Consider the following 47,077-nt stretch of genomic DNA (forward strand, 5'->3'; position numbering starts at 1 on the left):
CGGCGCACCCAGAACGGCGACCCCGAGGCCCCGGCCATCGCGGTCGCCGAGCTGATGCGTTCCGCGACGTTCGTGCCGGAGTCCAAGCCCGTCGACGACCTGCTCTCGGAGATGCAGGCCGCCCGCACCCACCTCGTGATCGTGGTCGACGAGTACGGCGGCACGGCGGGCCTGGTCACGATCGAGGACATCCTCGAGGAGATCGTCGGCGAGATCACCGACGAGTACGACGTCGAGCGCCCGCCGGTCGAGCACCTGGACGACGGCGCGGTGCGGGTCACCGCCCGGCTGCCGATCGAGGACCTCGGCGAGATCTTCGGCGTGGAACTGCCCGCGGACGAGGTCGAGACCGTCGGCGGCCTGCTCGCCCAGACCCTGGGCCGGGTGCCGATCCCCGGTGCGACCGTCGACGTCGGCGGCCTGCACCTGATCGCGGAAGGCACGACCGGCCGCCGCAACCGCATTGACTCGGTGCTCGTACGTCGCATCGAGACGCCGTCGGACAACTCCGACGGCGAAGAGAACGCCCCCGAGACCGAGGAAAGACAGCACGCCGATGCCTGACCAGACCATTCCAGCTCCCCCCGCGGACACCGAACTCAGTGCGGAGGACGCGAAGCTGGTCACCCTGGCCCGCGGAGCCCGCGCCCGGGTGGGTGCCGCCGAGGGAGCATCGGTACGCGACCAGGACGGCCGCACCTATGCCGCGGCGACGGTGTCGCTCCCGAGCCTGAAACTGACCGCACTCCAGCTCGCGGTGGCGTCCGCGGTGGCCGCCGGCGCCAGCAAGATCGAGGCCGCAGCGGTGACCACCGAGGCGGACACCCTGGACGAGTCCGGCCGCGCGGCCGTGCGGGACCTGACGGCCGACGCGCCGATCCACGTCGCCGGCCCGACCGGCACGCTGCTGGGAACGGTGATCCGATGACCGATCCGGATCGGCAGCTCACTGCCGGGGAACGCAACGCCCAGCGCCGCCGCGAGCGTGCCGCCGCCAAGCGCGAGCAGGCCATCGAGGCGGGCCAGCGCGGGTCGGCATCGTCCACCCGCGGCGCCGGCGTGCCGAAGGGCCGCTCCGGTGCGGGCAAGCGCGGCACAGGCTCGGGCTCTTCCAGCTCGGGCACGGGCAAGCGGGGCGCGGCGGGCGGCGAGGCCGGTGCTGACACGGGTGCCGGTGGGCGTCGTGCGGCCGGGATGGGCAAGCGTGGCGCGGCTACCAGCAAATCCGGGTTCGGTGCCTGGGGACGTGCGACGACCACGGGTAGCACCAGGAGCGGGCGCGACGCCGACGGGCGCCGGGTTGCCGGGCGTGACGGAAACGCGCGACCCGGGGCCGGTGCTGCCGGGCGCGGTGTGGCCGAGGGTGGCAGCGCGGGGCGTGGCGGCGCGCGGAGTGGCTCCACGGAGCGAAGCGGTGCCGCAGCGCGTGGCGTAACCGACGGTGCGGTTGAAGGCCGCACCACCCGCGGTGTCACAGAAGGTGGCGCCGGTCGCGGTGGCGCTGGGCGTAGCGGGGCTGAAGGCGGCGCGGGGCGTGGGAGCGCGGCGCGTGGCGTAGCCGGGCGCGGTAGCGCCGAAGGCGGAGCCGGGCGTAGCGGAGCAGGCGCAGGCCGTAGTGGGGCCGGGCGTAGCGGAGCCGAAGGCGGGAGCGCGGCGCGCGGTGGCGCCAAGGAGCGCAGCGGCGACGCGAAGCGGCGGCCGGCGGCAGTTGAGGCGCTGGTCGAGAGCACCTCCAGCGTGGAGCTGCCCCCGAGTCAGGATGCTGGTCAGGCTATTTCGGCGCCTGTTGTGCGTACCGAGAAAAAGCGGCATCGGCACAAGGTGGCGACGCCGGCGAAGCCTGTTGATGATGTTTATCGTGCCGGTTTTGCGTGTTTTGTCGGGCGGCCGAATGCGGGTAAGTCGACGCTGACCAATGCGATTATCGGACAGAAGATCGCGATCACGTCGAATAAGCCGCAGACGACGCGGCACGTCATCCGAGGCGTGTTGCACAAGGAGAATGCCCAGCTCGTGCTGGTCGATACCCCGGGGCTGCACCGGCCGAAGACGTTGCTCGGGGAGCGGCTCAACGACCTCGTGCGCGAGACGTGGAGCGAGACCGATGTGATCGGCATCTGCTTCCCGGCGGACGAGGCGGTCGGGGCCGGGGACCGGTTCATCTCGGCCGAGATGGCGGAGCTCAAGGCGACCGTGATCGCCGTCGTGACCAAGGTTGACCTGGTGGGGCCGGCGGTGCTCGCGGAGCGGCTGCTGGCGGTGAGCAAGTTGTACGACTTCGCGGATATTGTGCCGGTCAGCGCTGTTTCGGGGCATCAGGTCGACAACCTGGTCGATGTGCTGGTGAGTCATCTGCCCGAGTCGCCGGCTCTCTACCCGGACGACGTGCTCACCGAGGAGCCCGAGCAGGTGCTGATCGGGGAGCTGATCCGCGAGGCCGCGCTGGAGGGTGTGCGCGACGAGCTGCCGCACTCGATCGCCGTGCTCGTCGACGAGATGATCGTCGAGGGGAACACCACGAAGATCTATGCGAACCTGTACGTCGAGCGGGACAGCCAGAAGTCGATCGTGATCGGGACCAAGGGTGCGCGGCTCAAGGATGTCGGCACCCGGGCCCGGGCCGAGATCGAGGCGCTGCTCGGCCGGAAGATCTATCTTGACCTGCATATTCGAGTGGCGAAAGAATGGCAGCGCGACCCGAAACTCCTGCGTCGCCTGGGCTTCTAGGTAGGGGTTCAATCCAAACGGGTTTGTGGAGTTGTTCACGACGGTTTGCAATCTCGATGGCTGGCTATATAGCCATCTACTATGCGGAATCGGTACCTGGACCTGTTGCGGGCCATCGCGATAGTTCGCGTGGTGGTCTACCACTGCACGGGCTGGGCGGCGCTCACCGTCGCCCTGCCCGCGATGTCGGTGATGTTCGCGATGGCCGGCTCGCTGATGGCGGCCTCGATCGACAGATCGGGGCCGCTCGCCGTTGAGCGCCGGTTGCGCCGGTTGCTGCCGTCGTTCTGGGTGATGTCGGCCATCGCGGTGCCTGCGATGCTGCTCAGCGGGCTGGCCTGGGACTGGAAGGTCCTCTACTGGGGCTTCCCGCTGCAGGACCCGCCGGCGAACTGGTGGGGCGCGATGGCCCTGAGCGCGACCTGGTACCTGCGGGACTTCCTGTGGTTCGTGCTGCTGTCGCCGCTGGTCCTGCCGATCTTCCGGCGCTTCCCGAAGACCGCGGTCCTGGTGCCGTACGCGGCGCTCGTGGTGATCACTTTCTCCGGGGTGACCGTTCACCCCATCGTGCACGACGCGGCGCTCTACGGCGGTGCGTGGCTGCTCGGGTTCGCCCATCACGACGGGATGCTGCGCAAGATCAACCGCAGGGTCCTCGTCGGTGCTGCCGGTGTGCTCGCCGCGGCCGGTGCGGCCTGGTTCCTCACCCACCCAGGACCCCGCGGGTACGACCTGAACGACATCCCGCTCGGCAACGCGCTCTGGTCCGCGGGGTTCATCCTGATCGCCCTCGGGTTCGCCCCGGTGGCCACCGCGGCGCGCTCCGGCAGGCTCGTGACGATCCTCAACGCCCGAGCCCTGACGATCTACCTGTGGCACGTGCCGATCATCGTGGGCGTCACCAAGTGGGGCGAGGCGCACGGGCTGCCGACCCGCGGCTGGGACGGCATCAGCTGGCGACTGGTCGTGGTCGGCACCCTGGTGACACTTGCCGTGCTGCTCTTCGGCTGGGCCGAGGACGCCGCGGGCGACCGCCCCCTGCGCCTGCTCCCGGGCAAGAAACCCCGCAACGCCCCGATATCACCCGCCGTGCCCGACGTCGCGGTGCCGGCCGGGACCAAAGCCGGCTGAACCGGACCCGCCTAGAACGTGGTGACCTTGATGTTGCCGCTGCCCGTGGTGACGCTGATCGAGTTCGTGGCGGCCGGGCTGTTGGTCAGGTTGCTCTCGACCTCGCCGGAGCCGACCTCGCTGCGGAACCGGTAGCTGCCGGTCGGCACGAGGAGCTCGACGTTGCCGCTCGACGCGTTCGCGGTCACCGAGGCGGGCTGGACCAGGTGCAGTTCGACATTGCCCGACCTGGCCTCGGCGGTGATCGGCTTGCCCCCGGTGAGTTCCAGGCCCTCGACGTTGCCCGAGGTGGTGTTCAGCGTGGCCGGGCCGCTGAGCGCGTGCGCCGTGATGCTGCCGCTGGTCGACTCCGCCTTGACCGCCCCGGCGATGCGCTGCAGGTAGATCTCGCCCGAGTTCACGCTGACGTCCGCGGTGCCGACGTCGACGAGCGAGATGTTGCCGGAGTGCAGCTCGCCGGTCACCTTCACCCCGGCGGGTGCCTCGATCTCGTACGAGACCCGGCAGCTCATGCCGCAGCTCGTGTCGACCTTCAGCGTGCTCCCCGTGATCGAGTACGACTGGCCGGGGTCGCGCCCGTCCGTGCGTACGATCCGCTTGATCCGTGTCTCGGTGATCGCGGCGGTCTTGACCGACACGTCCCCGCTGGAGCCGGACACCACGATGTCGGTGACCTTGACCTTCTCGGTGTCGTCGTAGGTCAGCTTGGCGCTGAGGCCGCGGTCGCACCCGGCGAGCGAGGCCGCCGCCGCAGCGGCGATCAGGGTGATGGCACCGGTACGCCGGATCAGGCTCGCGTTCATAAGAGAGACGCTATGAGTACGGGTACCCGCGCGGCTATCGGTCCCTCCACTGACCTGTCCCCGAGATGACCCTGAGATCCGAGTCAGGGTCTGTCGTACGCAAGGGGCACAATGTCGGGGTGCCCACCGGATACAAGCGTCAGCTCTACCGCGACGACGCGGTGGTTCTGCGCGTCCAGAAGCTGGGTGAGAGCGACCGGATCATCACGTTGCTGACCCGCCGGCACGGGCGGCTGCGCGCCGTGGCCAAGGGCGTGCGGCGGACCAGCTCGAAGTTCGGCGCCCGGCTGGAGCCGTTCGGTCACATCGACCTGCAGCTCGCGGGCGGCCCGGAAGGCGTGGGCAGCAGCCTGCACTCGATCAGCCAGGTCGAGGGGGTGAACCTCTTCGGCAAGAAGTTCCTCGAGGACTACCCGCGCTACACGGCTGCCAGCGCGATCGCGGAGACCGCCGAGCGGCTCAGCCCGGTGGAGCGCGAGCCGGCGTTGCGGCTGTTCCAGCTGACGCTCGGTGCGCTCAAGGCGCTGGCGGTGGGGGAGCACTCGACGACGCTCGTGCTGGATGCGTACCTCCTGCGTGGCATGGCCTTCGCGGGGTGGGCGCCGGCGATCTCCGAGTGTGCCGTCTGTGGCACCCCGGGCCCGCACGGTGCGTTCTCGGTGCCGGCGGGCGGGTCGGTCTGCCCCGACTGCCGGCCGCCGGGCGCTGCGCACCCCGCGCCCGCGACCCTGGCGTTGATGGCAGCTCTGACGAGCGGTGACTGGTCCGTCGCGGATCACACCGAGCCTTCCGTACGCCGTGAGTGCAGCGGCCTCGTTGCCGCCCACCTGCAGTGGCACATGGAGCGCAACCTGCGCGCCCTTCCGCTTGTCGACCGACGGGAGTCCCCGAAGTGACGCGTCCGCCCACCCCGCACCTCTCCGGCGCGAAACCGCCCGCCCTGCCGAAGGACGCGATCCCGAAGCACGTGGCGATCGTGATGGACGGCAACGGCCGGTGGGCCAAGGAGCGTGGGCTGTCCCGCACCAAGGGTCACGAGCAGGGCGAATACTCGCTGTTCGACACGATCGAGGGCGCCGTCGAGCTCGGCATCCCGTACCTCTCCGCCTATGCGTTCTCCACCGAGAACTGGAAGCGCTCCCCGGAGGAGGTCCGCTTCCTGATGGGCTTCAACCGTGACGTCATCCGGCGCCGCCGCGACCAGCTCAACGACCTGGGCGTCCGCATCGTCTGGTCGGGCCGGGCCGGCCGGCTCTGGAAGAGCGTCATCTCGGAGCTGCAGGAAGCCGAGGAGTTGTCGAAGAACAACAAGAAGCTCACCCTGCAGTTCTGCGTCAACTACGGCGGCCAGGCGGAGATCGCCGACGCCGCCGCCGCGATCGCCCGCGACGTCGCCGCCGGCAAACTCAAGGCCGACAAGGTCAACGAGAAGACCATCCAGCGCTACCTCTACCACCCCGAGGTGCCGGAGGTCGACATGTTCCTGCGCCCCTCCGGCGAGCAGCGCACCTCCAACTTCCTGCTCTGGCAGTCCGCGTACGCCGAGCTCGTCTATCTGGACACCCTCTGGCCGGACTTCGACCGCCGCCACCTCTGGTACGCCTGCGAGCTCTACGCCCAGCGCGACCGCCGCTTCGGCGGGGCGATCCCCAACCCCATCGCACCCCCGTCGGCGGCGATCCAGTGACCGCGACCCGCTGGCTCTACCTCGCCCGCCACGGCGACGCCGCAGAAACCGGAGGCCTGACGGACACCGGCCGCGAGCAGGCAAAACTGCTCGCCGAGCGGCTCTCCGACGTCCCTCTGGCCATCGTCACGCACAGCCCCCTGCAGCGCGCGGCCGAGACAGCCGCGGCGGTGCACGCCCCGTCCACCGAGATCTGGGCTGCGGCCGGCGACTACGTGCCGTTCGTCCCCGACCCGGTCCCGCCGGCTCTCGAGGGCTACACGCCGCAGGAACGAGCGGACGGCGCACGCTGGGCCGCCGAAGCCCTGGACCGCTTCGCCAAGCCGGTCGAGGGTGACATCGAGACCCACGAGCTGGTGATCACCCACGCCTTCCTGGTGGCGTGGTTCGTCCGCGACGCCCTGGGCGCCCCACCCGAACGCTGGCTGGGCCTCAACTCCGCCAACTGCGCACTCACGGTGATCCGCTACACGCCGGACCGGCCGCCGGCGCTCGTCCTCTTCAACGACCTTTCGCACCTGCCGCCGGAATTGCGCTGGACGGGTTTCTCCTCAGGGCTTGTCCCCCGGTAGCGCCGTTGCCGCTCCCAGAAACCCGTCCCAGGTGAGGCCGGTTCCCGGAGAGGCGGCCAGGTTGGCTCCCGCGCGGATTGCCGCGTAGGCCCGGCCGCCCAGCCGCATCGGCACGAGCAGGCGTCGCTGCCCGGTCTTTTTCAGGTACGCCCGGAGCAGCGCATCCATTCCCTCCACGCGCGGGCCGGCGAGGTCTTCGACAAGCCCTGCCGGCGCGCCGAGGGCAAGCTCCACGAGCCGGGTCGCCACCAGACCGGCGTCCAGCGGCTGGAACCTCACTCCCGCCGGGACGGGTATCACCGGCAGCTTCGTCATCTGACGGGCAACCAGCAGTGTCAGGTCGTGGAACTGTGTCGCCCGCAGTGTTGTCCATGGCAGCCCGGATTCCGCGATGACCCGCTCGGCGGCCAGCTGGTCGGCGAAGTAGCCGAACATCGCCCGGTCGACGCGGCTCACCACCGGGACCCGGTCCGCGCCGACCACCGAGATGAAGACGACGTGGGTTCCGGGCGCGAGGGCCCGGACGAGGATGCGTGCCTTGTCCACGTCCCCGCTGGACCCGCCGGCAAGATGCAACACCGTTGTGACGTCCCGGGCTGCTTGTTCGACGCCCGCACCCGTCGCGAGATCACCGGCTACGTATTCGACGCCGGCAAGACCGCTGGGATCACCAGGCACGTGTTTGACGCCGGTAAGAGCGGCGCGGTCGCCGGTCATGTTTTCCACGCCGGTAAGGGTGGCGGGCGGTGGGCGGCGGGTGAGGACCCGAAGATGGCCGGCTCCTTCGAGCAGGGGCAGGACGCGGCGGCCGAGGGTTCCGGTGCCGCCGGTGATGAGAAAGAGTGGGGTCATGTTGTCGGCCGTCACATTCTTCGGGGCTCAGGGGTCAAGGGGATGACACCCGGCGACGAAGGAATGTGACGTGACGGAGCAGCCGAACCTGGCCGAGCACTTCGAGGGCAATCGGGCGCGGTTGCGCGCTGTCGCGTACCGGATGCTCGGCTCGTTGAGTGAGGCCGACGATGCCGTGCAGGAAGCGTGGCTGCGTGCCGATCGGGCCGGGATCGCGGGTGTCGAGAATGTGCCCGCGTGGCTGACCACCGTCGTCGCCCGGGTCAGCCTGAACCTGCTCCGCGCCCGCCGGTCCCGCCGCGAGGAGCCGATCATGCCGGACCCGGTCGTCGACCCGGCCTCCGGAGTGGATCCTGAGCACGACGTACTGCTGGCCGATGCGGTCGGGGTCGCGCTGCTCGTGATCCTGGGGACCCTCACACCGGCCGAGCGGCTCGCGTTCGTGTTGCACGACATGTTCGCGGTGCCGTTCGAGGAGATCGCGCCGATGATCGAACGGTCACCCGCCGCGGCACGCCAGCTCGCCAGCCGTGCGCGGCGCCGGGTGCGGGGTCAGGCCCCCACCCCAGATCCCGATGTACGCGCTCAGCGCACGGTGGTCGACGCCTTCTTCGCCGCCGCCCGCGACGGCGACCTCGACCGCCTCGCCAGCGTCCTGCACCCCGACGTGGTGCTGCGCGCCGACGGAGGCACCGCCCGCGAACGGCAGACCGTCGTCCTCAACGGCCCCGACGCGGTGATCCGCCAGGCCCGGCTCGGCGCCCAGTTCTTCAACATCGCCCACCCTGCCCTGATCAACGGCGCGGCCGGCGCGGTGATCAGGGCCGGCGACCAGGTCCTGTCGATCATGGCCTTCACCGTGACGAACGGCCGGATCGCCGCCATCGACGTCCTCGCCGACCCCGACCGCCTCGCCACCCTGAACCTGTGAGGCACCCGGCTCGGCCCGGAACGGCCCGGCCCGGAACGGCCCGGCCCGGAACGGCCCGGAACGGCCCGGCCCGGAACGGCCCGGAACGGCCCGGCCCGGAACGGCCCGGAACGGCCCGGCCCGGAACGGCCCGGAACGGCCCGGCCCGGAACGGCCCGGCCCGGAACGGCCCGGCCCGGAACGGCCGGTTCCGGCTCGGATCTGCCCTGTCCCGGCCCGGGACGGGTGGCTCAGCTTGTGATGGCGTCGACCGCGACCGCGACGTCGGACAGGTCCGGCAGCACGATGTGTGCCCCGGCGAGGGTGAGCTCGGCCATGCTGTTCCCGCCCGTGGCGACGGCGACGGCGAGAGCGCCATTCGCGAGCGCGCCGGCGACGTCGTGCACGGTGTCGCCGATCACCACGGCGCGGAACTTCTCGCCGTACTTCTGCTGGGCTCGTTCCTGGGAGCGGCGCACGAGCGTTGCGCGTACTGAATCATCGGTGCCGTAACCACCCACCTGCGCGTCGAAGGCACCGGAGAGGTCGAAGGCCTCGACCTTCGCGGCCGCGACCTGCGGCACCTTGCCGGTGACCAGCGTCTGCACGACGTCGTCGCGGGCGGCGAGGGCATCCAGCACTTCGCGTACGCCGGGCAGCAGCGCACCTTGCTCCGCGAACAGATGGCGCGTTCCGTGCACCTCTTCTATGTACCGTTCGAAGAACCGTTCGGGAGTGCAGTCCGTGACCCCGTGCGAGGCGAACACCTCGGTGCAGATGTCCAGATCGGTGCGGCCGCCGAAGTCCGGCGTGATCTTCCAGTCGACGCCGGTGACCGCGGTGAAGGCGGTCATCCACGCCCGGCCCGCGACCCCGCCGCCGTGCAGCAGTGTGCGGTCGATGTCCCACATGACCAGCCGTCTCACTGCTCGGCCAGCCTCCGCTCGACATGCGCCACCTTCTCATGCAGCGCGTCGACGACCCCGGGCCGGATGTCGGCCTTGAGGGACAGGCTGACCCGTGGTGCCTGCGCGGCGACGACGTCGACAGCCTGCTTGATCACGGCCATCACCTCGTCCCATTCGCCCTCGATGGTGGTGAACATGGCGTCCGTGCGGTTCGGTAACCCGGAGTCCCGGACCGCTCGCACGGCGTCGGCGACGATGTCACCCACGGATTCGGAGACGCCGATCGGCGTGACGGAGAAAGCAACCAGCATGCGGCCATGATCCGCCAGAGCTGCGCGGATCGCTACCAGCCGCGTGCGGCGTCCAGGAGCAGATCACGCACCTTGCGTACGCCCGGATCGGCATCTGTTCCCGGACGTTGGACCAGATATCCGGTGTTGGTCGGCGGTTCGGCGGGTTTGTGCAGCTCGACGAGGCGGCCGGTGGCCAGTTCCTCGGCACACATGAACCGGGGGAGCACACTCCAGCCCGCGCCGGCGACAGTGGCCGAGAGCACACCGCGAAGGTCCGGGATCGTCATGGCGGGACGGGCGTTGAGCTGCTTGCCGAAGGCGCTGCGCCAGTAGCGGCGCGCGATCGGCAGGTGGTCCGCGTAGGTAATGAGGGGCATGTCCTCGAAGGCCGGCGACGGTACCTGCCAGGCCCACTGCGGCGCGGCGACCAGCACAAACTCTTCCACCATGAACGGCACAGAGCTGAATGCGCGGCTGCGCGGCCGCTGGGTGGAGATCACGAGATCATGCTGACCGGTACGCAACTCCTCCAGCAACGCATCCGTCAGCCCCATCGTGACGCGGATCTCCATGCCCTCCAGGATCAGCGGCGCCAGGGCCGGGGCCACCCGCAGACACAGCAGCTCAGCGGGCCCGGCGAGGCGAACCGGCCGGGCGCTCACCGCAGCGGCGTCATCAAGGGCGGACAGGGCGTCCAGCGGCGCGGCGACCCGGACAGCGAGCCCGTGCGCGAACGGCGTCGGCTCCACGCCGCGTGGCAGCCGGACGAACAGGTCCTCGCCGAGCTGCTGCTCCAGGGCCCTGACCTGCGCTGTCACCGTCGGCTGCGAGATCGCCAGCAGCTTCGCGGCCTCCGTGATCGAGCCGGCCCGGTAGACCGCGAGGAACGTACGCAAGAGGTTGAGGTCGCTCACGCCCGCCAACCTATCAAAATCCTGATGGCACCCATGTCAACATCTATTGGCCGACCGATGGCTCCCCGCTCTATCGTCGAGCCATGACAAAAATCCTCTTCATCATGACCGCCGCCGCCACCTGGACCCTCAAGGACGGCACCAAGCACCCCACCGGCTTCTGGGCCGAAGAGGCCGTCACCCCCTATGAGCTGTTCAAGCAGGCCGGCCACGAGATCGTCGTCGCCACTCCCGGTGGCGTCGTGTCGCCCGTCGACGAGGCGAGCCTGGCCGGCGACAATGCCGCCCTGCGCGACGTGATCGCCAAGGCCCCCGAATTCCAGAACCCCATCGCCCTCACCGACGTCCACCTCGACGACTACGCCGCGGTCTACGTCCCCGGCGGCCACGGCCCCATGGAAGACCTCGCCGTCGACCCCACCTCCGGCGCACTCCTCGCCACCGCCGTCCGTGCGGGCACCCCGGTCGCCGTCGTCTGCCACGGCCCCGCCGCTCTCCTGGCGGCCGTCGACGAAACCGGCACCAACGCCTTCGCCGGCTACCGCATCACCGCCTTCACCAACGAGGAAGAAACCCAGGCCGGCAACGCCACCCAGGCCCCCTGGCTCCTCGAAGACCGCCTGACCGCAGCAGGCCTCGACGTCCGCACCGCAGCCCCCTGGGCCCCCCACACCCAAACCGACCGCAACCTCGTCACTGGCCAGAACCCCGCCTCCTCCGCCGAGGTGGCAAAAGCCCTCCTGGCCCAACTGTCCTGACCAACCGCTACGGCCCTCCTGCTGATCCGGCCGCCCTCCTGTCGATCTGCCTGCGCCGGTCTCGACCCAACTACTCGCCCTCAGCTGCCAGTCCAAGCGGACCGCGGCGACCAATCCTCATCGGGCGGTCCTTCGTGGATTGGTAGCTGAATGCTGGCCTGTCCGCCTCTCCAGCCGGGCCGGATGGGCCGCCGACCCAGGCTGGGCCGGTTTCCCGTGCCCGGTTTCCCGTGCCCGGTTTTCTGTGGCCGGCTTTCTGTGGCCGGGTCGTTCCGGCCAGGGTTCCACGACCGGGTTCCTGTGCCGGTCCTTGTGGCCGACGAATTGGGGTGTTATTCGACGGATGGGCGATTGACAGGTTTTGTGGAGTGCGCCGCCGAGCATGGAGAGACGGAGGGCGTCGCTCCGAGCGTCCCGATCGACAACCAAGGAGATCGAACCCCGTGCGCGTCACCACCCCCCGAACCACGTCAACCGCGACTTCCCCGAGCTCGGCCGCGTCAGCGCCTGCCTCCGCACCGGTCATAGGTTCCGCCCGGGCGGTGGGGCCGGTCCGGGGCCTCGTGGTGGCTGCCGGGTCCGCGCTCGCCTTGGCGGCCTGCAGTTCAGGAACGACGCCGTCCACGGATCCCGTCGGTGCGCCGAGCCGTCCGGCGGGGTCCTCCTCTCCGGTGGCAGTGGAGTCGACCGGGTCGTCTCCGGAGCCGACCGGTGAACCCACGGCGAAGAGCGAGACCGGGTCTGCGGCGATTCTCGCGGGGGAGCGGCAGGTAGTGCTGCGGCCCGTGCAGACGGTCGAGTCCGTGCTGCACGTGGACGATCGGGGGCATCTCGCGCTGACCGATGGGGAGAGTCCGTTGAGCTTGTTCGTGCTGGTCCCGGTGCGCGAGGGCAAACATCAGATCCGCACCGCGAAGGCCGGTGGCAACGGCAAGCCGGCCTGCATCGGGCTCAAGGAGAATCCTGCCGGATCCGCGACGCTGGACGCCGTGGCCTGCGACGCGTCGAAAGCGGGGCAGCTGTTCGACTTCGAGGCGGGGAAGAAGAACCAGGAAGGCAAGCAGACCTACGCGATCCACACGGACAAGGACTACTACGTCCGGGCATTGGACGAGACCGGGGTGGAAGCGGTCGGCGCCACGACTCCCGACACGACGTTTGTCCTCGTCGACAACGGTGCAGCACCGTCACGTTGAGGGTTCTCCCCGGTTAGTGCCAAGGCGAATGCGGGCGATGCGATCCGGCGGCGCGGGCTTGGAACATGGGCCTTCGAGCACGCCGCCGCCGGGTGGTGAGCATCCGACGAGGAGGTTCGTCCCATGCGCCGTACCAACGGATTCGCGACCGCCCGCTCTGCCGGAGTAGCGGTGACGGCGGCAGCCGCGTTCGCCCTGGCCGCATGCGCCTCGGGTTCCGCGTCCGGCACCCAGCCAGGCGGCCCGGCAGCCGCCTCGGGAACACCTGAGGCAACCCAGGCGGCCTCGGTCCCGGCCACCTCAAAGCCGGCCGTCGACACGACAAAAAACAACAGCGACAGCAGCAGCGGCGACGACAGCGGTGGCGGCGATAGCGGTGGCGGCGATAGTGGCGGCGGTGACGGGGGAGGGGCGGGCGGCATCCTGGGTGGTGAGCGGCAGATTGTGCTGCGGCCGGTGCAGACGTTCGAGTCGATTCTGCACGTCGACGCCAAGGGTCACCTCGCCCTGACCGATGGCGAAACCGGCAGCGGGCTGTTCGTCCTGCTCCCGGGCCGGGACGGTAAGCACCAGATCCGCCTGGCGAAGGCTGACCCTTCCGGCGAAGCTTCCTGCATCGGCCTCAAGGAGAACACCAGCGGCTCGGCGACGCTGGACGCCGCGCCCTGTGACTCGTCCAAGGCGGGCCAGCTGTTCGACTTCGAGAAGTTGAGGAAGACCGACAACGGCAGCCCGACCTACTCGATCCGGACCACCAAGGGCTACTACATCCGCGCCCTGGACGAAACCGGCGTCGAGGCAGTCGCCACCGGCCCCGACACGACGTTCGTCCTCGTCGACAACGGCACCGCCCCCGCCGGCCCCGGCGACTGAAACCCCACCGCCCAGCCTCCACCGCCCAGCCTCCACCGCCCGGCTCTCACTGCCCGGCTCTCACTGCCCGGCTCTCACTGCCCGGCTCTCACTGCCTGGCTCTTAATGCCAGGCCGCCAGCCAGCGCCGACCGGCAATCAGCCCAAGCGGAATAGCCCGGTAACGAAGCCATGGTCACAGGCCAGGCACGTTCAGTCCTTACCCCGCCGGAACAGCCTCAGCCAGGAACGCTTCTTATTCGAAGAGGAAGAGGAAGAGGAAGCCTCGGGAGCGGCAGCGGGCGCGGCCAGGATGTCGGATGCCAGAGATGTCACTGCCGGGATCATCTCCGGGGTGATCAGGGCGAGTGTGGCCAGCGAGTCGAGGATGGTGACGACGCGTTCCTGGGAGGCCTCGACGGCTCGGACGAAGCGGGTGCCGACGGTTTCGCGTACCTCGATGCGGCAGGAGGGGTCCGACCAGGCTGCCACGATGAGGGCGAAAAGGGCGGCCTCGGTGATCCAGTCCTCGATGCCGAAAGCGAGCTCGGTGAGCAGGCGGCGGTGGGCTGTGGTGTCCGTGGGGTGGTCGCGGCCGAGTTCGGCGGAGTGCAGGATGCCGAGGCAGACGTAGACCTGGACGCAGCGTTCCCACCAGCCGGGCGGGAGTTCGGCGAGCTCGGGTGGTGGGGCCGGGGGGTAGACCAGCAGGGCGAGGAGGTCGGTGATGGGGAGTTGGCCGAGGGGCAGGGCCTGGTCGTAGGCCGCGATCGGGTGTGGCCAGCCGGGGGTGACGACCTGGCGGACCAGATCATTGGCGGCCGGTGGCGGTGGTTGCACGGCCGGGGTGGCGATCGTTTCTTCGTACGCCCACAGTGCGCGACCTGCTCGCAAGGGGTCGACCATGTCGGCGGGCGGGGGCCCCGCGATCGACACGTCGGCGCCGGGGAACGCTCGCCGGACGACGCCGAGGGCGCTCGGGACCTCCAGGGCTGAGAGGCTGAGCCGGGTCAGGCCGCTGGGTGCCTGGATGAGCGCGTTGATGCACGCCTCGGTGGCCGGGGCGGGCATGCCCAGCCAGTTGCGGCCCTGGCAGCAGTGTTCGAGTTCGTGGTGCTCGTGACCGGCGGGTGGGTGGTCGCGGGTGTAGTCGGCGAGGTCGATCAGGTGGCGGGCCTCGCCGTCGCGGTCGTAGCGCAGGCGGTGCAGGGTGTGGACCACGCAGTCGTCGGAGGGGTCGAGCCGGACGGCCTCCTCGAGCAGGGATTGGGCCTCGTCGAAGTGGCCCTGTGCTGCGAGCCAGTTCGAGAGGTCGGCGCAGAGGTCCAGTTCGGTGGGGTATCGGCGGTATGCGTCGCGGAGGACGGCGATGCCCGCTTCGGTGCGGCCGTCGGCTCTGAGGGCGTACGCGTACCAGACGAGCGTCAGTTTGCTGGGCTCGAGGCGCACCGCGTGCTCTCCCCAGGAAACGGCCTGGGCGGTCGCACCTAGCCGGCGGCCCAGTCCTGCCGCGGTGGCGTGGATCATGGCGGCGTCGGGGTGGGCTGTCACCGCTCGCCGCGCCAGATCGAGATAGACCTCGTTGGCGGCGCGGATGCCGGGGGCGGCGGGGTCGCCGAGGGGGCGCATGACGGTGGTGAAGATCTGGGCGATGACCTGGGGTTCCAGGCTTGCGAGGTCGAGGGCGCGGACCCAGCTGACGTCGGCCCAGGGTTTCTCCGGGTCGGCGGCGGTTGCCTGCGCGAGCATGGTGAGGGCGCGGGCGGGGTCGGTGGGGGCCAGCAGGTGCGCGTGCGCGACGACCGTACCGATGAAGATGGGTTCTTCGATCGGGAAGAGCTCGGGGCCGTGGGCGCGGGTGGCCAGGACCGCGAGCAGTTCGTGCACCTCGGGCAGGCCGGGGGCGTAGGCGAGGGCGCCGGCCAGGTGGGATGCGGCGTGCTGGAGGTCATCCTCCGCGAGGGCGACGCGGGCGAGTGACAACTCGCCGTGCGCCTCCTCGACCGTGGTGTCGGCGCCTTCGGGCATTGCGAGAGGCTAGATCATCCCCCACGGCCGGAGGAAGCGAGCCCCGGGCAAGATCAGCCGCTGAGGCTCGAGCTGCCGGTAAGGCTCGGGCTGGCAGAGTGGCTCGGGCCGGCAGAGTGGCTCGGGCCGGCAGTGCAGCCCGAGATCAGCCGGGCTGCTGGAGGATGGCCTCGCCGGCGATCTCGATGCGGATCCGTTTGCCGACGAGCCAGCCGCCGGCCTCCAGGGCGACGTTCCAGACCAGCCCGAAGTCTTCCCGGTCGATCTCGGTGGTCGCGCTGAAACCGAAGATGTCCTGACCGTACGGGTCGCGCCGGGCCCCGCCGAACTCGACGGTCAGGTCGACCGGGCGGTGCACGTCCTTGACGGAGAGGTCGCCGCTGAGCACGAAGCGTCCCGGGGAGCGGGACGGCTCGGGCACGTCGGTGACCGCGCCGCGGCGGGTGAGCGGGTTGTTGCGCAGCCGGGCCCAGTCGAAGATCGCGTCGTTGTTCTCGCGCCAGGCCAGGCCGGTGCTCGCGTAGGCGATCGTGGGGAAATTCTCCACGTCGAGGAAGTCGGCGCTCTGCAGATGCACGTCACGGTCGGGGTTGTGCGTGGTGACGCTCGCGGTCTCGATGTGTGCGGTGACCGAGGACTGGGCCGGGTCGTCGCCGATGGTGATCGTGGCGCCGCCGCGGGCGAATTCACCGCGGACCGCGCTCACCATCATGTGCTGCGCCTGGAAACCAATTCGCTTGTGCGCTTCGTCGAGAATATAGATGCCCGGCTCTGGAATGGTGACGCCATTCCACACCCGCGTCGGGCGGTCATTCATCGCAGCGGTCCCCCGGTCGGTGACTGTGCTCACTGTGCTCACCATTCCCTCCGCGTCGAACGTCGCGTCGAACTTCGTATCGAACAAGGCCCCGGCGCGAGGCTCCGTTGATCCTATGTCGCAATTTTGTGCGCCCGTCACCAGCGGTTGTGGTACCCGCGCAGCGATTTGGGGCGGACACACGATTTATGTCCTGTTTGGCCCGTGGATCGGGGTCGAAAATGTAAGCCAGAGTCCGGTCAACGGTAACGCGCCGTTACGGCCGACCCGGGTATGCCCACCTGGGAGTGGCGCAGGTTACCTCTTCAGGGCGTCGCTTCTTGACGGGAACAATCAATTGTGTTCGCTCCGCGTCCACCACGCCGACACCTTGCGTTGACAGCGGCCCGAGACATTGACGCCGTCATCCTCGTCGATCAACGGGAGACCTCGGACATGGGTCACGGCCACCACCATCACGATCACGATCACTTGCTGGAGAGCGGCGCCGCGGATGTCGCGCCCGCGCTCGATCTGAGCATTCCCGACAGCGAGCTCTCTCCCTCCGATGTGTCCCGTCGCGGGTTCCTGCGCGGCGCCGGCCTCCTCGGCGCCGGTGCGGCCGCCTCGGTCCTGGCCGTCCCGTCGGGAGCGGAAGCCGCCGCGGCCGGGGAGCACTCGCACGGCCCGGCCGGCGGTGGCACGGAGAAGGGCGGGTTCACGTGGCTCGCCGGTGACCACCACATCCACACGCAGTACAGCTCCGACGGTCAGTACCGCGCCGTCGACCAGGCCAAGAACGGCCGCGCGTACGGGCTGAACTGGCTGGTCATCACCGACCACGGCAGCAACGCGCACGCCAAGATCGGCGTGGACAAGGTGAACCCGGACATCCTCGCGACCCGCGCGGAGCTCAAGGACCTGCTGACGTTCCAGGGTCTCGAGTGGAACATCCCGGCCGCCGAGCACGCGACCGTGTTCGTGCACCCCGGCAAGAACGAGGTCGCGGTCCTCAAGCAGTTCGAGCAGACGTACGACGGTTCGCAGCTGCCCGTCACGAACACCGACGCGCAGAACGAAGCCGCGGCGATCGCCGGCATCAAGTTCCTCGGCCAGCAGGTCCGCCACCGTAAGGTCGAGGGCGCACTCTTCCTCGCCAACCACCCGGCCCGCCGCGGCATCGACTCGCCGCACGAGATCCGCAACTGGCGTGACGCCGACCCGACCGTCGCCATCGGCTTCGAGGGCGCCCCCGGTCACCAGGCCGCCGGCATCAAGGCCCCGAACGGTCGCGGCGGCGCCCGCGGCTACTACGACAACAACCCGTCGGCAGCGTCGTACGCGGGTTACCCGCTGGAGAGCTACCGCACGTGGGGCGGCTTCGACTGGATGACCGCCACGGTCGGCGGCCTCTGGGACAGCCTGCTCGCCGAGGGCCGCGCCTGGTGGATCACCGTCAACTCGGACAGCCACGTCAACTATCTCGACCAGTCCGTCCGCGGCCCCGGCAGTGACTTCGAGCTCAACGGCCGCTACAACGACCCCGTGTACGGCGGCGGCGCCCTCAACACGACGGCCGGCGACTTCTGGCCCGGCTACTACGGCCGCACGAACGTGGGCGCGACGTCGTTCTCGTACAAGGCGGTCATGGACGGCCTGCGCGCCGGCCGCGTCTGGGTCGACCACGGCCGCCTCATCAAGAACCTCGACGCCCGGGTCCGCGTCGTGGGTGACCGCCGCGCCGCCACGGGCACGCCCCTCGGCGGTGTCCTGCAGGTCAAGCGGGGCACGTCCACCGAGCTGACCCTGGAGATCGACCTCCAGGACCTCCCGAACTGGGCTCACTTCATCCCGGTCCTCAAGCGCGTCGACGTCATCACCGGCTCGGTCACCGGCCCGGTCGCGGACAAGGACACGTTCAAGGCCCCCGACACGAAGGTCGTCAAGTCCTTCGAGGTCACTCCCGGCACCAAGAAGTTCACGGTCACGTACAGCCTCGGCCGTCTCGACCAGCCGTTCTACCTGCGCCTGCGCGGCACGGACGGCAACCGCACCCAGCCCGGCCTCATGGGTGCCGCGGTCGACCCGTCCGGCCCCCAGCTCGACGTGATCGGCGACGCCGACCCGTGGGCGGACCTGTGGTTCTACACCAACCCGATCTGGGTCCTGCCCAAGTGACCACCGCTCATCGGGCCCCCGGCGGCTTCCCGGCCGCCGGGGCCACCCCGGTCTTCAACAACACGGCCGAAGCCGACCATTGGCTGACCACCCTGCAGCCACTCCCGCTTCAAGCCTTCACCACACTGGTACGCACACCGCGCCCGCACGTAGCGGTAACCGAAACGCCGTCCGAGGGAGCCCGGGCAGTCATCTTCCCCGGCTCGTCCACCCTCACCGGCGACCTCTCGGCAGCCGACATCCTGTCACTCAGCGCAATCAACGCCATCGAAATCCTCGGCGGCGCCGCAATCATCGGCGATCAACTCATCCGAACCGGCGACTTCATTCGTCCACAATGGCAAAACGGCGGCCTGATCCTCACGGTGATGCCCGCCGTGGGCGGCCTGCTGGTCCCATTCGAAACCCGCAACCCCACCCCCTGCTGCGCCGACCACGCCTAAATTCCCAGCAGGCTTTCACCGGAAAACGAAAACCGCCCCCCACGCCATTTCCGTGGAGGGCAGCAACGTCGCCGACAATCAGATGTGCTGAGTCTCGGTCGTCGCAGGATGCAACTCGGCCGTCGTCTCCTTAACGAACCGCCCCGTGCTCGTACTGCGATTGACCTCCTGCTCGTCCCGGCTCTTCTCGCCGCCGACGTGCTCGGTCGTGGTCGTCTTGGGAGACCGCTCCGCGGTGCTCTCCTTGACGAACTTGCCGGTCTTGGCACTCCGGTTGACGTCGTGCTCGTTGCCTGCCATGGGGAAGACCTCCTCGCGTTCTCCGTCAATGTCCTGCCCTTGACGTGCCCCGCCCCGCACCCCCTGAAACGAACAACCCGAAGGTTGTCAGGTTGGGACGCCCGGCGCTCAGCGGTCTTGCCAGTCTTGGTCGCGCCTCTTCATCAGTTCGTCGAACTGCCCGGCCTTGGTCCGCTCGGCAAGCCGTTCAAGGCTTTCTGTATCCGGTTGCGCCTCGCGATGTCGTGGAGAGCCTCCGGCGTTACGTCTGGCCCCAATGGGGAGCCCGCCCAGTCGCCGATGAGGTTTTACAAGGCCGATGTGGGCGCCAGCCCGAGCATCGATGGTGCGCCCGGGCTGGCAAGATCGGATTGGTGGATCAGCGTCGACGTGTACTCAGTCGATGCTGCCCGGCTCTGCGAGCCACTGGACTTCTTGGCCGGTTACTTCGGCGATCTTCACGAAGTCTCTGTCGTAGTGCAGCATCGTCAGGCCCTGCAACTCCGCTGTGGCCGCGACCAGCAGATCGACCGGACCGGCGGAGCGATGTGTTCCTCGTTGGAACATGGAATTCTGGACCTCGCGAGCTCTCCGGAACACCTGCTCCGGCACCGTGACCCACGGGCAGTAGCTCTCGAGGGTGTTTTCCATGGAGTCGCGATGTGAGGTGGACTGGGCGCTGAAGAAGATCTCCAGTTCTGTGATCGGACAGACGCCGATCAAGCCGTCGGCGAGATGACCTGCCCAGGCGGCGCGAATCTTGTCATTGGCGGAGAATCGGCTGAGTGCGCTGGTGTCGCCGAGATAACGGCGGGCGCTCATGGGCGATAGTTCTCTTTGACGAGCAGCGCGTCGAAGTCGCCGGCCGCGCCCATCCTGGCCCAGGCCTCCACGGCTTCCATTCGCTTCAGTCGCACGGCGACGTCGCGGAGGGCCGCATTGACGGTGTCTTTTTTGGTTTTGGTGCCATAGAAGGCGGCTGCCTCGGCGAGTGCTACGTCATCGATATCGATGGAAGTTCTCGTCATGGCGTCCTCCAGGCTCGCGTCTGGTGCCAATTCTAGAATCCTTTCAGCCGATGATGGGGTTGAAGAAGCCCGTCAGGATGCTGATTGTGAGGGCTGCTCCTGATGCTAGCGCAGTGACTACTAGGAGCGCGACATCGGCTGGGCTGAATTTTTGGATTCTTGCGAAGGTTCTGGGGAGGCCGGAATCGAAGCCGCGGGCGTCCATCGCGGTGGCCAGTCGGCCGCCCCGGCGCAGTGCCCCGACGAGCAGTGCGAATGCCGTGGAGCCGAAGAGGTGGAGCTTGGCCAGGGGGTTGCGGCCGGCGTCGATGCCGCGGGCTCGCCGGGCGAGAGACAGCATCTGCCATTCCGAGGTGAGCAGCGGGATCATCCGGAAGGCGGCCAGGGCTCCGATGGCGAAGCGGGCCGGTGCCTTGGCGTTCTGGACCAGCGCGTCGGCGAGGTCGGTGGGGTCGGTGGTGGCGAAGACGATGATGCCGGGGAGGGCTACGGCGAAGACGCGAAGGACCAGGCCGAGGGCGTCCCTGAGGACGCCGGTGGTGATGACGAAGGGGCCGGGTGACGCCAGCACCGAGCCACTGCGGTCTGCCGCGAACAGCGTCATCGTCACGAGGATGCCGGCGGCGGCCAGGGCGAGGGGCCAGGCCCGGCGGGCCACCACCGCGTAGCGCAGGCCGAAGAACGGCAGGGCGAGCAGCTCGATGAGCAGGGCGAGTGCCGGGGTGACCGGGTCCAGGGTGGCCACCAGTGGCAGGGAGAACAGCAGGGCCGCGCCGAGTTTTGCCACCGGATTGCGGCGGGCCAGAACGCCGGTGCTCATGTGGAGGGTCCGAAGCGGGAGGTGTTGCGGCGGGGGAGCGGCTCGGCCGGGGTCAGGTCGTGGACGCGGTCGGCCAGGGACGTGACGAAGGCGTCGTCGTGGGTTACCGCGAGGATGCCGTGGCCTTCGTCGCGGAGGGTGGCGAGGAGGGTGACGAGTTCGATCCAGGTGCTGCGGTCCTGGCCGAACGTGGGTTCGTCGAGGACGAGCAGGCGCGGGGCGGTGGCCAGGGCTGTGGCAACGCTGAGGCGGCGGGCCTCGCCGCCGGAGAGGGTGTGCGGGTTGGCGCCGGCGAGGGAGGTCAGGCGCAGGCGGGACAGCAGGTCGTCGGCGATGCGGGTGACCTCGGCGGGGGAGCGGCCCTGGCGGCGGGGGCCGAGGGCGAGTTCGTCGTGGACGCGGGACGTGACGAACTGGTGTTCCGGGGATTGAAAGACCGAGCCGATGCGCTCGGCGAGCAGCCGGGCGCGCCAGCGGTGCGGGGGCTTCGGGTCGTCGAAGGCTGTCACGCGGCCGGAGGCCGGGGCGAGCAGGCCACCCATGACGAGGGCCATTGTCGACTTGCCGGCGCCGTTCGGGCCGGTGACCGCGAGTACTTCGCCGCTGCTGACCGCGAGTGAGATCGGGGGGAGACGGTCGCGCACGGTGACGTGCTTCGCGCGTACCAAATGATCTGCCGGAGTGGAAACGGCCTGGAACCGGGGCAGGGGGTAACCCGGCACCCAGACGCCCTGCTCAGCCAGGGCGGGGCCGTGGCCGGCGAAGATGACCTCGGGGGCGCCGTCTGCGATGACGCCACCGCCGGGTTCGAGCACCACCGCGCGGTCGACCAGGGGGAGTGCCTCCGCGACCCGGTGCTCGACGATGATCAGCGTGGTGTCCGGGTCGAGGGCCTTGGCGATCGCCTCGCGGACCAGCTCGGCGCCGGGCGGGTCGAGGTTGGCGGTCGGCTCGTCGAGCAGGAGCAGGCCGGGGCGCAGGGCCAGGATGCCGGCCAGGGCCAGGCGCTGCTGCTCGCCGCCGGAGAGAGCGTGGGTCTGGCGGGTGATCGGGTACGCGAAACCGACCCGGTCGAGCGCGTCACTGACCCGGGGCCAGATGTCGGCTGCGCGTACGCCCGTGTTCTCCAGGCCGAACGCCACGTCGTCGCCGCTGCGGGCCATCACGAGCTGGGTCTGCGGATCCTGGAAGAGGATGCCGGGGCGGCCGCCGACGGTGACCGTGCCCTCGGACTCGCCGGAGTCCTCCGGGAGCAGCCCCGCCAGCGCCGCGAGCAGGGTGCTCTTGCCCGAACCCGAAGGCCCGAGCAGGAGCACCCGTTCGCCGGAGCGGATGTGCAGGTCGACGCCGCGCACGGCCCAGTTGCGGCGACCGGCGTGACGCCAGCCGAACCCGCGCAGCACGACCTCACTCACGGTCAGACCAGCGCCCGGTCCCGGCCCGCGGCGAAGCGGTCCAGCACCCCGGTCGGCGCGAGGGCACGGGTCAGCGCCCAGCTGCCCAGGCCCGCGATGATCGTGCTGCTCACGACGGTGAGCAGGGCGTACGGGATGCGGTAGTCCCACAGGGCGTAGGACGCGTTCCATGCGAAGAAGTCGAAAAGGGCCGCACTCAGACCCGTCAGGGCTCCGGCCAGCAGCGCCGCCGGCAGCTTCCATGACCGGTACGCGAGGAGCGCGAACGCCAGCTCCGCCCCGAGCCCCTGCACGAGGCCCTGCGGGATGACCATGGCTCCCCACTGCGCACCGAGCAGAGCCGAGATGAGCGCCGCGACCGTCTCGGTGTAGAGCGACGCGCCCGGCTTGCGGATGATGAGTCCGGCGAGCACGGCGGGCATCAGCCAGATGCCGTAGAGCAGCGTCTGGGCCGGCGGGAAGAACGCGAACGCGCCCTCGGTGGCGCCCCACACGATGTTCCAGGCCCAGAAGATGACGCCGAACGCGACGGCGATCACGGAGGCGATCACGATGTCGATCGTGCGCCACCGGTACTTGGTGTTTCCGGTGTTCATGTTCCCTCCCAGGGGTGGTGGGAGGAGACGCACGCCGTCGCCGGGGTTACCCGGACACGGCGCGGCTGGAGAAAAGACCGAGCTCCCTGCGCTGGCATTACCCAGATCAGGTTCGAGGGTCTGCGGGTTGGTGCCCGCACTCTCAGCGCTGTGCGCTCCCCTGTCGGATGAGGTTCGTTCGCGACCTGCCTTGAGACCGATGGTGCGCGATGTGCGCACTTGATCTCCACCGTCGCGAACAAACCTCACTGCTGCTTGTGTTTCGATGACGCTAACACCGTGGGGTGGTGCGGGACAGCGTTGGAGGGGTCACATGGAGATCAAGGCCGGCGGGTTCACGTTCGACGTGCACGTGGCGGGGCCCGAGGACGGCGTCCCGGTGCTCCTTCTGCACGGGTTTCCGCAGGATCACCGCGAATTCGACCTGATTCTGCCGCGGTTGCACGAGGCGGGGCTGCGCACGTACGCCCTGGACCAGCGCGGCTACTCACCCGGCGCGCGACCCGCCGACGTCGCCGACTACGCGATCACCATGGCAGCCGATGACGCCGTGGCCGTGCTCGACGCGCTCGGCATCGAGAAGGCGCACGTCATCGGGCACGACTGGGGTGCGCAGGTGTCCTGGGTGCTGGCCGCCGCGCATCCGGAGCGGCTGCACACCCTCACCGCCGTCTCGGTGCCGCATCCGCGTGGGCTCGCCGTGGCGTTGCGGAACCAGCCGTCGCAGCGGGCGCGGTTCGCGTACATGAAGATCTTCCAGTCCCCGGTGGCCGAACGGATCCTCCTGGCCCGTGACGGCGCGGTGTTGCGGCGGTTGATGCGCCCGATCGGGCCGCGCGCCGCGATGTACGCCCGCGCCATGGCCGAACCGGGCCGGCTGACCGGGGCGCTGAACTGGTACCGCGCGCTCTCCGGCCGCCACCTCGCCGGCGTGGGCTCGATCACCGTGCCGACCACGTACGTGTGGAGTGACGGTGACCCGGTCGTGGGCCGCCCGGCCGCCCTGTCCACCGCGACCTGGGTGTCGGCGGACTACCGCTTCGTCGCGTTGCGCGGCATCGGGCACTGGGTGCCGGAGGAGGCCCCGAAGGCGCTCGCCGAGGTCGCCCTGGCGCGCATCGGCGTTTGACGCTGCCTGGGCCGGGGCACTTCACGCGCCACAAAGTGACGCTAAGGAGACGACCTGATGGCCGCCGAGAAGCGCCGGATGAAGCACGAGTCGGAGAAACAGCGCTGGGACCGCAATTTCGCGGACCTGTTGCAAGAGCTCCGGGTGGCACAGACCGGCGTGCAGATCCTCTTCGCGTTCCTGCTCACCCTGCCGTTCAGCAGCGGGTTCCCCAACACCACGGAGCTGCAGAAGGACACGTACGTCGTCGCGCTGATCGCCGCGGCCTTCGCCACCGCGATGATCATCTCGCCGGTGGCGTTCCACCGGGCACTGTTCCGCCAGGGCCGCAAACCGGAACTGGTCCGCTACGCGCACCGGATGGCGACCGGCGGCCTGGCGTTCATGCTCGTCTCGATGGTCAGCAGCGTCTTCCTGATCACCGACTACCTGCTGAACATCTGGGCCGCCGTGATCTTCACCGGGATCACCGCCGCGTGGTTCCTCACGTTCTGGGCCGCGATCCCGTTCACCCGCAAGAACTGGATGGACGAGGACGCCGAGGAAGAGGACGAGGAAGCGCTCAACGAGCCGGTTTGAGACCCAGGTCCCTGAGCTCCAGGGCGGCGAGGGCGTCGACCGCGGCGGCGTCGCCGTTGCGCCAGGACTGGGCGATGTCCGGGCCGAGCTTGGTGAGCTCGTTGAGCGGGCGGCTCGCCAGCGCTCGCAGGGCGAGCAGGTCCTTGCCGGCCGGCTCGTTGCGGACCTTGACGGCCACCCCGGCGCGGCGCATCCAGCGCAGCCGTAGCGGCAGCCAGAGGAAGAGCACCAGGGCCAGCGGCACGGCGATGATCAGCAGCGACAAAGCGAGGGCCAGGTTGTCGATGATCTCCTGCTGCTGGCGCCCGGCGTCGGCGATGCTGGCCGCGGCGCCGGCCGCGCTCTTGAACGGCGAGGTCAGGTCGTCGCCGACCAGCGGCACCCGGCCGACCTTGCCGCTGATGTCGTTCAGGTTGCCGGCGATGCCCGTGCCGGCGTCCTGCAGTTTCTGGCCGGGGACACCCAGCTTCTCGACCATGTCGTTGATCCAGAGGCCGGCTCGGATCCAGGCGTAGACCCAGAACACGACGAGCAGGTCGGTGAGCAGCTGGCGGACGGCGGTGGGGAGCCGGTCGGCGTACATCTTCACGGGCGAAAGCGTCCCACGGACGCGGCCCGATCGCTCAGTCCGTTTTCTGCTTCGCGGCGCAATCGGTGCAGGTGCCGAAGATCTCCAGGGTGTGCGAGATGTCGACGAAGCCGTGCCGGCCCGCCATCTTCTCGGCCCAGCTCTCGACCGCCGGTCCCTCCACCTCGACCGTGCGCCCGCACGAGCGGCACACGAGGTGATGGTGGTGACCGCGGCTGCAGCGCCGGTAGAGGTGCTCGCCGCCGGGCGGGCGCATCACGTCGATCTCGCCGGCGTCGGCCAGCCCCTGCAGGGTGCGGTAGACGGTCGTGAGCCCGACGCGTTCCCCGCGGTCGCGCAGGAGGGCGTGCAGGTCCTGGGCGCTGTGGAAACCCTCGCAGTCGGCAAGGACATCCCGGACGGCGGCACGCTGCTTGGTATTGCGAACGATAGTCGTCTCGTCGGTCATGAGAGCTGAGCCTCCTTTGTCATGCCCTTCTGGCCCTCGCCGTCACGGCCGTCCGCAACTGACGCCGAGCGAGGCTCGGTGCAGGCGGTCATGACCCTTCCCTAGCGTGGCTTACAGCGTCAGCAACGATGTGCGCTACGTGTTCGTCCACCAATGAGTATGCGATCTCGCGGCCTCGGCGGGCACCCCGCACCACGCCGGCACCGCGTAGTACGCGCAGATGCTGCGAGACCAGGGGCTGTGGTGCGCCCAGTTTCTCGACGAGTTCGTGGACGCAGCGTTCACCGGTGCCGAGCTCGGCGACGATCGCCACCCGGATCGGCGCGGACAGGGCGCGCAGCAGTTCGCCCGCTGCCTCGTACGCCTCGTAGCCGGTGGTCTGGCCCGGGGCCACATCGGAGCTCATCGGGCACCTGCCTGGAGAACGACGTCGGAGGGTTCGGCGTGCTGGTGGTTGCCGTCCAGGTTCATCCGCTGGCGCAGCACCCGCCAGACCGTGGAGCCCACCGTGATCGCGAGGAAGACGGCGATGGCCAGGATGACGATGGTCGCGCCAGGGGGCGTGTCGACCTCGCCGGAGACGGTGACGCCGGCCGCCGCGGCGACCACCCCGATCAGCATCGCCACCGCCATCGTCGTGCGGAAACCGCGGGTGACCTGCTGCGCGGCCGCCACCGGCACGACCATCAGCGCGCTGACGAGCAACAACCCGACGGTGCGCATGGCGATCGTCACGGTCACGGCTGTGGTCACTGCCAGCAACAGATTGAGGGTACGCACGGGGAGCCCCGAAACCTTGGCGTACTCCTCGTCGTTGCAGACCGCGAACAGTGCCGGCCGCAGAGCGAGCATCGCGACCAGCACGGCGACGCCCAAGATCGCGATCACGATGACGTCCGCGCGGGTCGTGGTGATCAGCGAGCCGAAGAGGTACTGCACGAGGTTGCCGCTGTTGCTGTCGGAGAGCCCGACCAGCACCACACCGCCGGCGATACCCCCATAGAAGAGCAGGGCAAGAGCAAGGTCTCCTGAGGTACGCCCACGCTCGCGCACCAGCTCCACACCGATCGCGCCGACCACGGACACGATGACCGCCGTGAGCACCGGGGACTGCTGGAGCAGCAGCCCGACGCCGACACCGGTGAGCGCCACGTGACCGATGCCGTCACCGATCAGCGAGAGCCGGCGCTGCACGAGATAGATGCCGAGCGCCGGCGCCGTCAGCCCGATGATCAGCGCGCCGACCAGGGCCCGGATCATGAAGTCGTACTGGAACAAGTCGATAAGTCTTCAGTCCCCTCAAGGGCGGTGGCGGGGCGGTCGGACGGGCATTAGCTTGCCGGCATTCGGTCGGTGGGGGCCACGCAGATCGCGGGGCGTTCGGGCTCGGCGTGCGGGTGGACGTGGTCGTGGCCGGGGGCGGCGTGGTGGCCGGCGGGCTCCGGGACGCGGCCCTCGTAGGCGATGCGCCCGTCGTGCACGACGACGGCCTTGTCGATGAGTGGTTCCAGGGGGCCGAGCTCGTGCGCGACCAGCAGGATCGTGCCGCCCCGCTCGGCGAAGCGGCCCAGCACGGCGGCGAACGCCTCCTGGCTCGCGGCGTCGACACCGGCCGTCGGCTCGTCGAGCACCAGCAGGTCGGGGCGGCCGGCCAGTGCGCGGGCGATCAGGGTGCGCTGCTGCTGACCGCCGGAGAGGGTGGTGACCGGGTCGTTGATCCGGTCGAGCAGCCCGACGTCCTCCAGCGCTGCGCGGACGGCGTCGCGGTCGGCCGCGCGGGCGGGCCGGAAGATGCCGCGGCGGGCCAGGCGCCCGGATGCCACGACCTCGCCGACGGTTGCGGGGACTCCGCTGCCCGCTCCGATGCGCTGGGGGACGTAGCCGATGCGCGCCCACGTGCGGAAGCGGGCTCGGGGCGTACCGAAAAGATCGATCTCCCCACCCGCCAGCGGGACCAGGCCGAGGATCGTGCGCACCAGGGTGGACTTGCCGGAACCGTTCGCACCCAGAATGGCCACCACCTGGCCGGTCGTGACCTCGAAGTTGACGTCCCGCAGCACGTGCCGGCCGCCATAGGTGACCGCGCCGTGCCGGACCGCTACAACGCTCATGAGCTGCACCCCAGGGCTGTGGTCAGGGCATTCAGATTGGTACGCATGACCGTGAAGTAGTCCGCACCCGCCTCGGTCACGCCTTCGAGCGGGTCGAGGACCGCCGTCTTCGCACCCACCTCCCGGGCGATGGTCTCGGCGACCTTGGGACTGACCAGGGTCTCGAAGAAGATCGTGCTGGTTCCCGTGGCTCTCGCCTCCTCGGCGACGTGGGCGAGGCGCTGCGGGGAGGGCTCCGCCTCGGGGGAGATGCCGGTGATGCCGACCTCGGTCAGGCCGTAGCGGTCAGCGAGATAGTGGAACGCGGCGTGGCTGGTGACTATTTCGCGGCGCTGGCAGGTCTTGAGGGCCGCAGCGTAGGTGGTGTTGAGGTCCTTGAGCTCTTCTTTTGTGGCTGCGGCGCGGCTTTGGTAGGCATCCGCGTGTTGTGGGTCGATTTGTGCGAGCCGATCGGCGACTGCCTGGGCGATCTGCTCGTAGCGGAGCGGGTCGAGCCAGACGTGCGGGTCGGCGTTCCCGTTCGCCTCGGCGTGCTCGTCCTCGCCCGGCTCGTGGGAGTGCTCCTCGGCGGGCAGCAGCTGCACGACCGTACTGATGTCGAGGGCCCGGTCGGCGGCCTCCTGCGCGACGGCCTGGTCGACCGCGGGCTGGAAGCCCTTGAGATAGATCACCAGGCCGGCGTCGGCGACCCGGCCGACCTGGCGCGGATTGAGCTCGACGTCGTGCGGCTCGGCGCCCGGCTTGGTGAGATCGGTGACCGACACCTCGGCGCCGCCGATCCGCGATGCGAGGTATTGCAGCGGGTAGAACGCGGTCACGACGTCGAGGCGGCCGTCGCTGAACCCGTCGGAGCGGGTGGCACACCCGGCCAGCATCAGCGTGGCCGCGGTGAGCGCGGCGGCGATGCGGAGTCGGGGGGACGGCATGGCATCAACAATGACCGATAATGGTAATGATTGTCAAAAGCGCATGGATCGCTCAGTTGATCGTCTTCGTCACAGCGGCGGTGAACAGCAGGGCCAGCATGATCACCCGGATCGTGCGGACCGCGGTGGACTGCACCGGCCAGGTCGTGAACGTGAGGGCGGCCATCGCCACGCCCAGCACGAACAGCAGGGCGCCGCCGATGATGCCCGGCAGGAACAGCCCCGCGAGCAGCAACGCCAGCGCGATGATGAAAGCGGTCGTCGGGTTCACGGTCGCCAGTCGGCGCATCAGGTTCACTTCGGCTCTCCCCGGGCGGTGTGCGTAGGCTCACGTCATGCTGGTGCTGAACCGTTTCGTCGTCCCGTCCGACACGCAGGAATCGTTTGCCGGGCGGGCACATGCCGCCCTGGCCGCCCTCGCCGCGAGCACCGGATACCTCTCCGGCCGGCTCACCCGCGCGCTCGACGACCCCGGCTACTGGACGCTGGTCACCGAGTGGGAATCCGTCGGAGCCTACCGGCGCGCGCTCGGCGGTTTCGACGTCAAGGTGAACGCCACCCCGCTGCTGTCCGAGTCGCTCGACGAGCCGTCCGCCTTCGAGACGCTCGCCTCCGCGGCGCCGGGCTCGCCCGTCGAGGTGGTGGCCAGCGACCGGGCAGCCGAACCCTGGCGCTGACCCGTAGGCTTGACGCCATGACGGCCCCGGCTGGTTTCTCGGCTCCGCCTCCGCCTCAGGGGCCTGGTGTGCAGCCGCCCTTCCCGGCGCCACCCATCGAGGGGCGCGGACGGCGGCTCGGCACGAGCATCGCGCTGGCCATCGGTGCCGTGCTGCTGGTCCTCGGGGTCGGGCTGGCCGCCGTCATCGGGATCGGCGCGGTCGGCGGCAAGGCCCTCAACGAGCAGGCCGACGCCGTGGTGGCCGACTATCTCGACGCCGTCCGCGACCGCAACTACAGCGACGCCTACGACATGCTCTGCGAGTCGGCCCGCTCGGCGCAGAGCGAGTCGGATTTCACCGAGCAGGTCTCCGCTCAGGAGCCGATCGTCGACTACGACCTCGGTGACGTGTCCCTGGTGCGCCTCACCGTTCCGGTCGAGGTGCGCTACGCGAACGGTTCCCGCGCCGAGCTGGAGGCCGTCCTCGAGCAAAACACCTCGACCGGTCGCTTCGAAGTGTGCAGTATCGAGGAGTAATCTCCTCATTTCGTCCACACCCGCTACGTTCTCGCCGACAACCAGCCGGCGTAGGAGGAACATGCCCGCCGACCGTATCGACGCCGTCGTCAGCCTGGCCAAGCGCCGTGGCTTCGTCTTCCCCTCCAGCGAGATCTACGGAGGCACCCGTTCGGCGTGGGACTACGGTCCGCTCGGGGTGGCGCTGAAGGACAACGTCCGCCAGCAGTGGTGGAAGACGATGGTCCAGCAGCGCGACGACATCGTCGGCCTCGACTCCGCCGTCATCCTGGCCCGCGACGTGTGGACGGCCTCCGGTCACATCGACGCGTTCGTCGACCCGCTGACCGAGTGCCAGTCGTGCCACAAGCGCTTCCGCGCCGACCACCTCGAGGAGGCCTGGGAGGCCAAGCACGGCGCGCCGCCCGCCTCCCTCAGCGAGCTCAACTGCCCCAACTGCGGCAACAAAGGTACGTTCACCGAGCCGAAGATGTTCAACGGCCTGATGAAGACCTACCTCGGCCCCACCGAGAGCGCCGACGGCCTGCACTACCTGCGCCCGGAAACCGCCCAGGGCATCTTCGTCAACTACAACAACGTGGCGACCGCGGCCCGCAAGAAGCCACCGTTCGGCATCGCCCAGGTGGGCAAGTCGTTCCGCAACGAGATCACCCCCGGCAACTTCATCTTCCGGACCCGCGAGTTCGAGCAGATGGAGATGGAGTTCTTCGTCGCCCCCGGCTCCGACGAGGAATGGCACGAATACTGGCTCCAGCAGCGCTGGAACTGGTATCTCGACCTGGGCCTCTCGGAGGAGAACCTGCGCTTCTTCGAGCACCCCGAGGAGAAGCTCTCCCACTACTCGAAGCGCACGGTCGACATCGAATACCGCTTCCAGTTCGGCGGCACCGAGTTCGCCGAGCTCGAAGGCATCGCCAACCGCACCGACTTCGACCTCAAGACCCACTCCAAGCACTCCGGCGTCGACCTCTCCTTCTTCGACCAGGAGAAACAGGAGCGCTGGGTTCCGTACGTCATCGAGCCCGCCGCCGGCCTCACCCGCGCCGTCCTGGCCTTCCTCCTCGAGGCCTACGACGAGGACGAGGCCCCCAACACCAAGGGCGGCGTCGACAAGCGCACGGTCATGCGCTTCGACCCCCGCCTCGCCCCGGTCAAGGTCGCCGTCCTCCCGCTCTCCCGCAACCCGGAGCTCTCCCCGAAGGCCCGCGGCCTCGCCGAAACCCTCCGCAAACGCTGGATGGTCGAATTCGACGACTCCCAGGCCATCGGCCGCCGCTACCGTCGCCAGGACGAAATCGGCACCCCCTTCTGCATCACCGTCGACTTCGACACCCTCACCGACGACGCCGTCACGGTCCGCGACCGCGACACCATGAAGCAGGAACGGGTCGCCCTCGACCAGATCGAGGACTACCTCATCAAGCGCCTCCCCGGCTGCTGACCCAGCGTTACCGCGGCCCGCCCCCGATCACTTCGGAGGCGGGCCGTTCTTCTTCTCCAGGGTAGTCAATGGTCAACTTTACGCGGTACTATGTGAGCGTGTTTCTAAGTTAATTGCTCCGCAGGGAAGAGTCCTTGGCACCTTCAAGTTGTACGCTCGGTGGTACGTCGGAACGTACTGCCGAGGGGGTTGTGATTAAGGTGCTGACCATCAGTGATGTCCGGAAGAACCTCGCCGCAGTGGTCGACGATGCCGAGGAATGCGTCATTCCCCGAGGCGGTGGCAAGGCCGTCGTCATGGTTTCCCTCGACGAGTGGAATTCCATGAAGGAGACCTTGCACGTCCTCGGGTCAGCCTCGAACGCCCGCCGGCTGCTGGAGAGCATTGCCCAGGCCGACGCGGGACTGCTGCAGGAGCACCCATTGCTGGGTGCTGACGAACCAGCGCCGGCACCCTCGGACAGGGCGGCGTGAGTCTTCGTGTCGTCTTCACCCCTGACGCCTGGGACGGCTACGACGCCTGGCTGCAGAACGACGTGAAGATGGCGGGGACGACCTGGAGATCGCGGCGTGCCGTGGCCACTACGGCGGTAAGTGAGCCTTCAGAAGATGAAGCCGCCGGGGCGGTTGTTGCGGTCGGCGATGAGGCCGGCGAGGGTGGAGACGGCTATCTCGGCGGGGGTCCTGCTGCCGATGTTGAGGCCGATGGGGCGGTGGATCCGGGCGATCTCGTCGTCGGGGACACCGAGTTTTCGCAGGGCGGCTAGGTGGGGGCCCTCGTGGTGGGGGTTGCCCATGATGCCGATCCAGCGGGCGCCGGTGGTCAGCGAGTCCTTGAGGATCCGGCCGAGCTCGGGGCGGTGGTGGTCGGTCAGGACGATGTCGGTGTGTTCGGTGATCTCGGCTGCCTGCAGGTCGGCGACGACCGCGTCGCCGTGGGGGCCGGGTGGGCCCTGCAGGACGGTGGGGTCGGGTTCGAGCAGGGTGGTGCGGAAGCCCAGGTCGAGGCCGAAGCGGATGAGGGCCGCGGCGACCGGGGTGTCGAAGACGGCTACCAGGTGGCGGGGGCTCTGCTCGGGCTGCACGCTTTGACTGTGCCAGAGGGCGGTGTGCCATGCTCGATGATGTGACTCTCGCACTCTCCGCCAAGCCGCTGAAGCTCGGCACGCACGAGGCCTGGCCGCCGGTGGTGCTGGCGCCGATGGCCGGCATCACCAATGTCGCTTTCCGTTCGCTGTGCCGGGAACAGGGCGGCGGCGTCTACGTGTGCGAGATGATCACCACCCGGGCGCTGGTGGAGCGGATCCCGAAAACGCTCAAGATGATCGAGTTCGGGCCGGACGAGGACTTTCGCAGCCTGCAGCTGTACGGCGTCGACCCGGACGTGACCGCCGCCGCCGTACGCATGGTCGCCGACAACAACCTGGCTGATCACATCGACCTGAACTTCGGCTGCCCGGTGGCGAAGGTGACCCGCCGTGGCGGCGGCAGTGCGCTGCCCTGGCGGCGCAAGCTGTTCGGGCGGATCGTGAAGCAGGCCGTCGAGGCCGCCGCACCCTTCGGGATCCCGGTCACCATCAAGATGCGCAAGGGCATCGACGACGACCACCTGACGTACGTCGAAGCCGGCCTGATCGCCCAGGACGCCGGCGTCGCCGCGGTGGCCCTGCACGCCCGCACCGCCGAGCAGCGTTACTCCGGTGTCGCCGACTGGGATGCGATCGCCACCCTGAAGCAGGCCCTCGACGTCCCGGTCCTCGGCAACGGCGACATCTGGGAAGCCGCCGACGCGATGCGCATGGTCGAGCACACCGGCGTCGACGGCGTGGTCATCGGCCGTGGCTGCCTCGGCCGGCCCTGGCTGTTCAAGGACCTGCAGGCCGCCTATCTGGGAATCGAGTCGCAGGAGCTGCCCAACCTCGGCGAGGTCGCCGCGATCATGTCCCGCCACGCCCACCTGCTGGTCGACGCGCTCGGGGACGAACGCCACGGCTGCGCCGACTTCCGCAAGCACGTCGCCTGGTATCTCAAGGGCTTCCCGGTCGGCGGCGAACTGCGCCGCGCCCTGGCCATGGTGACGTCGCTGGCCCAGCTCGACGACCTGCTCGCCAAGCTCGAAGGCGACCTCCCCTTCCCCCGCGAATCCCTCGGCCAGCCCCGCGGCCGCATCAACGCCCCGGGCAAGGTCACCCTGCCGTACGGCTGGCTCGACAGCCGCGACGACGACACCGTCCCCGAGGGCGCCGAAATGGAGAACAGCGGCGGCTGACCCGAGCCGGGTGCGGTTCGGGCGGCTGCGTCGCGTTTCGGATAGCGGGGCCTGATGGTCTTTGTGCGCCATTAAAATATGGGCATGTCTGGAGCGCCGGGGCAGGGGGAGCGCAGGCTGTTCCCGCTGCCCCGGCGGCGCCGGTCAGACGTCGATGTCGTTCTCGATGCGCTTGAGGTGGTGGCGGGACATGGCCAGGTTGGAGCGGTCGCGGCGCAGGGCGACGTAGAGGAAGAGGCCCTTGCCCGAGCGGCTTGTCAGGGGCCTGATCAGGTGATACTGGGTGTCGAGGGTGATCAGGATGTCTTCGATCTTCTCGGTGATGTTGAGCATCTCCATGGCGCGGAGCTTGGCGCGGACGACGTCCGTGTTGCCGGCTGCCGCGACGGTCAGGTCGAGTTCCTTGCCTCCGCCGGCGGTGCCGAGGGCCATGCCGCTGGTGTGGTCCACGAGGGCGACGCCGATGGCGCCGTCGATGTCCATGATTTCCTTGAGTGCGGTTTCCATTTCAGCCATGGGACTTCCTCCGTAGGTGGGTTCAGCTGGTGGGAGTGGGCGGCCTCAACGGCCTCGGATGGTGCTTTGCAGGGTGGCCATGGGGGTGCGCCGGGCCAGGGGTGCGGCCTGCGACGGGATGTCCGGGCGGGCCGGGGCGGGGGCCTGCAGGACCAGGACCTTCACCAACCGGCGTACGGCACGGCGGGCTTCCAGGTGGACCATGGCCAGGTTGGCGTTGCGGGTCGTGACGAGGGTGAGCAGGGCGTTCGGGCCCGCGGTGTACGACGTGATGTATCCGCCGTCGCATTCGACGACCGATTCGCGCAGGTCGCCGTGGTTGACCGCGTGGGCGAAACGCCGGGCGAGGGCGAGGTGCGCGGCGGCGAGGGCGGCGAGGCTGTCGGGTTCGATGCCGTGGGCGTCGTGTGCGACCACCATGCCGTCGGCGGTGGCGAGGACACTGCCGGAGAGCTCGGGCAGCCTCGTGCGGAGGTTGCCGAGTTCCTTCAGTACCGCCGGGTCCACCGTCATCCTCGGGGACTCCTTCCTGATGGGGATCACGCCCGCGGGCCGGGCGGTAGGGACCGGGCGGCACGAGCGGGGAGGGGCGCGGGTCACCGGAGGGCCCGCAGCGCCGTGCGAATGCGTTTGAGCAGCACCTCGTCGGTGCCGGAGTGGGGCTGCGGTGGCTCGGCGGCGATCTCCTTCGGGAGTTTCGCGCCCGGCTTGCGCCGATCGAGCCGGGGACGCTCCGCCGGTGGATCGCCCGATGTGGACACTGCCGGCGCTGAGACAGCCGGCGCCGAAACAGCGGAGGTCGAAACAGCAGAGGCCGGAGCAGCCGTGGCGAGTGCTGCGGCCGGGGCTGGGGTCGCTCTCGTGCGGGTGGTGTCGCCGTCGAGGGGGACGTCGATGGACAGGTCGATGGAGACGCCGGCCGCGGGGGATTCCGGGGCGGCGTGCCGGTGGGCCGGGGCGGATGCGCCTCGCATGCGTGGCAGGCGTACAAAATCGGGATTGTCGGTGGCACGGGCCCTGGGTTGCTCGATCAGGCCGAGTGCCGCGAGCCGGCGCAGCTCCTGAATGGTCGCGAAACCGGCGCGGCCGAGCAGTTGCGCCAGGTCGGCCGGGGTGCGCTGGCCGTCGGCGTGCACCAGCAGCTCCCATTGCGCGGCGGTCAGCGTGATCCGTTCGCGCGGCGGTCGGGGGACCGGGATGACCGCCGCGGTGTCGATCCGGGGGTTGGCGATGATCTCGTTGAGCAGGCGGGTGCGGCGCCCCGACTCCCGGTTGAGGGCTGCCGCGTCGATGCTGACCACGTCGCCGAGCCAGTGGCGTACGCCCTCGTGGAAGGCCGCCGTGCCCGCGGCGAGAGCGAAATACGCGGCGTCGTAGGTGGCACCCAGCACGCACAGTTCGAGTTCGCCCTGGGTGAGATGGCCCTGGTCCAGCAGCAGCCGGCCGACCGTGGCCCGGGCGCTGCCCGCGTCCAGCGCGGCCTGCCAGGTCCGGGCCGCCAGCCGGCCGGACGCGGTGAGTAGTTCGCCGACGCCCGGGGCGGCCGCCGACTCGGCGTAGGTCACCTGACCCTCGGCCAGATAGACGGTGCCGCCCGGTGTACCACCGACCACCAGGGCACCGGTCCGCCGTTCGCCGGCGACCCGCGTGAGCAGGCCGGCGGGGCCGGGGGACTTCGCGGGCGTCACCTTTGAGCTCCTTTTCCGTGTGGCGGGCTTCAGGGATCAGACGACGAGCTGCTCGGCGAGCGTCTGCATGCGCCGACGGGCCACCGCGAGGTTGCCGCGGAGCCGGTCCAGCCACACATAGAGCACCAGCCGGCTGTCGAAGTCGGTCGGGACGAGCCGCAGCAGGTGGTATCCCCCCGCGGTCGTGATGATCAGGTCCTCGAGCAGGTCGTGCGGTACGGCCGAGACGAACAGCGACCGGCTCTGCGCCGCCTGTACGACGTCCGCGGTCCCGGCGGCCGCGGCCTCGTGGTCCTCGTTGGGTGCGGCTCCGGTCATGGCGACCGGGAAGCCGGTGGTGTAGTCGACGATGCTGGCGCCGATCGCGCCGGGGATCGCCATGGCCTCCTGCAAACACTTCTTGACCCCGGGCACGTCACTCCTCAGCCGAGGTTGCCTCCGTCACAATGGGCCATCCTGCGGCCACGCAGAGATCGAGAGTCGCACCCGCTGTGCGTCAAATATTTCGCTTCCCGGCAGGCCGGAACCTTATGGGGCGTCGCACGATCCGTGCGTTGTTTCCCTGGTGGTGCGACCGTGGGTTGCGCGTAACATGATCGCCACTTTCGATGGCGTCTCAGGGGAGGTTCGCGCTATGCCGAGTAGCTGGGAACAGGTCGTCGTCGACGCGGAGGATCCCGCCAGGCTGGCTCGCTGGTGGGCGGAGGCGCTCGGGTTCGTGATCGTGCACGAGGAGCCCGGCGAGGTGGAGATCCGGCGCACCCCGGACACGCTGCCCGGCCTGCTGTTCGTCCCCGTTCCCGACGCCAAGACGGTCAAGAACAGGCTGCACCTCGACCTGCGCCCGGACGATCAGGAAGCGGAGGTCGAGCGGCTCGTCGACATGGGTGCGCGACCGGTCGATATCGGTCAGCACGATGTCGGCTGGGTGGTCCTCGCCGACCCGGAGGGCAACGAGTTCTGCGTCCTGCGGGCCAGGGTCAGACCGTAAAGGCCGGGGTCAGACCGTAAGGCCGGGGTCAGACCGTAAGGCCGGGGTCAGACCGTAGGAGGCCGGGGTCAGACCGTGAACTGCCCGATCAGGCGCTGAATGTCGGAGGCGGCGGCGCTGACCTGCCCGGCCGACTGCCGGGTCGTGTTCGCGCCCTCCGCTGTCGCCCCGCTCGACGCCGTGATCCCTGTGACCGTGCCGCTGATCTCGTTCGCCGCGGCGGAGATGTCGCTGACGTCACGGGCCATCAGCTCGGTCGTGGCCGACTGCTGCTCGACGGCGGCGGCGATGGTCCGCTGGCCGTCGTCGATCGACGTGATGACCACGGCGATCTCGTCGATCGCTCCGGCCGTACGCCCGGTCATGTCCTGAATGGCAGTGATCTTGGCAGTGATGTCCTCGGTCGCCTTCGCGGTCTCCTGCGCCAGCTCCTTGACCTCCGTCGCCACGACCGCGAAGCCCTTGCCCAGCTCGCCGGCGCGGGCAGCCTCGATCGTCGCGTTCAGGGCCAGCAGGTTCGTCTGCTCGGCGATGCCGGTGATCAGCCGCACGATGTCGCCGATCTCCCGGCTCGCCTCGCTCAGCGTGGCCACCAGCGCCGCCGTCTGCGTGGCGTTCTGGCTCGCCTGGTTCGTCGTCACCGCGGCGTCCGACGTCTGTCGGGCGATCTCCCGGATCGACGCCGACAACTCCTCCGTCGCGGTCGACATCCCGGTCACGGAGTCCGACACCTGCCGGGCCGCGCCGTCCGCCGTCCGGGCCTGCGACGACGTCTGCTCGGCCGACGTGTCCAGCCGCCCTGCCAGTTCCTGCAGGTCACCACTGGCGGCGGTGAGGGTGCTGACGCTGCCCGCGGTCGCGGCCACCGTCGTGCGGATCGCGCCCAGCGCCTCGTTCAGCGCCTCGGCCATCTCGCCCAGTTCGTCCTTGTTGACCACTTCGGCGCGTACGGTCAGATCCTTGCGGGCCGCCGCACGCAGTGACGTCAGCATCTGGGCCAGCGGCCGCCGGACCGCACGCAGCGTGAGCCATGCCGCACCGGCCGTCAGTGCAGCGCCCAGCAAGCCGGCGATCAGAATCAGCCACGTGCTCGTGTCACCCGCGGCACTGCCCCGCCCGTTGGCGGCACTCACCGCATCGAGCATCGACTCGTCGATCGCGCCGAGCGTCTCCTCCAGCGCGTTGAACTTCACCAGGAAACCGGGCAGCTGCGCCACGGCCGCCGCATGATCGCTCTCGGCGAGTGCCACCAGGGCTTTCGCAGCCTCACCGTACGCGACCACGTCCGGCCGCACCTGCGCATAGCGCCCGGTCAGCGACGCGGGAGCCTCCTTGGCCGCCAGGTCGTAGTTCTCGACCAGCGTCGTGACATTCTCGGAAACCCCGTCGACGCCGTACGCCTTGCGCTGCTCGGCGGTCGTCGCGAACATCGCGGACATCACATCGGCGCGCAGGCCGTCGTGCATCATGTCGGCATTCCACTGATGGCTCATACCGTCACTGATGACCGCAATATCATCGGTAGCGGCATCCTGCCGAGAAGTTCCCACCGCGGCAACGGCGCCGACCAGGGCGACCGAAGCCACCCCGATCGCTGCCATGGCGACCAGCCGAGTCCCGATTTTCACAACAATGTCATCGGCATCACATCCCCGGACCTTAAGGTTTGATCCATGTCGCGGTCCTCGGAACAATTCGCCGCGTCGCAGTCCTCGGAGCGTTTCGTCGCGTCCCGGTCCTCGGAACGTTTCGCCGCTGAGCCGGCCAAGGACAGCGGGTACGGGCGTACCCAGTTCGAACGCGACCGGGCCCGGGTGCTTCACTCCGCCGGGTTCCGACGCCTGGCGACCAAGACCCAGGTGCACACGGCCGGCGTCGACGACTTCCTGCGTACGCGGCTGACGCACTCACTCGAAGTCGCCCAGATCTCCCGCGAGATGGGCTCCCGGCTCGGCTGCGACCCGGACGTCGTCGACGTCGCCGGCCTGGCCCACGACATCGGCCACCCGCCGTTCGGCCACAACGGGGAAGCCGCGCTCGACCTCGTCGCCGAACCCTGCGGCGGCTTCGAGGGCAACGCCCAGACCCTGCGCGTACTCACCCGCCTCGAGGCCAAGGTCGACGGCGCCGGTCTCAACCTCACCCGCGCCTCACTCGACGCGGCCTGCAAATATCCCTGGCTCCGCCGCCCCGGCGAGCGGAAATTCGGGGTCTATCAGGATGACCTCAAAATCTTCGACTGGGTACGCGAAACCGCGCCGCCCGGCGACCGGAAATGCCTCGAGGCGCAGGTCATGGATTGGGCCGACGACGTCGCCTACTCCGTGCACGACGTCGAGGACGGCATCCACGGCGGCTACCTCTCCCTGCAGCCGCTGATCCGCGACGCCGACGAGCGGGCAGCGCTCTGCGCCGACGTCGCCGCGACCTACTCCACCGAATCCGCCGCCGACCTCGGCGAGGCCCTCGACCTTCTCCTCGCCGACGAACTCGTCCTCGCCGTCGGCGACTACGACAGCTCCTACCGCGCCCAGATCGCCCTCAAACGGATGACAAGCACCCTCACCGGCCGCTTCGTCGCCTCCGCCGTCGGCGCCACCAGCAGCCGCCACGACCAGCAACCGGTCCGCCGCTACGACGCCGACCTCATCGTCCCCCGCACCGCCCGCAACCAGTGCGCGCTGCTCAAGGGAATGGCCCTGCGCTATGTGATGCGAGCCCGCGCGGCCGAACAGTGGTACGACCAGCAGCGCGAGATCCTCACCACTCTGGTGGCGGAACTCTGCCGCCGAGCCCCGGACCATCTCGACCCCATGTTCGCCGCCATGTGGCACGAGGCCTCGGACGACGTCGCCCGCCTGCGCGTGATCGTGGACCAGGTCGCCTGCCTCACCGACCCCGCCGCCGTCGCCTGGCACCGGACCCTCGTGGCAGCGGGCGGCTGAGGCGAGGCAGTATGTAGCCGTGGCGGGCAGGGTCAAGGACGAGGACATCGCGCTGGTCCGCGACCGGACCTCGATCGCGGACATCATCAGCGAGACCGTAACGCTGCGCTCAGCAGGCGGCGGCAACCTCAAGGGCCTCTGCCCCTTCCACGACGAGAAGACCCCGTCGTTCACCGTCTCTCCTGCCCGAAATGTCTATTTCTGTCTCGCGGGCGAGACCCGGGTCCTCACCGACCAGGGCGTCCGGCCGATCCGCGAACTCGCAGGTGGGCGCCACCGCGTCATCACCACGCACGGGCGATTCGTCGAGGCGCCGTTCCTCTCCTTCGGTGACCAGCCGGTCGTGCATCTCAAGCTGAGCCGCAACGGCCAGAAGAAGACCATCCGGACCACGACCAACCATCGCTGGTTCATCCGCAGCCGCAGCAGGGGCGCGGAGAAGCGACTCGAACGCACCACGGCGGAGCTCAAGAAGGGCGACCGCCTCGCCCACGTCTTCCCCCGAGCCCTGTCCACCCGCGACGGCGGCCACAAACTGTCCCCCTTCGGCGTTGCCCGGGGTCTCGTGTTCGGCGGCGGAACGGCGCTGAACGGCGGCGGCGTCATGCCGCTCGGTGAGGACAGGGTCCAGGACCTGCTGAAATGGTTCCCGCTGAACGACACGTTCGTCGCAGAGGGCCGCATCACGGTTACCGACCTGCCGGCCTACTTTGTCAGTGACCTGCCACCGCTCACCGAGTCACACGCGTATCTGCACGGCTGGCTCGCGGGCTACTTCGGAGCCGATGGTGACGTCGCCGAGGACGGTGTCGTCTCGCTGACGTCGACCCTCCGCAAAAACCTTGAGCATGTCCGTGACCTGTGCACAAGTATCGGCATTGGTACGTACGAAATCATCCGCTCAAATGGTCTTGGTCATGTCCTGACGCTCATGGGCGAGGACATTCCGGAAGAATTCTTCCTTATCCAGGCTCATCGCGATCGTTTTGTGGCCGGGCGTAAGAAGTTCGAGCGCCGGGGCTGGGTGGTCGAGGGGATCGAGGATCACGGCGAGGTCGAAGAGGTCTTCTGCCCGGTCGTCGACGGCACCCACGCTTTTGTGCTCGAGGACAACATCCTCACCGGCAACTGCCACGGCTGTGGGGCGGGCGGGGATGCGATCAAGTTCCTCATGGATGCTGAGCATCTGACGTTTGTGGAGTCGCTGGAGCGGCTGGCTTCGAAGTCCGGGATTCAGCTTCGGTACGACAGCTTCGGCGACAACCGCGAGGGTGGGCAGCCGCGGCCGCAGGCGGGGCAGAAGCAGCGGCTCATTTCCGCGCATGCTGCTGCCGCGGAGTTCTACCAGGATCAGCTCGGTAAGGCGGGGGCGCGGAAGGCTCGTGAGTTCCTTGCTCAGCGTGGGTTCGGGCGGGACGCTGCGGAGAAGTACGGGTGCGGGTTCGCGCCTGAGGGCTGGGATCTGCTCGCCAAGCATCTGCGGCAGAAGGGGTTCACGCACGAGGAGCTGACCGCGGGTGGGCTTGCCAAGCCGGCTCGGTCCGGGTCGCTGATCGACCGGTTCCGGCGGCGGCTGATGTGGCCGATCCGGGATCTGAGCGGGGATGTCATCGGGTTCGGGGCGCGAAAGCTCTTCGATGACGATGACGGGCCGAAATATCTGAACACGCCCGAGTCGCCGCTCTACAAGAAGTCTCACGTGTTGTACGGCATCGACCTCGCGAAGCGGGAGATGGCCAAGCGGGGGCGGGCGGTCATCGTCGAGGGGTACACCGATGTGATGGCGTGTCATGAGGCGGGCGAGCCGACAGCGGTGGCGACGTGCGGGACGTCGTTCGGGGTGGATCACATCGGGGTGCTGCGGCGGCTGCTGATGGACAGCGACAGCTTCACCGGGGAGATCATCTACACGTTCGACGGGGATGCGGCGGGGCAGAAGGCGGCGTTGCGGGCGTTCGAGGAGGATCAGCGCTTTGTCGGGCGTACCTTCATCGCGGTCAGCCCGGACAACATGGACCCGTGCGAGCTGCGGCTGGCCAAGGGCGATCTTGCCGTGCGCGACATGATCGCCGGGCGGGAGCCGCTGGTGGACTTCGCGCTGCGGCAGACGCTGGGCCGTTTCGATCTCGACACGGTCGAGGGGCGGGTCGACGCGATGCGTAAGGCCGCGCCGCTGGTCGCCAAGATCAAGGACCGGGAGAAGCGTCCGGAGTACGCCCGCAAGCTCGCCGGTGACCTCGGCATGGACCTGGACCCGGTGCAACGCGCGGTGGCCCAGGCGATGACGCCCGACGCTCCCGTGGCCGCCCAGCGGCGGGCGCCGGACAGCCCGCAGCGGCAGGTCGAGCGGGAGACGTTGAAGCTGGCCCTGCAGTTCCCGGTGCTGGCCGGGCCGATGTACGACACGACCGAGCCCGAGTCGTACGGTGACCCGGTGTTGCGCAGTATCCGCCTGGCGATCGCCGCAGCCGGTGGGACTGCCGCCGCGACCGGTGGTGTGGTCTGGATCGAGGCGGTCCGGGACGCCTGTGACGATCTCGGTGGCAAGGCGCTGATCAACGAGCTGGCGGTCGAGCCGATGCGCATCGACGGCGAGGCCGACCTGCGGTATGTGCAGATCACGCTGGCCCGGCTGCAGGTCGGGTCGGTTACCACCCGGATCAAGGATCTGAAGTCCAAGGTGCAGCGGCTCAACCCGGTCGCGCACAAGGACGAGTATCTTGCTCTTGCCGGTGAACTCTTCTCCCTCGAGCAGCACGCCCGTGCGCTGCGCGACCAGGCAGCAGGTGCCCTGTGATGAAACTATTCCGCCGCCGTCCGAAGCTGCCCGCCGACAGGACGCCGGCGTTGGAGCCCGATGAGCGCGTTCTGTGCTGGGCTCCGGCGCCCGACGACGCCGTGCTGGTCGCGACGAATCGTGGTCTCTGGCTGCCCGGCGGCACCCGGCTCGGCTGGCACGAGATCCACAAGGCGGCGTGGTCCGGCAGGGAGCTGCTGGTCACCCCGGCGGAGATCGCCCAGCAACGCAATGGGTACGCCGTGCTGGTCGACGCTCCCGTGATCGGGTTCCTCCTGCTCGAGCCGGGGGAGTTGCCGGACCAGGTGCGGGCGCGGGTCACGCGCTCCGTCGCGTACACCTCGCATCATCCTCTTCCTCCCGAGGGCGGCGTGCGCGTTGTCGGGCGGCGGGTGAGTGGTGTCGACGGTCTGACCTGGTCGGTGCGGTACGACGCGAGGACCGCGGTCGACGCCGACCCCATCGTGGAGGTCACCGACGAGCTGGTGGCCTCGGCGCAGGAAGCGACGACCGTTATTCCTTAGTTTTTGTCGGACCCCCTGGCTAGGGTCTGGCTCGTGACTCTCATTCACGCCCGAGGGCTGGTCAAACGCTTCGAGGGCTTCACCGCGGTCGACGGCATCGACGTCGACGTGCAGCCCGGTGAGGCGTTCGGTTTCCTCGGTCCCAACGGTGCCGGCAAGAGCTCCACGATGCGCATGATCGGGTGTGTCTCGCCGCCGACCGGTGGGGAGTTGCGCATCCTGGGCATGGATCCGGTGCGGGAGGGTCCGAAGATCCGGGCCCGGCTCGGGGTCTGCCCGCAGCTCGACAACCTCGACCTGGAGCTGACGGTCCGGGAAAATCTGACGACCTACGCGCGGTTCTTCGGGATCCCGCGCAAGGTCGCCCGGGCCCGCGCCGACGAGCTGCTCGACTTCGTGCAGCTCACCGAGCGGGCCGACAGCAAGGTCGAGCCGCTGTCCGGCGGCATGAAACGGCGGCTGACGATCGCCCGCGCGCTGGTCAACGAGCCCGAGATCGTGCTGCTCGACGAGCCCACCACGGGCCTCGACCCGCAGGCCCGTCACCTGGTCTGGGAGCGGTTGTTCCGGCTCAAGCAGCAGGGCGTGACCCTCGTGCTGACCACGCATTACATGGATGAGGCCGAGCAGCTCTGCGACCGGCTCGTGGTGATGGACGCCGGGAAGATCGTCGCGGAGGGTTCACCGCGCGCGCTGATCGACCGCTATTCGACCCGCGAGGTGGTGGAGCTGCGCTTCGCGGCCGAGTCGCAGGAGCCCTTCGCCAGCAAGCTCGACGGCATCGGCGAGCGGGTCGAGGTGCTTCCCGACCGCATCCTGCTCTACGTCGAGCACGGCGACGAGGCGGTGGCCGAGGTGCAGGGCCGCGCACTCAGCCCGGCGGGCGTGCTGGTGCGCCGCAGCAGCCTCGAGGACGTCTTCCTGACCCTCACCGGCCGGACGCTGGTGGACTGAGATGTTCTACGTCCTCGAGTATTACCTGATCAACTATCGCCGGGTGTGGCGCGGCAGCGTGCTGTCGTCGTTCATCCTGCCCCTGCTCACGATGCTCGGCTTCGGCGTTGGCGTCGGCGCCTATGTCACCGGCGGTGTCGAGGGTGTGCCCTATCTGGACTGGATGGTTCCCGGGCTGATCGCGTCGACGGCCCTGCAGGTCGCGGTCGGCGAGTCCACCTGGCCGGTCATGGGCGCGTTCTCGTGGGACCGTCTCTACTTCGCACAGGCCGCGGCACCGCTACGGATCACCGACATCCTCGACGGTCACCTGATCTTCGTGGTGCTGCGCACGCTGCTCAGCTCGGCGGCGTTCCTGGCGATCGCCGCGGCCTTCGGCACCCTGCACTCGTGGTGGGCGCTGCTGACCCTGCCGATCGCGGCGCTGGTCGGCCTCGCCGTGGCCACCCCGACGTTCGCCTACTCGGCGACCATCACCGTCGACAGCTACCTGTCGATCCTCTACCGGTTCGGCGTCATCCCGATGTCGTTGTTCTCGGGCGTCTTCTTCCCCGTGGAGTCGCTGCCGCTGGTGTTCAAATGGGTCGCGTACGCGTTCCCGCTCTGGCACGCCGTCGACCTCAGCCGCGCCGCGACCCTCGGCATCGCCCCGGCCTGGTCAACCGCCGGGCACCTGCTCTATCTGGCGTTGTGGGTGGCCGCGGGCTGGCTCCTGGCACTGCGCCAATTCCGCCGCCGGCTCGTGCTGTGAGGAATCCCTGATGGTCACCCTGGTCCTGCCCCGCCTCATCTCCTACGAGGGCGCTGCCCGCCGCTCCGGCTACGTCGTCGAACGCAACGCGGCAACCCTCAGCCGCTCCTACTGGCTCGTGATGATCTCCGGCTTCCTGGAGCCCGTCCTCTACCTCTTCTCCATCGGCCTCGGCGTCGGCTCCCTCGTCGGCGACCTCACCCTCCCCGACGGCCGCGTCATCGAATACGCCGCCTTCGTAGCCCCGGCCATGCTCGCCTCGTCCTCGATGACCGGCGCCCTGTCCGAGACCACCTTCAATTTCTTCGGCAAAATGAAGTTCCGAAAGCTCTACGACGGCATGCTCGCCACCCCTGTCCGCCCCATCGAGATCGCCCTCGGCGAGCTCGCCTGGGCCATGGCCCGAGGCAACATCTACGCCGCGGCCTTCCTGGTCATCATGGTCGCGATGGACCTGACCACCCCCGCCCGCGCGGTCCTCGCCTTCTTCGCCGCCATCCTCGTCGGCTTCGCCTTCGGCGGCCTCGGCATGGCCCTCTCCACCTACATGAAAAGCTGGCAGGACTTCGACATCGTCGTCTCCGTCCAATTCACCCTCTTCCTCTTCTCCGGCACCTTCGTCCCCGCCACGTCCTACCCCGCGGCGCTGCGCTGGCTGGTCGAGGCCACCCCCCTCTACCGCGCCGTCGACCTCATCCGCGCCCTGACCACCGGCAGCGCAGGCTGGTTCCAGCTCCTCGACATCGCCTACTTGCTGGCCGCCCTCGCCCTCGGCCTGACCATCGCCGGCCGCCGCATGGGCAAACTCCTCCTCAAGTAGCCCCACCCACAGGCCGGCCGCGCAGCCTTTCCCGACGTGCGGCGCCGGCTCGCGGCACTGGCTCTTGGCCTGTGTTGTGCGGCGCCGGTTCCGGCTTGCGGCACTCCGGCCTGCGGCACTCCGGCTTGCGGCACTCCGGCCTGCGGCACTCCGGCCTGCGGCACTCCGGCCTGCGGCACTCCGGCCTGCGGCACTCCGGCCTGCGGCACTCCGGCCTGCGGCACTCCGGCCTGCGGCACTCCGGCCTGCGGCTTGCGGTCTGCGGCCCGCGGCTTGCGGTCTCCGGCGCCGGCTTGCGGCCTGGGGTACCGACCAGCGACTTGCGGTACCGACCAGCGGCCTGGGTAGGCGGTGCCAGCTCGTGGTGTGCGGCGTCAGCTTGTGGTGTGCGGCGTCAGTTTCCGGTTTGCGGTTCTGGCCCGCGGCGCTGGCTCTCGGCCTGTGGAGTGCGCGGTCAGTTTCCGTTTTGCGGTTCTGGCCCGCGGCACTGGCTCCCGGCCTGTGGTGTGCGGTGCCGGTTGTCGGTTTGCGGCACCGGTCTGCGGGGCCGGCTTCCGATCTTCGGCGTGCTGCGTCAGCTCCCGGTGTGCGGCCTGTGGCACGCGGCGGCGGGTTTCGGCCCGTGACGGGCGGCTGTCGGCAAGGGGTGCCTACGCGATGATCGAGGTATGTGGATCCGCGAGACCGAGGCGTTTCTGATGTCGATGCTTGGTGACGCCGGCGTGGATCCGAGCAGGGTGACTGCGGCTGAGGTTCGGGCGACTGTCGAAGTGTTCCGGGCGTTTGCCGTGCTGCCGGTTGAGGGGGCGGCGTTGTCCGAGGAGGACGGTGATGGTGTTCTGGCTCAGTGCGGGAGGGACGAGCGGGGGTTCTCGGCCGACCTGACGCGGCAGTTCATCGAGGCTGGGGGTGGGGACTTCCGGACATGGCAGCTGAGCTGTAGTTTCCGCTGGGGTGCCGGGGCGGGCGCCGAGATGGTGGCGCCGGGTCATCTCTGGTCGTTCGGGAGGGACTTCGGCGAATTCTTCGCAGACGCCATGGCCCTTCCCGGGTGGGCCTGGGCGCTCGAGGGCCGGGAAACACCCCGGGAACTCACGATTGCGCTCACCGAGGTCTGAGCGCGGGGGTCTGAGCGCAGGGTCTGAGAATCAAGCCTGTGCGCATGGGCTGAGCCCAAGGCTTGTGCGCATGGGTGAGGCCCAGGGCTTGTGCGCGGGGGC

54 protein-coding genes, 2 pseudogenes and 1 riboswitch (1 of these 57 running past the window's edge) are annotated in these 47,077 nt (G+C 69.3%); of the genes and pseudogenes, 30 read left to right on the forward strand and 26 right to left on the reverse strand.

All coding sequences use genetic code 11. The features are described from left to right. The 4 genes from Aco04nite_RS19865 to Aco04nite_RS19880 all read left to right on the forward strand — a co-directional run. Positions 1-564 carry the 3' end of a hemolysin family protein gene (locus tag Aco04nite_RS19865; protein WP_212998736.1) on the forward strand. The gene continues 834 nt to the left of window position 1, outside the view, so 564 of the gene's 1,398 nt are visible here — the last part of the coding sequence; its start codon lies off the left edge, out of view; its stop codon occupies positions 562-564. Continuing rightward, complete coding sequence (locus Aco04nite_RS19870; RefSeq protein WP_212998737.1) at positions 557-928, forward strand: cytidine deaminase-like protein; 372 nt, start codon at positions 557-559, stop codon at positions 926-928. Before Aco04nite_RS19865 ends, Aco04nite_RS19870 begins: the two co-directional genes overlap by 8 nt. 893 nt (positions 929-1,821) lie before the next feature. Then, a complete protein-coding gene (era, locus tag Aco04nite_RS19875; RefSeq protein WP_212998783.1) occupies positions 1,822-2,727 on the forward strand; it encodes a GTPase Era in 906 nt (301 codons plus the stop codon). 81 nt (positions 2,728-2,808) lie between these two features. Next, a complete protein-coding gene (locus Aco04nite_RS19880; RefSeq protein ID WP_212998738.1) occupies positions 2,809-3,858 on the forward strand; it encodes an acyltransferase family protein in 1,050 nt (349 codons plus the stop codon). 11 nt (positions 3,859-3,869) lie between these two features. Here Aco04nite_RS19880 and Aco04nite_RS19885 read toward each other — a convergent pair whose 3' ends face one another. Continuing rightward, positions 3,870-4,661 carry a DUF4097 family beta strand repeat-containing protein gene (locus Aco04nite_RS19885; protein ID WP_212998739.1) on the reverse strand — a complete coding sequence of 264 codons (792 nt, stop codon included), beginning with the start codon at positions 4,659-4,661 and terminating at the stop codon, positions 3,870-3,872. Between the two features lie 119 nt (positions 4,662-4,780). On the opposite strand from Aco04nite_RS19885, the gene recO reads away from it, so the two are divergent. From recO to Aco04nite_RS19900, 3 genes are read left to right on the forward strand one after another with little or no spacing between them, the layout of a single operon-like run. Continuing rightward, positions 4,781-5,557 (forward strand): DNA repair protein RecO, encoded by a 777-nt coding sequence (gene recO, locus Aco04nite_RS19890; protein WP_212998740.1) that lies wholly within the window; start codon positions 4,781-4,783, stop codon positions 5,555-5,557. Next, positions 5,554-6,348 carry an isoprenyl transferase gene (locus Aco04nite_RS19895; protein WP_212998741.1) on the forward strand — a complete coding sequence of 265 codons (795 nt, stop codon included), beginning with the start codon at positions 5,554-5,556 and terminating at the stop codon, positions 6,346-6,348. The genes recO and Aco04nite_RS19895 overlap by 4 nt, the downstream gene beginning before the upstream one ends. Beyond that, positions 6,345-6,920: a histidine phosphatase family protein gene (locus Aco04nite_RS19900; protein WP_212998742.1), complete on the forward strand. Its 576-nt coding sequence runs from the start codon at positions 6,345-6,347 to the stop codon at positions 6,918-6,920. The genes Aco04nite_RS19895 and Aco04nite_RS19900 overlap by 4 nt, the downstream gene beginning before the upstream one ends. Here the strand turns inward: Aco04nite_RS19900 and Aco04nite_RS19905 are convergent. After that, entirely contained in the window at positions 6,900-7,772 is an 873-nt protein-coding gene (locus Aco04nite_RS19905; RefSeq protein ID WP_212998743.1) for an SDR family oxidoreductase, read from the reverse strand. The two genes, Aco04nite_RS19900 and Aco04nite_RS19905, sit on opposite strands and share 21 nt — an antisense overlap. 70 nt (positions 7,773-7,842) lie before the next feature. Here Aco04nite_RS19905 and Aco04nite_RS19910 point away from each other — a divergent pair, with 70 nt between their 5' ends. Continuing rightward, entirely contained in the window at positions 7,843-8,703 is an 861-nt protein-coding gene (locus Aco04nite_RS19910) for a sigma-70 family RNA polymerase sigma factor (protein ID WP_280519357.1), read from the forward strand. A gap of 230 nt (positions 8,704-8,933) precedes the next feature. Here the strand turns inward: Aco04nite_RS19910 and Aco04nite_RS19915 are convergent, their stop codons facing one another. Genes Aco04nite_RS19915 through Aco04nite_RS19925 form a run of 3 tightly spaced genes read right to left on the reverse strand, consistent with a single transcriptional unit; the run spans position 8,934 to position 10,797 of the window. After that, a complete protein-coding gene (locus tag Aco04nite_RS19915; RefSeq protein WP_244876133.1) occupies positions 8,934-9,608 on the reverse strand; it encodes a haloacid dehalogenase-like hydrolase in 675 nt (224 codons plus the stop codon). After that, complete coding sequence (locus tag Aco04nite_RS19920; protein ID WP_212998744.1) at positions 9,605-9,901, reverse strand: MTH1187 family thiamine-binding protein; 297 nt, start codon at positions 9,899-9,901, stop codon at positions 9,605-9,607. Before Aco04nite_RS19920 ends, Aco04nite_RS19915 begins: the two co-directional genes overlap by 4 nt. A gap of 32 nt (positions 9,902-9,933) precedes the next feature. Beyond that, the gene (locus Aco04nite_RS19925) at positions 9,934-10,797 is read right to left on the reverse strand and encodes a LysR family transcriptional regulator (protein WP_212998745.1); all 864 of its coding nucleotides are present in this window, start codon (positions 10,795-10,797) and stop codon (positions 9,934-9,936) included. An 83-nt stretch (positions 10,798-10,880) separates the two neighbouring features. Here Aco04nite_RS19925 and Aco04nite_RS19930 point away from each other — a divergent pair, with 83 nt between their 5' ends. The 3 genes from Aco04nite_RS19930 to Aco04nite_RS19940 all read left to right on the forward strand — a co-directional run bounded on the left by Aco04nite_RS19930 (position 10,881) and on the right by Aco04nite_RS19940 (position 13,624). Beyond that, complete coding sequence (locus Aco04nite_RS19930; protein ID WP_212998746.1) at positions 10,881-11,555, forward strand: type 1 glutamine amidotransferase domain-containing protein; 675 nt, start codon at positions 10,881-10,883, stop codon at positions 11,553-11,555. A gap of 671 nt (positions 11,556-12,226) precedes the next feature. Further along, positions 12,227-12,751: a hypothetical protein gene (locus Aco04nite_RS19935; RefSeq protein ID WP_212998747.1), complete on the forward strand. Its 525-nt coding sequence runs from the start codon at positions 12,227-12,229 to the stop codon at positions 12,749-12,751. A 123-nt stretch (positions 12,752-12,874) separates the two neighbouring features. After that, entirely contained in the window at positions 12,875-13,624 is a 750-nt protein-coding gene (locus tag Aco04nite_RS19940) for a hypothetical protein (protein WP_212998748.1), read from the forward strand. Between the two features lie 191 nt (positions 13,625-13,815). On the opposite strand, the gene Aco04nite_RS19945 is transcribed toward Aco04nite_RS19940, so the two are convergent. Then, positions 13,816-15,630, reverse strand: a complete 1,815-nt coding sequence (locus Aco04nite_RS19945; protein ID WP_212998749.1) for a tetratricopeptide repeat protein — start codon at positions 15,628-15,630, stop codon at positions 13,816-13,818. A gap of 145 nt (positions 15,631-15,775) precedes the next feature. Continuing rightward, positions 15,776-16,447 (reverse strand): YceI family protein, encoded by a 672-nt coding sequence (locus Aco04nite_RS19950; RefSeq protein ID WP_212998786.1) that lies wholly within the window; start codon positions 16,445-16,447, stop codon positions 15,776-15,778. A 435-nt stretch (positions 16,448-16,882) separates the two neighbouring features. Here Aco04nite_RS19950 and Aco04nite_RS19955 point away from each other — a divergent pair, with 435 nt between their 5' ends. Together Aco04nite_RS19955 and Aco04nite_RS19960 are read left to right on the forward strand one after the other, a co-directional pair. Next, positions 16,883-18,604 (forward strand): twin-arginine translocation signal domain-containing protein, encoded by a 1,722-nt coding sequence (locus Aco04nite_RS19955; RefSeq protein ID WP_212998750.1) that lies wholly within the window; start codon positions 16,883-16,885, stop codon positions 18,602-18,604. Beyond that, positions 18,601-19,047, forward strand: a complete 447-nt coding sequence (locus Aco04nite_RS19960; protein WP_212998751.1) for a hypothetical protein — start codon at positions 18,601-18,603, stop codon at positions 19,045-19,047. The genes Aco04nite_RS19955 and Aco04nite_RS19960 overlap by 4 nt, the downstream gene beginning before the upstream one ends. Positions 19,048-19,125: 78 nt before the next feature. On the opposite strand, the gene Aco04nite_RS19965 is transcribed toward Aco04nite_RS19960, so the two are convergent. The 6 genes from Aco04nite_RS19965 to Aco04nite_RS19990 all read right to left on the reverse strand — a co-directional run bounded on the left by Aco04nite_RS19965 (position 19,126) and on the right by Aco04nite_RS19990 (position 23,185). Further along, a complete protein-coding gene (locus Aco04nite_RS19965; protein ID WP_203841368.1) occupies positions 19,126-19,347 on the reverse strand; it encodes a hypothetical protein in 222 nt (73 codons plus the stop codon). Positions 19,348-19,722: 375 nt separating this feature from the next. Continuing rightward, positions 19,723-20,148 (reverse strand): PIN domain nuclease, encoded by a 426-nt coding sequence (locus tag Aco04nite_RS19970; protein WP_212998752.1) that lies wholly within the window; start codon positions 20,146-20,148, stop codon positions 19,723-19,725. Further along, entirely contained in the window at positions 20,145-20,354 is a 210-nt protein-coding gene (locus Aco04nite_RS19975; protein ID WP_212998753.1) for a type II toxin-antitoxin system VapB family antitoxin, read from the reverse strand. Before Aco04nite_RS19975 ends, Aco04nite_RS19970 begins: the two co-directional genes overlap by 4 nt. 43 nt (positions 20,355-20,397) lie before the next feature. Beyond that, a complete protein-coding gene (locus tag Aco04nite_RS19980; protein ID WP_212998754.1) occupies positions 20,398-21,174 on the reverse strand; it encodes an energy-coupling factor transporter transmembrane component T family protein in 777 nt (258 codons plus the stop codon). Beyond that, positions 21,171-22,589: an ABC transporter ATP-binding protein gene (locus tag Aco04nite_RS19985; RefSeq protein ID WP_212998755.1), complete on the reverse strand. Its 1,419-nt coding sequence runs from the start codon at positions 22,587-22,589 to the stop codon at positions 21,171-21,173. The genes Aco04nite_RS19980 and Aco04nite_RS19985 overlap by 4 nt, the downstream gene beginning before the upstream one ends. A gap of 2 nt (positions 22,590-22,591) precedes the next feature. Then, positions 22,592-23,185: an ECF transporter S component gene (locus Aco04nite_RS19990; protein ID WP_212998756.1), complete on the reverse strand. Its 594-nt coding sequence runs from the start codon at positions 23,183-23,185 to the stop codon at positions 22,592-22,594. A 65-nt stretch (positions 23,186-23,250) separates the two neighbouring features. Continuing rightward, a riboswitch (TPP riboswitch) is annotated at positions 23,251-23,357 on the reverse strand. A gap of 141 nt (positions 23,358-23,498) precedes the next feature. Between Aco04nite_RS19990 and Aco04nite_RS19995 the strand changes: the two genes are divergently transcribed. Together Aco04nite_RS19995 and Aco04nite_RS20000 are read left to right on the forward strand one after the other, a co-directional pair. After that, positions 23,499-24,314 carry an alpha/beta fold hydrolase gene (locus Aco04nite_RS19995; RefSeq protein WP_212998757.1) on the forward strand — a complete coding sequence of 272 codons (816 nt, stop codon included), beginning with the start codon at positions 23,499-23,501 and terminating at the stop codon, positions 24,312-24,314. A 57-nt stretch (positions 24,315-24,371) separates the two neighbouring features. Continuing rightward, a complete protein-coding gene (locus Aco04nite_RS20000; RefSeq protein WP_244876134.1) occupies positions 24,372-24,893 on the forward strand; it encodes a DUF6328 family protein in 522 nt (173 codons plus the stop codon). On the opposite strand, the gene Aco04nite_RS20005 is transcribed toward Aco04nite_RS20000, so the two are convergent. From Aco04nite_RS20005 to Aco04nite_RS20035, 7 genes are all read right to left on the reverse strand, one after another. Next, the gene (locus Aco04nite_RS20005; RefSeq protein WP_244876140.1) at positions 24,877-25,476 is read right to left on the reverse strand and encodes a hypothetical protein; all 600 of its coding nucleotides are present in this window, start codon (positions 25,474-25,476) and stop codon (positions 24,877-24,879) included. The genes Aco04nite_RS20000 and Aco04nite_RS20005 overlap by 17 nt on opposite strands. Positions 25,477-25,516: 40 nt before the next feature. Beyond that, complete coding sequence (locus Aco04nite_RS20010) at positions 25,517-25,930, reverse strand: Fur family transcriptional regulator (RefSeq protein WP_212998759.1); 414 nt, start codon at positions 25,928-25,930, stop codon at positions 25,517-25,519. 88 nt (positions 25,931-26,018) lie between these two features. After that, positions 26,019-26,336: an ArsR/SmtB family transcription factor gene (locus Aco04nite_RS20015; RefSeq protein WP_203841359.1), complete on the reverse strand. Its 318-nt coding sequence runs from the start codon at positions 26,334-26,336 to the stop codon at positions 26,019-26,021. Further along, positions 26,333-27,214 (reverse strand): metal ABC transporter permease, encoded by an 882-nt coding sequence (locus tag Aco04nite_RS20020; protein WP_212998788.1) that lies wholly within the window; start codon positions 27,212-27,214, stop codon positions 26,333-26,335. Before Aco04nite_RS20020 ends, Aco04nite_RS20015 begins: the two co-directional genes overlap by 4 nt. 47 nt (positions 27,215-27,261) lie before the next feature. Next, positions 27,262-28,041 carry a metal ABC transporter ATP-binding protein gene (locus Aco04nite_RS20025; protein ID WP_212998760.1) on the reverse strand — a complete coding sequence of 260 codons (780 nt, stop codon included), beginning with the start codon at positions 28,039-28,041 and terminating at the stop codon, positions 27,262-27,264. Further along, positions 28,038-28,967 (reverse strand): metal ABC transporter substrate-binding protein, encoded by a 930-nt coding sequence (locus Aco04nite_RS20030; protein WP_212998761.1) that lies wholly within the window; start codon positions 28,965-28,967, stop codon positions 28,038-28,040. Before Aco04nite_RS20030 ends, Aco04nite_RS20025 begins: the two co-directional genes overlap by 4 nt. A gap of 52 nt (positions 28,968-29,019) precedes the next feature. Beyond that, on the reverse strand, positions 29,020-29,256 hold the full coding sequence (locus Aco04nite_RS20035; RefSeq protein ID WP_212998762.1) for a DUF6703 family protein: 237 nt from the start codon (positions 29,254-29,256) through the stop codon (positions 29,020-29,022). Positions 29,257-29,302: 46 nt separating this feature from the next. Between Aco04nite_RS20035 and Aco04nite_RS20040 the strand changes: the two genes are divergently transcribed. From Aco04nite_RS20040 to Aco04nite_RS20055, 4 genes are all read left to right on the forward strand, one after another. Continuing rightward, positions 29,303-29,644, forward strand: a complete 342-nt coding sequence (locus Aco04nite_RS20040; RefSeq protein WP_203841354.1) for an antibiotic biosynthesis monooxygenase family protein — start codon at positions 29,303-29,305, stop codon at positions 29,642-29,644. Between the two features lie 68 nt (positions 29,645-29,712). Continuing rightward, positions 29,713-30,162, forward strand: a complete 450-nt coding sequence (locus Aco04nite_RS20045) for an Rv0361 family membrane protein (protein WP_244876135.1) — start codon at positions 29,713-29,715, stop codon at positions 30,160-30,162. A gap of 61 nt (positions 30,163-30,223) precedes the next feature. Beyond that, on the forward strand, positions 30,224-31,603 hold the full coding sequence (locus Aco04nite_RS20050) for a glycine--tRNA ligase (protein WP_212998764.1): 1,380 nt from the start codon (positions 30,224-30,226) through the stop codon (positions 31,601-31,603). A 200-nt stretch (positions 31,604-31,803) separates the two neighbouring features. After that, positions 31,804-32,076, forward strand: a complete 273-nt coding sequence (locus tag Aco04nite_RS20055) for a type II toxin-antitoxin system Phd/YefM family antitoxin (RefSeq protein WP_212998765.1) — start codon at positions 31,804-31,806, stop codon at positions 32,074-32,076. A gap of 128 nt (positions 32,077-32,204) precedes the next feature. Here Aco04nite_RS20055 and Aco04nite_RS20060 read toward each other — a convergent pair whose 3' ends face one another. Then, complete coding sequence (locus tag Aco04nite_RS20060; protein ID WP_212998766.1) at positions 32,205-32,687, reverse strand: XdhC family protein; 483 nt, start codon at positions 32,685-32,687, stop codon at positions 32,205-32,207. Positions 32,688-32,716: 29 nt separating this feature from the next. Here Aco04nite_RS20060 and dusB point away from each other — a divergent pair, with 29 nt between their 5' ends. Beyond that, positions 32,717-33,871: a tRNA dihydrouridine synthase DusB gene (dusB, locus tag Aco04nite_RS20065; RefSeq protein WP_212998767.1), complete on the forward strand. Its 1,155-nt coding sequence runs from the start codon at positions 32,717-32,719 to the stop codon at positions 33,869-33,871. Positions 33,872-34,015: 144 nt separating this feature from the next. On the opposite strand, the gene Aco04nite_RS20070 is transcribed toward dusB, so the two are convergent. From Aco04nite_RS20070 to Aco04nite_RS20085, 4 genes are all read right to left on the reverse strand, one after another. Beyond that, positions 34,016-34,387 carry a hypothetical protein gene (locus Aco04nite_RS20070; protein ID WP_203841347.1) on the reverse strand — a complete coding sequence of 124 codons (372 nt, stop codon included), beginning with the start codon at positions 34,385-34,387 and terminating at the stop codon, positions 34,016-34,018. Positions 34,388-34,432: 45 nt separating this feature from the next. Beyond that, a complete protein-coding gene (locus Aco04nite_RS49660) occupies positions 34,433-34,900 on the reverse strand; it encodes a roadblock/LC7 domain-containing protein (protein ID WP_212998768.1) in 468 nt (155 codons plus the stop codon). Positions 34,901-34,983: 83 nt separating this feature from the next. Then, the gene (locus tag Aco04nite_RS20080) at positions 34,984-36,075 is read right to left on the reverse strand and encodes a DUF4388 domain-containing protein (RefSeq protein ID WP_212998769.1); all 1,092 of its coding nucleotides are present in this window, start codon (positions 36,073-36,075) and stop codon (positions 34,984-34,986) included. Positions 36,076-36,111: 36 nt separating this feature from the next. Further along, a complete protein-coding gene (locus Aco04nite_RS20085) occupies positions 36,112-36,489 on the reverse strand; it encodes a roadblock/LC7 domain-containing protein (RefSeq protein WP_203841344.1) in 378 nt (125 codons plus the stop codon). Positions 36,490-36,709: 220 nt separating this feature from the next. Here Aco04nite_RS20085 and Aco04nite_RS20090 point away from each other — a divergent pair, with 220 nt between their 5' ends. Beyond that, positions 36,710-37,066, forward strand: a complete 357-nt coding sequence (locus tag Aco04nite_RS20090) for a VOC family protein (protein ID WP_212998770.1) — start codon at positions 36,710-36,712, stop codon at positions 37,064-37,066. 68 nt (positions 37,067-37,134) lie between these two features. On the opposite strand, the gene Aco04nite_RS20095 is transcribed toward Aco04nite_RS20090, so the two are convergent. Continuing rightward, a complete protein-coding gene (locus Aco04nite_RS20095) occupies positions 37,135-38,694 on the reverse strand; it encodes a methyl-accepting chemotaxis protein (protein WP_244876136.1) in 1,560 nt (519 codons plus the stop codon). A 45-nt stretch (positions 38,695-38,739) separates the two neighbouring features. Between Aco04nite_RS20095 and Aco04nite_RS20100 the strand changes: the two genes are divergently transcribed. From Aco04nite_RS20100 to Aco04nite_RS20140, 9 genes and pseudogenes are all read left to right on the forward strand, one after another. Next, positions 38,740-40,011 (forward strand): deoxyguanosinetriphosphate triphosphohydrolase, encoded by a 1,272-nt coding sequence (locus tag Aco04nite_RS20100; RefSeq protein ID WP_212998771.1) that lies wholly within the window; start codon positions 38,740-38,742, stop codon positions 40,009-40,011. Between the two features lie 19 nt (positions 40,012-40,030). Next, positions 40,031-40,216: pseudogene (locus tag Aco04nite_RS49930) on the forward strand (CHC2 zinc finger domain-containing protein); the annotation flags it as partial. Between the two features lie 399 nt (positions 40,217-40,615). Next, a pseudogene (locus Aco04nite_RS49935) lies at positions 40,616-40,924 on the forward strand (LAGLIDADG family homing endonuclease); the annotation flags it as partial. 18 nt (positions 40,925-40,942) lie between these two features. After that, the gene (gene dnaG, locus Aco04nite_RS48935; RefSeq protein WP_308161645.1) at positions 40,943-42,808 is read left to right on the forward strand and encodes a DNA primase; all 1,866 of its coding nucleotides are present in this window, start codon (positions 40,943-40,945) and stop codon (positions 42,806-42,808) included. Further along, on the forward strand, positions 42,808-43,332 hold the full coding sequence (locus Aco04nite_RS20120) for a hypothetical protein (protein WP_212998772.1): 525 nt from the start codon (positions 42,808-42,810) through the stop codon (positions 43,330-43,332). Before dnaG ends, Aco04nite_RS20120 begins: the two co-directional genes overlap by 1 nt. Positions 43,333-43,365: 33 nt before the next feature. After that, positions 43,366-44,286 carry an ABC transporter ATP-binding protein gene (locus tag Aco04nite_RS20125; RefSeq protein ID WP_212998773.1) on the forward strand — a complete coding sequence of 307 codons (921 nt, stop codon included), beginning with the start codon at positions 43,366-43,368 and terminating at the stop codon, positions 44,284-44,286. 1 nt (position 44,287) lies between these two features. Beyond that, positions 44,288-45,037, forward strand: coding sequence for an ABC transporter permease (locus Aco04nite_RS20130; RefSeq protein WP_212998774.1), 750 nt, complete (start codon positions 44,288-44,290; stop codon positions 45,035-45,037). A gap of 10 nt (positions 45,038-45,047) precedes the next feature. Then, positions 45,048-45,857 carry an ABC transporter permease gene (locus Aco04nite_RS20135; RefSeq protein ID WP_212998775.1) on the forward strand — a complete coding sequence of 270 codons (810 nt, stop codon included), beginning with the start codon at positions 45,048-45,050 and terminating at the stop codon, positions 45,855-45,857. Positions 45,858-46,525: 668 nt separating this feature from the next. Further along, complete coding sequence (locus Aco04nite_RS20140; RefSeq protein WP_212998776.1) at positions 46,526-46,975, forward strand: hypothetical protein; 450 nt, start codon at positions 46,526-46,528, stop codon at positions 46,973-46,975. The last annotated feature ends 102 nt before the right edge of the window (positions 46,976-47,077 follow it).

The organism is Winogradskya consettensis (assembly GCF_018332715.1).
Lineage (GTDB): Bacteria > Actinomycetota > Actinomycetes > Mycobacteriales > Micromonosporaceae > Actinoplanes > Actinoplanes consettensis.

Excerpts from the sequence above, each read along its gene's own strand:
- Aco04nite_RS19870 (WP_212998737.1), top strand. The coding sequence starts at position 557 with ATGCCTGACCAGACCATTCCAGCTCCCCCCGCGGACACCGAACTCAGT.
- Aco04nite_RS19880 (WP_212998738.1), top strand. The coding sequence starts at position 2,809 with ATGCGGAATCGGTACCTGGACCTGTTGCGGGCCATCGCGATAGTTCGC.
- Aco04nite_RS19885 (WP_212998739.1), bottom strand. The coding sequence starts at position 4,661 with ATGAACGCGAGCCTGATCCGGCGTACCGGTGCCATCACCCTGATCGCC.
- Aco04nite_RS19905 (WP_212998743.1), bottom strand. The coding sequence starts at position 7,772 with ATGACCCCACTCTTTCTCATCACCGGCGGCACCGGAACCCTCGGCCGC.
- Aco04nite_RS19920 (WP_212998744.1), bottom strand. The coding sequence starts at position 9,901 with ATGCTGGTTGCTTTCTCCGTCACGCCGATCGGCGTCTCCGAATCCGTG.
- Aco04nite_RS19930 (WP_212998746.1), top strand. The coding sequence starts at position 10,881 with ATGACAAAAATCCTCTTCATCATGACCGCCGCCGCCACCTGGACCCTC.
- Aco04nite_RS19940 (WP_212998748.1), top strand. The coding sequence starts at position 12,875 with ATGCGCCGTACCAACGGATTCGCGACCGCCCGCTCTGCCGGAGTAGCG.
- Aco04nite_RS19945 (WP_212998749.1), bottom strand. The coding sequence starts at position 15,630 with ATGCCCGAAGGCGCCGACACCACGGTCGAGGAGGCGCACGGCGAGTTG.
- Aco04nite_RS19950 (WP_212998786.1), bottom strand. The coding sequence starts at position 16,447 with ATGAATGACCGCCCGACGCGGGTGTGGAATGGCGTCACCATTCCAGAG.
- Aco04nite_RS19955 (WP_212998750.1), top strand. The coding sequence starts at position 16,883 with ATGGGTCACGGCCACCACCATCACGATCACGATCACTTGCTGGAGAGC.
- Aco04nite_RS19965 (WP_203841368.1), bottom strand. The coding sequence starts at position 19,347 with ATGGCAGGCAACGAGCACGACGTCAACCGGAGTGCCAAGACCGGCAAG.
- Aco04nite_RS19970 (WP_212998752.1), bottom strand. The coding sequence starts at position 20,148 with ATGAGCGCCCGCCGTTATCTCGGCGACACCAGCGCACTCAGCCGATTC.
- Aco04nite_RS19975 (WP_212998753.1), bottom strand. The coding sequence starts at position 20,354 with ATGACGAGAACTTCCATCGATATCGATGACGTAGCACTCGCCGAGGCA.
- Aco04nite_RS19980 (WP_212998754.1), bottom strand. The coding sequence starts at position 21,174 with ATGAGCACCGGCGTTCTGGCCCGCCGCAATCCGGTGGCAAAACTCGGC.
- Aco04nite_RS19990 (WP_212998756.1), bottom strand. The coding sequence starts at position 23,185 with ATGAACACCGGAAACACCAAGTACCGGTGGCGCACGATCGACATCGTG.
- Aco04nite_RS19995 (WP_212998757.1), top strand. The coding sequence starts at position 23,499 with ATGGAGATCAAGGCCGGCGGGTTCACGTTCGACGTGCACGTGGCGGGG.
- Aco04nite_RS20000 (WP_244876134.1), top strand. The coding sequence starts at position 24,372 with ATGGCCGCCGAGAAGCGCCGGATGAAGCACGAGTCGGAGAAACAGCGC.
- Aco04nite_RS20005 (WP_244876140.1), bottom strand. The coding sequence starts at position 25,476 with ATGTACGCCGACCGGCTCCCCACCGCCGTCCGCCAGCTGCTCACCGAC.
- Aco04nite_RS20010 (WP_212998759.1), bottom strand. The coding sequence starts at position 25,930 with ATGACCGACGAGACGACTATCGTTCGCAATACCAAGCAGCGTGCCGCC.
- Aco04nite_RS20015 (WP_203841359.1), bottom strand. The coding sequence starts at position 26,336 with ATGAGCTCCGATGTGGCCCCGGGCCAGACCACCGGCTACGAGGCGTAC.
- Aco04nite_RS20025 (WP_212998760.1), bottom strand. The coding sequence starts at position 28,041 with ATGAGCGTTGTAGCGGTCCGGCACGGCGCGGTCACCTATGGCGGCCGG.
- Aco04nite_RS20030 (WP_212998761.1), bottom strand. The coding sequence starts at position 28,967 with ATGCCGTCCCCCCGACTCCGCATCGCCGCCGCGCTCACCGCGGCCACG.
- Aco04nite_RS20035 (WP_212998762.1), bottom strand. The coding sequence starts at position 29,256 with ATGCGCCGACTGGCGACCGTGAACCCGACGACCGCTTTCATCATCGCG.
- Aco04nite_RS20040 (WP_203841354.1), top strand. The coding sequence starts at position 29,303 with ATGCTGGTGCTGAACCGTTTCGTCGTCCCGTCCGACACGCAGGAATCG.
- Aco04nite_RS20050 (WP_212998764.1), top strand. The coding sequence starts at position 30,224 with ATGCCCGCCGACCGTATCGACGCCGTCGTCAGCCTGGCCAAGCGCCGT.
- dusB (WP_212998767.1), top strand. The coding sequence starts at position 32,717 with ATGCTCGATGATGTGACTCTCGCACTCTCCGCCAAGCCGCTGAAGCTC.
- Aco04nite_RS20070 (WP_203841347.1), bottom strand. The coding sequence starts at position 34,387 with ATGGCTGAAATGGAAACCGCACTCAAGGAAATCATGGACATCGACGGC.
- Aco04nite_RS49660 (WP_212998768.1), bottom strand. The coding sequence starts at position 34,900 with ATGACGGTGGACCCGGCGGTACTGAAGGAACTCGGCAACCTCCGCACG.
- Aco04nite_RS20090 (WP_212998770.1), top strand. The coding sequence starts at position 36,710 with ATGCCGAGTAGCTGGGAACAGGTCGTCGTCGACGCGGAGGATCCCGCC.
- Aco04nite_RS20100 (WP_212998771.1), top strand. The coding sequence starts at position 38,740 with ATGTCGCGGTCCTCGGAACAATTCGCCGCGTCGCAGTCCTCGGAGCGT.
- dnaG (WP_308161645.1), top strand. The coding sequence starts at position 40,943 with ATGGGCGAGGACATTCCGGAAGAATTCTTCCTTATCCAGGCTCATCGC.
- Aco04nite_RS20120 (WP_212998772.1), top strand. The coding sequence starts at position 42,808 with ATGAAACTATTCCGCCGCCGTCCGAAGCTGCCCGCCGACAGGACGCCG.
- Aco04nite_RS20130 (WP_212998774.1), top strand. The coding sequence starts at position 44,288 with ATGTTCTACGTCCTCGAGTATTACCTGATCAACTATCGCCGGGTGTGG.
- Aco04nite_RS20135 (WP_212998775.1), top strand. The coding sequence starts at position 45,048 with ATGGTCACCCTGGTCCTGCCCCGCCTCATCTCCTACGAGGGCGCTGCC.
- Aco04nite_RS20140 (WP_212998776.1), top strand. The coding sequence starts at position 46,526 with ATGTGGATCCGCGAGACCGAGGCGTTTCTGATGTCGATGCTTGGTGAC.